The sequence below is a fragment of the Alloalcanivorax sp. C16-1 genome (assembly GCF_046507805.1).
Classification (GTDB): domain Bacteria; phylum Pseudomonadota; class Gammaproteobacteria; order Pseudomonadales; family Alcanivoracaceae; genus Alloalcanivorax.
This window is the reverse complement of record NZ_JBKFTK010000003.1, coordinates 522,483-577,871: the sequence shown is the minus strand read 5'-3', so window position 1 is coordinate 577,871 and position 55,389 is coordinate 522,483. Positions and strand designations below refer to the sequence as shown.

General features: G+C 66.2%; 53 protein-coding genes (1 of these 53 cut by a window edge). 28 read left to right on the top strand and 25 right to left on the bottom strand.

Translation table 11 applies throughout. From position 1 onward, the window contains the following. The 3 genes from ACLD0W_RS13425 to ACLD0W_RS13415 form a co-directional block, all read left to right on the top strand. Window positions 1–907, top strand: partial view of a flavin reductase family protein gene (locus ACLD0W_RS13425; RefSeq protein WP_410307988.1) — the 3' portion only. Its footprint begins 209 nt before the window's first position; 907 of the gene's 1,116 nt are visible here — the last part of the coding sequence; its start codon lies off the left edge, out of view; it ends in the stop codon at window positions 905–907. Window positions 908–934: 27 nt separating this feature from the next. Continuing rightward, a complete protein-coding gene (locus tag ACLD0W_RS13420; protein WP_410307987.1) occupies window positions 935–2,074 on the top strand; it encodes a fatty acid desaturase family protein in 1,140 nt (379 codons plus the stop codon). A gap of 73 nt (window positions 2,075–2,147) precedes the next feature. Further along, window positions 2,148–3,212, top strand: coding sequence for an AraC family transcriptional regulator (locus ACLD0W_RS13415; protein WP_410307986.1), 1,065 nt, complete (start codon window positions 2,148–2,150; stop codon window positions 3,210–3,212). On the opposite strand, the gene ACLD0W_RS13410 is transcribed toward ACLD0W_RS13415, so the two are convergent. Then, window positions 3,175–3,720, bottom strand: coding sequence for an FxsA family protein (locus ACLD0W_RS13410; RefSeq protein WP_410307985.1), 546 nt, complete (start codon window positions 3,718–3,720; stop codon window positions 3,175–3,177). The genes ACLD0W_RS13415 and ACLD0W_RS13410 overlap by 38 nt on opposite strands. A gap of 99 nt (window positions 3,721–3,819) precedes the next feature. Beyond that, window positions 3,820–5,238 carry a 3-oxoacyl-ACP reductase gene (locus tag ACLD0W_RS13405; protein ID WP_410307984.1) on the bottom strand — a complete coding sequence of 473 codons (1,419 nt, stop codon included), beginning with the start codon at window positions 5,236–5,238 and terminating at the stop codon, window positions 3,820–3,822. Window positions 5,239–5,455: 217 nt separating this feature from the next. Here ACLD0W_RS13405 and ACLD0W_RS13400 point away from each other — a divergent pair, with 217 nt between their 5' ends. After that, a complete protein-coding gene (locus ACLD0W_RS13400; RefSeq protein ID WP_410307983.1) occupies window positions 5,456–6,742 on the top strand; it encodes an acetyl-CoA C-acetyltransferase in 1,287 nt (428 codons plus the stop codon). 94 nt (window positions 6,743–6,836) lie between these two features. Here ACLD0W_RS13400 and ACLD0W_RS13395 read toward each other — a convergent pair whose 3' ends face one another. Further along, complete coding sequence (locus ACLD0W_RS13395; protein ID WP_410307982.1) at window positions 6,837–7,700, bottom strand: acyl-CoA thioesterase; 864 nt, start codon at window positions 7,698–7,700, stop codon at window positions 6,837–6,839. 290 nt (window positions 7,701–7,990) lie between these two features. Between ACLD0W_RS13395 and ACLD0W_RS13390 the strand changes: the two genes are divergently transcribed. From ACLD0W_RS13390 to ACLD0W_RS13375, 4 genes are all read left to right on the top strand, one after another. Then, entirely contained in the window at window positions 7,991–8,305 is a 315-nt protein-coding gene (locus ACLD0W_RS13390; protein ID WP_410307981.1) for a PepSY domain-containing protein, read from the top strand. Between the two features lie 65 nt (window positions 8,306–8,370). Next, the gene (locus ACLD0W_RS13385) at window positions 8,371–8,631 is read left to right on the top strand and encodes a PepSY domain-containing protein (RefSeq protein WP_410307980.1); all 261 of its coding nucleotides are present in this window, start codon (window positions 8,371–8,373) and stop codon (window positions 8,629–8,631) included. Next, the gene (locus tag ACLD0W_RS13380; RefSeq protein ID WP_410307979.1) at window positions 8,631–9,302 is read left to right on the top strand and encodes a response regulator transcription factor; all 672 of its coding nucleotides are present in this window, start codon (window positions 8,631–8,633) and stop codon (window positions 9,300–9,302) included. The genes ACLD0W_RS13385 and ACLD0W_RS13380 overlap by 1 nt, the downstream gene beginning before the upstream one ends. Before the next feature lies 1 nt (window position 9,303). Beyond that, entirely contained in the window at window positions 9,304–10,620 is a 1,317-nt protein-coding gene (locus ACLD0W_RS13375; protein WP_410307978.1) for a sensor histidine kinase, read from the top strand. Here ACLD0W_RS13375 and ACLD0W_RS13370 read toward each other — a convergent pair whose 3' ends face one another. After that, window positions 10,621–11,223, bottom strand: coding sequence for a TetR/AcrR family transcriptional regulator (locus tag ACLD0W_RS13370; RefSeq protein WP_410307977.1), 603 nt, complete (start codon window positions 11,221–11,223; stop codon window positions 10,621–10,623). A gap of 145 nt (window positions 11,224–11,368) precedes the next feature. On the opposite strand from ACLD0W_RS13370, the gene ACLD0W_RS13365 reads away from it, so the two are divergent. Beyond that, window positions 11,369–13,387: an FAD-dependent oxidoreductase gene (locus ACLD0W_RS13365; protein WP_410307976.1), complete on the top strand. Its 2,019-nt coding sequence runs from the start codon at window positions 11,369–11,371 to the stop codon at window positions 13,385–13,387. Window positions 13,388–13,398: 11 nt separating this feature from the next. On the opposite strand, the gene ACLD0W_RS13360 is transcribed toward ACLD0W_RS13365, so the two are convergent. From ACLD0W_RS13360 to ACLD0W_RS13335, 6 genes are all read right to left on the bottom strand, one after another. Further along, complete coding sequence (locus tag ACLD0W_RS13360) at window positions 13,399–14,601, bottom strand: acyl-CoA dehydrogenase family protein (protein ID WP_410307975.1); 1,203 nt, start codon at window positions 14,599–14,601, stop codon at window positions 13,399–13,401. An 11-nt stretch (window positions 14,602–14,612) separates the two neighbouring features. Continuing rightward, complete coding sequence (locus ACLD0W_RS13355; RefSeq protein WP_410307974.1) at window positions 14,613–15,920, bottom strand: acyl-CoA dehydrogenase family protein; 1,308 nt, start codon at window positions 15,918–15,920, stop codon at window positions 14,613–14,615. A 161-nt stretch (window positions 15,921–16,081) separates the two neighbouring features. Further along, window positions 16,082–17,257, bottom strand: a complete 1,176-nt coding sequence (locus tag ACLD0W_RS13350; RefSeq protein ID WP_410307973.1) for an OmpA family protein — start codon at window positions 17,255–17,257, stop codon at window positions 16,082–16,084. A gap of 194 nt (window positions 17,258–17,451) precedes the next feature. After that, window positions 17,452–18,216 carry a GGDEF domain-containing protein gene (locus ACLD0W_RS13345; RefSeq protein ID WP_410307972.1) on the bottom strand — a complete coding sequence of 255 codons (765 nt, stop codon included), beginning with the start codon at window positions 18,214–18,216 and terminating at the stop codon, window positions 17,452–17,454. Window positions 18,217–18,312: 96 nt separating this feature from the next. Then, complete coding sequence (locus ACLD0W_RS13340; protein WP_410307971.1) at window positions 18,313–18,825, bottom strand: chalcone isomerase family protein; 513 nt, start codon at window positions 18,823–18,825, stop codon at window positions 18,313–18,315. After that, window positions 18,804–19,385: a nuclear transport factor 2 family protein gene (locus tag ACLD0W_RS13335; protein WP_410307970.1), complete on the bottom strand. Its 582-nt coding sequence runs from the start codon at window positions 19,383–19,385 to the stop codon at window positions 18,804–18,806. The genes ACLD0W_RS13340 and ACLD0W_RS13335 overlap by 22 nt, the downstream gene beginning before the upstream one ends. 105 nt (window positions 19,386–19,490) lie before the next feature. Here ACLD0W_RS13335 and ACLD0W_RS13330 point away from each other — a divergent pair, with 105 nt between their 5' ends. From ACLD0W_RS13330 to ACLD0W_RS13315, 4 genes are read left to right on the top strand one after another with little or no spacing between them, the layout of a single operon-like run. Continuing rightward, window positions 19,491–20,042 (top strand): DUF2878 domain-containing protein, encoded by a 552-nt coding sequence (locus tag ACLD0W_RS13330; protein WP_410307969.1) that lies wholly within the window; start codon window positions 19,491–19,493, stop codon window positions 20,040–20,042. Then, on the top strand, window positions 20,035–20,811 hold the full coding sequence (locus ACLD0W_RS13325; RefSeq protein WP_410307968.1) for a DUF1295 domain-containing protein: 777 nt from the start codon (window positions 20,035–20,037) through the stop codon (window positions 20,809–20,811). Before ACLD0W_RS13330 ends, ACLD0W_RS13325 begins: the two co-directional genes overlap by 8 nt. Further along, complete coding sequence (locus tag ACLD0W_RS13320; protein WP_410307967.1) at window positions 20,808–21,821, top strand: SAM-dependent methyltransferase; 1,014 nt, start codon at window positions 20,808–20,810, stop codon at window positions 21,819–21,821. The genes ACLD0W_RS13325 and ACLD0W_RS13320 overlap by 4 nt, the downstream gene beginning before the upstream one ends. 35 nt (window positions 21,822–21,856) lie before the next feature. Continuing rightward, complete coding sequence (locus ACLD0W_RS13315) at window positions 21,857–23,122, top strand: sensor histidine kinase (RefSeq protein ID WP_410307966.1); 1,266 nt, start codon at window positions 21,857–21,859, stop codon at window positions 23,120–23,122. Window positions 23,123–23,132: 10 nt separating this feature from the next. Here the strand turns inward: ACLD0W_RS13315 and ACLD0W_RS13310 are convergent, their stop codons facing one another. The 7 genes from ACLD0W_RS13310 to ACLD0W_RS13280 form a co-directional block, all read right to left on the bottom strand. Next, window positions 23,133–23,846, bottom strand: a complete 714-nt coding sequence (locus ACLD0W_RS13310) for a GAF domain-containing protein (RefSeq protein ID WP_410307965.1) — start codon at window positions 23,844–23,846, stop codon at window positions 23,133–23,135. A 239-nt stretch (window positions 23,847–24,085) separates the two neighbouring features. After that, the gene (locus tag ACLD0W_RS13305) at window positions 24,086–24,778 is read right to left on the bottom strand and encodes a response regulator transcription factor (RefSeq protein ID WP_410307964.1); all 693 of its coding nucleotides are present in this window, start codon (window positions 24,776–24,778) and stop codon (window positions 24,086–24,088) included. A gap of 56 nt (window positions 24,779–24,834) precedes the next feature. After that, window positions 24,835–26,217 (bottom strand): alanine/glycine:cation symporter family protein, encoded by a 1,383-nt coding sequence (locus tag ACLD0W_RS13300; protein ID WP_410307963.1) that lies wholly within the window; start codon window positions 26,215–26,217, stop codon window positions 24,835–24,837. Between the two features lie 55 nt (window positions 26,218–26,272). Beyond that, complete coding sequence (locus tag ACLD0W_RS13295) at window positions 26,273–27,265, bottom strand: GlxA family transcriptional regulator (RefSeq protein ID WP_410307962.1); 993 nt, start codon at window positions 27,263–27,265, stop codon at window positions 26,273–26,275. A 222-nt stretch (window positions 27,266–27,487) separates the two neighbouring features. After that, window positions 27,488–29,848 carry a fatty acid cis/trans isomerase gene (locus ACLD0W_RS13290; protein ID WP_410307961.1) on the bottom strand — a complete coding sequence of 787 codons (2,361 nt, stop codon included), beginning with the start codon at window positions 29,846–29,848 and terminating at the stop codon, window positions 27,488–27,490. 91 nt (window positions 29,849–29,939) lie between these two features. Beyond that, window positions 29,940–30,395 (bottom strand): DUF3429 domain-containing protein, encoded by a 456-nt coding sequence (locus ACLD0W_RS13285; RefSeq protein ID WP_410307960.1) that lies wholly within the window; start codon window positions 30,393–30,395, stop codon window positions 29,940–29,942. 92 nt (window positions 30,396–30,487) lie between these two features. Then, the gene (locus tag ACLD0W_RS13280; protein WP_410307959.1) at window positions 30,488–31,003 is read right to left on the bottom strand and encodes a DUF1643 domain-containing protein; all 516 of its coding nucleotides are present in this window, start codon (window positions 31,001–31,003) and stop codon (window positions 30,488–30,490) included. A gap of 63 nt (window positions 31,004–31,066) precedes the next feature. On the opposite strand from ACLD0W_RS13280, the gene ACLD0W_RS13275 reads away from it, so the two are divergent. Further along, window positions 31,067–31,789 carry a nitroreductase gene (locus ACLD0W_RS13275; protein ID WP_410307958.1) on the top strand — a complete coding sequence of 241 codons (723 nt, stop codon included), beginning with the start codon at window positions 31,067–31,069 and terminating at the stop codon, window positions 31,787–31,789. Between the two features lie 13 nt (window positions 31,790–31,802). On the opposite strand, the gene ACLD0W_RS13270 is transcribed toward ACLD0W_RS13275, so the two are convergent. Continuing rightward, window positions 31,803–32,321: an Hsp20/alpha crystallin family protein gene (locus ACLD0W_RS13270; protein ID WP_410307957.1), complete on the bottom strand. Its 519-nt coding sequence runs from the start codon at window positions 32,319–32,321 to the stop codon at window positions 31,803–31,805. A 198-nt stretch (window positions 32,322–32,519) separates the two neighbouring features. Here ACLD0W_RS13270 and ACLD0W_RS13265 point away from each other — a divergent pair, with 198 nt between their 5' ends. Next, window positions 32,520–32,726 (top strand): dodecin, encoded by a 207-nt coding sequence (locus ACLD0W_RS13265; RefSeq protein WP_410307956.1) that lies wholly within the window; start codon window positions 32,520–32,522, stop codon window positions 32,724–32,726. 53 nt (window positions 32,727–32,779) lie between these two features. Here the strand turns inward: ACLD0W_RS13265 and ACLD0W_RS13260 are convergent, their stop codons facing one another. The 5 genes from ACLD0W_RS13260 to ACLD0W_RS13240 form a co-directional block, all read right to left on the bottom strand. Beyond that, window positions 32,780–34,435, bottom strand: coding sequence for a DEAD/DEAH box helicase (locus tag ACLD0W_RS13260; protein ID WP_410307955.1), 1,656 nt, complete (start codon window positions 34,433–34,435; stop codon window positions 32,780–32,782). A gap of 190 nt (window positions 34,436–34,625) precedes the next feature. Beyond that, window positions 34,626–35,243 (bottom strand): YceI family protein, encoded by a 618-nt coding sequence (locus ACLD0W_RS13255; protein ID WP_410307954.1) that lies wholly within the window; start codon window positions 35,241–35,243, stop codon window positions 34,626–34,628. A gap of 116 nt (window positions 35,244–35,359) precedes the next feature. Further along, window positions 35,360–36,169 (bottom strand): DUF4198 domain-containing protein, encoded by an 810-nt coding sequence (locus tag ACLD0W_RS13250; protein ID WP_410307953.1) that lies wholly within the window; start codon window positions 36,167–36,169, stop codon window positions 35,360–35,362. 42 nt (window positions 36,170–36,211) lie between these two features. After that, entirely contained in the window at window positions 36,212–36,730 is a 519-nt protein-coding gene (locus ACLD0W_RS13245; RefSeq protein ID WP_410307952.1) for a DUF2271 domain-containing protein, read from the bottom strand. A gap of 24 nt (window positions 36,731–36,754) precedes the next feature. Then, entirely contained in the window at window positions 36,755–37,333 is a 579-nt protein-coding gene (locus ACLD0W_RS13240; RefSeq protein WP_410307951.1) for a PepSY-associated TM helix domain-containing protein, read from the bottom strand. Between the two features lie 175 nt (window positions 37,334–37,508). On the opposite strand from ACLD0W_RS13240, the gene ACLD0W_RS13235 reads away from it, so the two are divergent. From ACLD0W_RS13235 to ACLD0W_RS13225, 3 genes are all read left to right on the top strand, one after another. Further along, window positions 37,509–38,222, top strand: a complete 714-nt coding sequence (locus tag ACLD0W_RS13235; protein WP_410307950.1) for a response regulator transcription factor — start codon at window positions 37,509–37,511, stop codon at window positions 38,220–38,222. Next, complete coding sequence (locus ACLD0W_RS13230; RefSeq protein WP_410307949.1) at window positions 38,222–39,583, top strand: histidine kinase sensor domain-containing protein; 1,362 nt, start codon at window positions 38,222–38,224, stop codon at window positions 39,581–39,583. The genes ACLD0W_RS13235 and ACLD0W_RS13230 overlap by 1 nt, the downstream gene beginning before the upstream one ends. Before the next feature lie 93 nt (window positions 39,584–39,676). Continuing rightward, the gene (locus ACLD0W_RS13225) at window positions 39,677–41,650 is read left to right on the top strand and encodes a ligand-gated channel protein (RefSeq protein WP_410307948.1); all 1,974 of its coding nucleotides are present in this window, start codon (window positions 39,677–39,679) and stop codon (window positions 41,648–41,650) included. 110 nt (window positions 41,651–41,760) lie between these two features. Here ACLD0W_RS13225 and ACLD0W_RS13220 read toward each other — a convergent pair whose 3' ends face one another. After that, window positions 41,761–42,183 carry a DUF4168 domain-containing protein gene (locus ACLD0W_RS13220; RefSeq protein WP_410307947.1) on the bottom strand — a complete coding sequence of 141 codons (423 nt, stop codon included), beginning with the start codon at window positions 42,181–42,183 and terminating at the stop codon, window positions 41,761–41,763. A 233-nt stretch (window positions 42,184–42,416) separates the two neighbouring features. On the opposite strand from ACLD0W_RS13220, the gene ACLD0W_RS13215 reads away from it, so the two are divergent. From ACLD0W_RS13215 to ACLD0W_RS13175, 9 genes are all read left to right on the top strand, one after another. Further along, window positions 42,417–43,130 (top strand): phosphoadenylyl-sulfate reductase, encoded by a 714-nt coding sequence (locus ACLD0W_RS13215; RefSeq protein ID WP_410307946.1) that lies wholly within the window; start codon window positions 42,417–42,419, stop codon window positions 43,128–43,130. 107 nt (window positions 43,131–43,237) lie between these two features. Next, window positions 43,238–43,663, top strand: coding sequence for a hypothetical protein (locus ACLD0W_RS13210; RefSeq protein WP_410307945.1), 426 nt, complete (start codon window positions 43,238–43,240; stop codon window positions 43,661–43,663). 79 nt (window positions 43,664–43,742) lie between these two features. Then, on the top strand, window positions 43,743–45,899 hold the full coding sequence (locus ACLD0W_RS13205; protein ID WP_410307944.1) for a TonB-dependent receptor: 2,157 nt from the start codon (window positions 43,743–43,745) through the stop codon (window positions 45,897–45,899). Next, window positions 45,899–47,245, top strand: a complete 1,347-nt coding sequence (locus ACLD0W_RS13200) for a PepSY-associated TM helix domain-containing protein (RefSeq protein ID WP_410307943.1) — start codon at window positions 45,899–45,901, stop codon at window positions 47,243–47,245. The genes ACLD0W_RS13205 and ACLD0W_RS13200 overlap by 1 nt, the downstream gene beginning before the upstream one ends. A gap of 175 nt (window positions 47,246–47,420) precedes the next feature. Then, window positions 47,421–49,010, top strand: a complete 1,590-nt coding sequence (locus tag ACLD0W_RS13195; protein WP_410307942.1) for an ABC-F family ATPase — start codon at window positions 47,421–47,423, stop codon at window positions 49,008–49,010. Window positions 49,011–49,102: 92 nt separating this feature from the next. After that, the gene (locus ACLD0W_RS13190) at window positions 49,103–49,951 is read left to right on the top strand and encodes a MurR/RpiR family transcriptional regulator (RefSeq protein WP_410307941.1); all 849 of its coding nucleotides are present in this window, start codon (window positions 49,103–49,105) and stop codon (window positions 49,949–49,951) included. Between the two features lie 135 nt (window positions 49,952–50,086). Continuing rightward, window positions 50,087–51,337, top strand: a complete 1,251-nt coding sequence (locus ACLD0W_RS13185) for a pyridoxal-phosphate-dependent aminotransferase family protein (protein ID WP_410307940.1) — start codon at window positions 50,087–50,089, stop codon at window positions 51,335–51,337. Beyond that, complete coding sequence (gene hpxK / locus ACLD0W_RS13180; protein ID WP_410307939.1) at window positions 51,334–52,599, top strand: allantoate amidohydrolase; 1,266 nt, start codon at window positions 51,334–51,336, stop codon at window positions 52,597–52,599. The genes ACLD0W_RS13185 and hpxK overlap by 4 nt, the downstream gene beginning before the upstream one ends. A 118-nt stretch (window positions 52,600–52,717) precedes the next feature. Then, window positions 52,718–54,007 (top strand): hypothetical protein, encoded by a 1,290-nt coding sequence (locus ACLD0W_RS13175; protein WP_410307938.1) that lies wholly within the window; start codon window positions 52,718–52,720, stop codon window positions 54,005–54,007. An 88-nt stretch (window positions 54,008–54,095) separates the two neighbouring features. Here ACLD0W_RS13175 and ACLD0W_RS13170 read toward each other — a convergent pair whose 3' ends face one another. Continuing rightward, complete coding sequence (locus ACLD0W_RS13170; RefSeq protein WP_410307937.1) at window positions 54,096–54,791, bottom strand: pirin family protein; 696 nt, start codon at window positions 54,789–54,791, stop codon at window positions 54,096–54,098. Between the two features lie 182 nt (window positions 54,792–54,973). On the opposite strand from ACLD0W_RS13170, the gene ACLD0W_RS13165 reads away from it, so the two are divergent. Beyond that, window positions 54,974–55,389 (top strand): DUF2796 domain-containing protein (locus tag ACLD0W_RS13165; protein ID WP_410307936.1); only part of this gene is annotated, 416 nt, incomplete at its 3' end.

The window sequence follows — 55,389 nt, the reverse complement described above, 5'->3', positions numbered from 1 at the left end:
CCGCGCCGGGCAATACGTGATGCTCGGCGTGGACATCGACGGGGTGCGCCGGCAGCGTTGTTTCTCGCTGTCCTCGGCGCCCCACGACCCGGTGCTGACCGTGACGGTGAAGGCCAACGGCAGCGGCGGCGTCAGCGACCATCTGGTGCATCGCTGCCGGGCCGGCGATCTGCTCACCCTGTCACCGGCGGTGGGTGACTTCGTGCTGCCGGATCCGGCGCCAGAGCGCATTCTGCTCCTTTCCGCCGGTTCAGGAGTAACACCTGTTCACAGCATTGTGAAGTCCTGGCTGTCGTCCGGCCAGACGGGACGGCTGGTATGGCGGCACTTCGAACGGAATTATTCCAGCCTGCTGCTGGGTGAGAGCCTGCGTGAGCTGGCGTTGGACGATCGTCTCGATTTCCGTCTCGTGCTCAGCGCCGAGACGCCCCGGGCCGGCGATCTGGCCGGCCGTCTGGATGAACACTGGCTCACAAAGAACGGGCTCACAAAGAACGGGCTCGCGGAACCGTCGAACGGTGACCCGGCCGGGGCGGTGTTCGCCTGCGGCCCCCAGGGCTTTCTCGACACGGTGATTGATTGGCACCAGCGGCACGGCAGCGGCCCGCTGTTCCATGAGCGGTTCCAGACCACCCCCGCCGGCGGTGGCGAGGGCGGCCGGATGCGTTTCGCGCGCAGCGGGGGCGAGGCGCCCGCCGACGCCGGCCAATCGCTGCTGGAGGCCGCCGAGGCCGCCGGCCTGAGCCCCCGCCACGGCTGCCGCATGGGCATCTGTCACACCTGCAAATGCCGGGTGGCCCGTGGCCGGGTGCGCGATCTGCAAAACGGCGAAAGCCGGGAAGTGGTGGATCAGGAAATCCGACTCTGTGTCCACGGCGCCGACGGCGACGTGGAACTGGACCTGTAACGAACGGATTGTGTAAGGAGGTTCGCGATGAACGCCAAGGTACAGGATCTCGATCCGGTGATTTTTGAACGCCAGGGTGTGCGGCTGACCCGCTCCCAGGTGGAGGCTTTCGGTCGTGAGATCGAGGCCCTGCGCGACGAGGTGATGAACGATCTCGGTGAGCGCGATGCACGTTACATTCGCCGCCTGGTGAAAACCCAGAAGAGCCTGGAGCTGTCCGGCCGCGGCCTGCTGTTCCTGGGCGTGCTGCCGCCGGCCTGGCTGGCCGGCACCGCGCTGCTGTCGGTGTCCAAGATTCTCGAGAACATGGAGATCGGCCACAACGTGATGCACGGCCAGTGGGACTGGCTCAACGACCCGGCGCTGGATTCCTCCACCTACGACTGGGACAACACCTGCCCGGCGGAGCAGTGGAAACACTCGCACAACTACATGCACCACACCTTCACCAATGTGGTGGGCAAGGACCGGGACGTGGGCTATGGCATCCTGCGGCTGTCCGAGGACCAGCGCTGGAACCCTCTGTACCTGGCCCAGCCCGCCTACAACTGGGTGCTGGCGGCGCTGTTCCAGTGGGGCGTGGCGTTCCACGACCTGGAGTACGAGAAGCTGCTCAAGGGCGAGAAGAGCTGGGCGGAATACCGGGTGCAGCGGCGCAAGATCATGAAGAAGGTGCGCCAGCAGGTGCTGAAGGACTACCTGCTGTTTCCGGCCCTGGCCGGCCCGTTCTTCCCGCTGGTGTTCGCCGGCAATCTGAGCGCCAATCTGACCCGTAACCTGTGGTCCTATCTGATCATCTTCTGCGGTCACTTCACCGAGCACGCGGAGATGTTCAGCGAACAGGAGATCGAGAACGAAAGCCGGGGGCAGTGGTACCTGCGCCAGCTGCTGGGTTCCTCGAACCTCGAGGGCGGGCCGTTGTTCCACATCATGAGCGGCAACCTGAGTCATCAGATCGAGCATCATCTGTTCCCGGACATGCCGTCCAACCGCTATCGGGAGGTGGCGCCGCGGGTCCGTGAAATCGCCGCCCGCTACGGGCTGCACTACAACACCGGCCGGCTGGGCCGGCAGTTCGGCACGGTCCTTAAACGCATCAATCGGATGGCGCTGCCGGATCGGTTGGGCCGCCGTCTCGGCCGGCGTGCGAATTCCGCACCAGTGTGATGCGGTTCCGGGGCCCGTAACGGTATGCTAGTCTCCGGATTTGGTGTTTACCGTTTGGGGAAGTTGCAGAAGGATGGCAGAACTGACCGATTCCGGCGTGCTCCTGCGCATGGCGTACCGCGCCATGCAGAATGCGGGTATCGACGCCGACGCGGTGCTGGCCGAGCTGGGCCTGGACGCCTCGATACTGGACGTGCCCGATCTGCGCACGCCCCACGATGGCCAGGAGTGGTTCTGGCAGGCGCTGGAGAAAGTCTCCGACGACCCGCATGTGGGCCTGCATCTTGGCAAGCACATGCCGGTGTACAAGGGGCAGGTGCTGGAGTACCTGTTCCTGTCCAGCCCTAACTTCGGTGAGGGCCTGGACCGGGCGCTGAGCTACCAGCGCCTGCTCTCGGACGCGGCCCGTGCCGAGCTGTTCGACGAGGGCGACCGGGTGTTCCTGCGCCAGCCGTTCTGGGGGCGCCGCCTGGCCCATCTCAACGAATGCGTGATGATGGGGCTGATCAAATTCTTCCGCTTCGTCACCGACGACGCCTTCGAACCGCTGGAGATTCATTTCGGCCACGCCAATCAGGGTGAGCTGGAGGAATACCAGCGCGCCTTCGGTTGCCCGGTGAAGTTCGATATGCCGTCGGTGGGGGTGTATTTCGACGCCGAGCTGCTGACCCTGCCGTCCGCGCATCACGAGCCCGAATTACTGCGCCTGCACGAACAGCTGGCCAGTGAACAGGTGGCCCGGCTGGAGAAACAGGATCTGGTGGCCCAGGTGAACCGGCTGATCGCCGAGTTGCTGGAATCCGGCCACGCCAATCTGGAAGAGGTGGCCGAGCGGCTGGGCATCAAGGCCCGGCAACTGCGCACCCGGCTGGCGGACGCCGGCACCAACTTCAACCAATTGGTAGCGGACTACCGCTGCAAGCTGGCCAAACGGCTGCTGGCGGGCACCGACGAATCCATCGACGAGATCGTCTACCTTACCGGGTTCTCGGAGCCGTCCACGTTCTATCGGGCCTTCAAGCGCTGGGTGGGCATGACGCCCATTGAGTACCGCCGCATGAAGGCGGAGGAAGACGCCGCCGAAGCCCGCCGTCTGGCGGCTAACTCCGGTCGCGCGGGGGCTCCTGATCCAGGGTAAGCGGTCGCTCCGCGGCCTGGTCCCCGGCATCCTCTGCCCGGGCATCCCCTTCATACACATTGCCACCGGCACCCGGCCCACCCGGGCGGAAGCCTCCGCCCGGACCGCTGGTATAGAAGAAGGCGCCGCCGCCACGGCTGGCGAAGGCCTGCACCGTGCCGCGCTTTATCAGACGGTCCGCCAGGGCACGCCGGCTTTGCGGCAGTAGCAGCGCGAAGCCCACCGCGTCGCTGATGAACCCGGGAGTGATCAGGAAAGCGCCGCCGAGCAGCAGCATCATTCCCTCCACCAGCTCCCGGGCCGGCATTTCGCCCTGGTTCACACGCTGATTAAGACGGGTCCAGGTATCCAGCCCCTGGCGGCGGAACAGGGCACTGCCAAGCAGCGCCGTGGCCACCACCGCGATGATGGTCACCGGCCAGCCGATCAGATCGGCCACGGCGGCAAGCACCATTACCTCGATCAGCGCGAATACCAGAAGGGTCAGAAAAACACGGCCGAAGCCCATGGGCACCTCGAAAACGTTCGATATTGGTTCAGAGGTGGCGGCGGGGAAGGGGGGATTCAAGGGGGCGCGGGCGGAATGCCCGCGCCGTCCTGGCCGGGATCAGGCGCCCAGCATCATCTGCCCGCAGACGCGGACCACGTTGCCGGTCAGGCCCTGGGCGGCGGGGCTGGCGAAGAAGGCGATGGTTTCCGCCACATCCACCGGCTGGCCGCCCTGGTTCATGGCGTTCATGCGGCGGCCCGCTTCCCGGATGGTGAAGGGAATGGCGGCGGTCATCTGGGTTTCGATAAAGCCCGGCGCCACCGCGTTCACGGTGATGCCCTTGTCGGCGTATTCCCCGGAGTAGGTGTCGATCATGCCGATCACCGCCGCCTTGGAAGTGCCGTAGTTGGTCTGGCCCAGGTTGCCGGCGATGCCGGCGATGGAGCTGATCGAGATGATACGGCCGCCTTCGCCCAGGCCGTCCTCGGCCACCAGTTGCTCATTGATGCGCAGCTGGCTGGCGATGTTGATGTTCATCACCATGTCCCAGAAGTTCTCCGGCATGTTGCCCAGCATCTTGTCGCGGGTCACGCCGGCGTTGTGCACCAGGATATCCAGGCCACCCATCTTGCGGGCGGCGTCGGCGATCATCCGGGGTGCTTCGTCGCTGGTGATGTCCAGCTCCAGGGTCTGACCCTGGATTTCCTCCGCCACCTTGTTCAGGTCCTCGGCCATGGGCGGGATGTCCAGCACCGTGACCTGGGCGCCGTCCCGGGCCAGCACCCGGGCGATGGAGGCGCCGATGCCCCGCGAACCGCCGGTGACCAGCGCTTTCTTGCCGGCCAGCGGCTTGTCCCAGTCAAAGTTCTGGGCGTCGAAGCCGGCGGCGCCCACGCGCACCACCTGGGCGGACACATAGGCGGATTTCGGCGACAGGAAGAAATGCAGCGGCGCGGCCAGCTGGCTCTCGGCGCCGGCTTCGCAATACACCAGCTGCACGGTGGCGCCCCGTTTGATCTCCTTGCCCACCGACCGGGTAAAGCCTTCCAGGCCGCGCTGGGCGACCCGGGCGGCGCCGCCCAGGGTTTCCGGGGTGCGCCCGATCACGATCACCCGCGCGCACTTGTCCAGCTTCTTGATCACCGGGTGGAAGAACTCCCACAGCGCCTTGAGCTGGTCCGGGTTCTCGATGCCGGTGGCGTCGAACACCAGGGCCTTGAAGCGGGTTTCGTCTTCCTTGGTGGCGGTGTAGTTGTCGGCGCTGACGCCGGCGGCCGCCGCCTGCTTCTGCAGATCGCTGGCGTTACCGGTGTTGGCGAGCACCGCCGGGCGCGCTTCCGGCGCGCCCTGAAGGCTGGCGAAAACGGTGTCCACGGCGCTGGATCCGGGCGCGGCGCCGACCAGCACCCGACCGCTGATAAAGGAGTTCTGGCCGGGCTGCCAGCGTTCGAGTATCACCGGAATGGGCAGATTGATGGCGCTGAAAAGGGCCTTGCCCATGGGGGAATTGGCAATCGCCTGGTAGGTATCGCTCATGATCCTGTCCTTTGCCGTGCAATGTACAGTGCGAGAAAGGCACTATACGAAGAATGAGGCCGCGTATTGAAGCACCAGCCTGTAAAAGGTGTATTGACCGGTCGGAAAAGCCGGTAGGCGCCGAAGCCAATGAGGCCGGCGGGTGGGGAGATAGACTGCGCTCATCTGTTAACCTGGGCGAACCGATCCGGAAACGCCCCTGTGGAGGAATTCAACTATGCTGGCAGGCGACAACGCACGCAAGGTGGCCATCGTCGGTGGCAACCGCATTCCCTTTGCCCGCTCCAACACCGCCTACTTCGAGGTGGGCAACCAGGAAATGCTCACCGCCGCCCTGAACGGCCTGGTGGATCGTTTCAAACTCCACGGCGAACGGATGGGTGAAGTGGCCGCCGGCGCGGTGATGAAACACGCCAAGGACTTCAACCTGGTGCGCGAATGCGTGCTGGGCTCCAAACTGGCCCCGGAAACCCCGGCCTATGACCTCCAGCAGGCCTGCGGCACCGGCCTGGAAGCGGCCATCCTGGTGGCGAACAAAATCGCCCTCGGCCAGATCGACTGCGCCGTGGCCGGCGGCGTGGACACCACCTCCGACGCGCCCCTGGGCGTCAACGAGCAGGCCCGCAAGATCTTCATGGAGATCAACCGCGCCAAGACCACCGGCGACAAGCTCAAGCAGGCGATCAAGCTGATCAATCCCAAGCTGATGATCCCGGATATTCCCAAGAACGGTGAACCGCGCACCGGCCTGTCCATGGGCGAGCACCAGGCGATCACCGCCGCCGAGTGGGGCATCAGCCGTGAAGCCCAGGACGAACTGGCCTGGCGTTCTCACCAGAACCTGGCCAAATCCTACGAGGAAGGCTGGCAGCAGGACCTGATGACGCCGTTCCACGGTCTGGAGCGCGACAACAATATGCGCGGTGATTCCACCATCGAGAAACTGAGCACCCTGAAGCCGGTGTTCGGCGGCGCCGACGGCACCATGACCGCCGCCAACTCCACGCCGCTCACCGATGGCGCCTCCGCGGTGCTGCTGGCCAGCGAGGAATGGGCCGAGCAGCGCGGTCTGCCGGTGCAGGCCTACATGACCCATTGCGAAGTGGCGGCGGTGGACTTCGTCGGCAAGAAGGAAGGGCTGCTGATGGCGCCGGCCTACGCCGTGCCGCGCATGCTGGACCGCGCCGGTCTGACCCTGCAGGACTTCGACTTCTACGAGATCCATGAGGCGTTCGCCTCCCAGGTGCTGAGCACCCTGAAGGCCTGGACCGACGACACCTTCTGCAAGGAGCGTCTGGGCCGCGACCGGCCGCTGGGTGAAATCGACACCAGCAAGCTCAACGTCAAGGGCTCGTCCCTGGCCGCCGGCCACCCGTTCGCCGCCACCGGCGGCCGGATCCTGGCCAACGCCGCCAAGCTGCTCAACCAGAAAGGCTCCGGCCGCTGCCTGATCTCCATCTGCGCCGCCGGCGGCCAGGGCGTGGTCGCCATCCTGGAAAAATAAGTTGAAAGTGAAAAGTTAAAAGGAGAAAGCGCGGGCATGGCCTGGCTGAAAAGGCGAGGCCTTGCGCCGCGTTTCAACTTGTAACTTTCAACTTTTAACTTTGCCGTCTGATCAAGCCTTCCTGCGCCACCGACGCCACCAGCTCGCCGGCGCGATTGAAAATCCTTCCCCGGGTAAAGCCCCGCCCGCCCTGGGCGATGGGGCTTTCCATGTCGTAGAACAGCCAGTCGTCGAAGCGCACCGGCCGGTGGAACCAGAGGGTATGGTCCAGGCTGGCGACCTGCATGTCGCGGCTCAGGAAGGTGACGCCGTGGGGCAGCAGGGCGGCGCCCATCAGGCTGTGGTCAGATACATAGGCCAGCAGTGCCTGATGCAGCAGCGGGTCGTCGCTGTCCAGGCCGCTGGCGCGGATCCAGGTCTGGCGGACCGGCGCGGTTTTTTCCGGGCGCAGCGGGTGGCGCTGGGTGACCGGGCGGATTTCGATGGGTTTGCGGCGCAGCAGGGCGGCGCGGAAGTTGTCGGAGATCTCCTCGCCTTCCAGGAAGCGGGCGTTCATATCGTGCTCGGTGAGCAGCCCGTCCGGATCCGGCGCCTCGAAGGTGGCGGTCTGGTGGGCCGGACCGTCCTCGGCATTGTGGAACGACAGGGCCATGTCGAAGATCGGCCGGCCCCGTTGCTCCGCCACCACCCGGCGGGTGGAGAAGGTGCCGCCGTCGCGCACCCGCTCGACCCGGTATTGAATCGGTTCGCGCACATCGCCGGGGCGCAGGAAGTACGCCTGCAGGGAGTGGGCGGGGCGGCCTTCCACGGTGCGGGAGGCGGCCACCAGGGCCTGGCTGATGACCTGCCCGCCGAAGATGCGCGGCCCGACGATATTGCGGCTTTCGCCCTGAAAGAGGTCCTCGTCCAGAGGGGTGAGGTCGAGCAGGGCGAGCAGGTCGGGCAGATCGGTGTGCATGGCTTGTCCTTGTTATGGCTCGGGGTGAAACGAGCTCGTGGAGAAATGGAAATGCGTTCCAAAAACGTAACTTCACCCAGACGCGGTTGCTTTGCAAGGGTCGATACCGACACCGGACGTGCGGGGCGCGCCGTGGGGGGCGGGGGGCGAGGGCCGGCGGGTTAAGGTTGCGTTCAGGGTGGCTTCAGCCACAATTAAGCGGGCCGTCGTATTGTGAGAACCGTACCCAGACGGGACACATGACCAACGGCGCGCCCCCGGCGTTGCCCGATGAGCAAAGGAGACGACTCATGAACGCCACCAAAACCACGCTGCTTGCTGCTTTGATCACTTTCACCGGCGCCACCACCGTGGCCCACGCCGACGACGTGCGCCCCGATGAAGTGGTGAAGCTGGTCAACGACGGCACCATCCAGTCCTTCGATAAACTGAATCAGGCGGCCCTGGCCAACCATCCGGAGGCCAAGATCGAGGACACCGAACTGGAAGACGAATACGGCCGCTACATCTATCAGGTGGAACTGCGCGATGCCCAGGGTCAGCAGTGGGACGTCGAGCTGGACGCCACCAACGGTGAAATCCTGCGCGAGGAACGCGACGACTGATGCACCCGCACCCTTTATGCAACCCTCTCGGGAAGGCGGCTCTGGCCGCCTTTCTGGCGTGTCTGATGGCGCCGGCCACGGCCCTGGACGTAAGTCACGACGAAGCGCTGCGCTTGCGCCAGAGCGGTGACATACAGCCGTTCGAGAAGATTCTGGCGGTGGCCATGGAGCGCCACCCGGGCGCCAGTCTGCTGGAAGCGGAACTGGAGCGCGACGACGGCGCGCTGATCTATGAGCTGGAAGTGCTCACCGAGGACGGCGTGGTCCGGGAACTGGAAATCGACGCCCGCACCGGCCGCGTGCTCGAAGACGAAGTGGACGACTGATGCGCCTGCTGCTGGTGGAAGACAGCGTGGATCTGGCCGATCAGCTGATGCCCATGCTGCGTGACAACGGTTACGCGGTGGACTGGCTGGCGGACGGCCGCGACGCGGCGGTGCGCGCCCACGACGAGCCCTTCGATCTGGCCATTCTCGACCTGGGCCTGCCCGGCCTGGATGGCCTGCAGGTCCTGAAACGCTGGCGCGACGAGGGGCTCACGCTGCCGGTGCTGATCCTCACCGCCCGGGACAGCTGGGCGGAGCGCGTCGACGGCCTGCGCGCCGGCGCCGACGATTACCTGACCAAGCCGTTCCACCCGGAGGAATTGTTGCTGCGCATCCAGGCGGTGTTGCGCCGCAGCCACGGCGGCACCAACCAGAGCCGGCTGGCGGTCGGTGGCCTGGAACTGGAAGAGGAACGGCAGACCGTGTGGCTGGACGACCGGGAGGTGGAGCTGACCGGCGCCGAGTTCCGCATGTTGCGCTATTTCATGCTCAACCCGCGCCGGCTGCTGTCCAAGGCCGCCCTCAACGAACACCTCTACGATGGCGAGAGTGAGCGCGACTCCAACGTGGTGGAAGTGCACATCAACCGTCTGCGCCGCAAGCTCGGCAGCGGCGTGATCCAGACCCGGCGCGGCCAGGGTTACCTGTTCATCGGCAGCGACGGGGACTGACATGGGCTCCATCGGTCGCCGCCTGGGCGTCAGCCTGTTCGTCAGTCTGTTGTTGGCCGGGCTGCTGGCCGGCCAGGCGGCGCTGTGGTGGCTGGACCGGGAACAGCGCCTGCTCAGCGGACGCCAGCTGCGTGACGAGACCAGCAGCGTGTTGGCCGCCATCGTGCGCGGTCGCGACGGTTTGATACTGGACGAGGACCGGCTCGACCCGGCCTATCGTAAACCTTTGTCCGGGCGCTATTTCGTGGTGCTGATCGGCGATCAGCGCTGGCGCTCGCGGTCGCTGTGGGACGCGCGGCTGCCGCTGCCGGCGCGCACCGGCATGGACACCGACCTGCGGCCCGGTCCCGGCGGGCAGAGCCTGCTGCGCTATCGGGCGGAGTTTCGCCGCGACGGCCAGGCGTTGACCGTGGTGGTGGCGCAGAACTACGCGCCGCAACTGGCCAAATTTCAGGAACTGAAAACCGCGGCCCTGATCGCCTGGGTGCTGCTGCTGGCGGTGCTCGCTCTGGTACAGCAATATCTGGTCCGGCGCGGCCTGCGGCCACTGCAAAAGGTGAGGCGTCAGATCGGCCAGCTGCGTGGCGGTGAACGGGCCGAACTGGACCGGAACGTGGTCGCCGAACTGCGCCCGCTGGTGGAGGAAATCAACCGCCTGCAGCACCACACCGAACAGCAGCTGTCCCGCTCCCGCCATGCCCTGGGCGATCTGGGCCACGCTCTCAAAACCCCCCTGTCGGTGCTGCGCAACCGCTGCAACGAGGATCTCCGGCGCCAGTCCCCGGAGCTGTATCGGCTGCTCGCCGATCAGCTCGATCAGATCGAGAACACCGTGGGCCGCGCCCTGGGGCGGGCGAGGGTGGCCGCCGGTGCCACCGCCGCCACCCGCTTCGAGCCGGCCCGGGACGTGCCGGTGCTGCTCGACACCCTGCGCCGCGCCCATGACCGGCCGCTCAAGCTCACCGCCCAGGGTTACCGGTTACCGGCCCTGCCCCTGGAGCGGGACGACATGCTGGAGCTGCTCGGCAACCTGATGGACAACGGCTGCAAGTGGGCCGCCGGCCGGGTGGAGCTGCGCCTTCATCGGGAGGCCGACCGGCTGCGGGTGACGGTGGACGATGATGGCCCCGGCATCGAGCCGGAGCGCCACGAAGAGGTACTGCAGCGCGGCGGTCGCCTGGACCAGCGGGTGCCCGGCCACGGCCTGGGTCTGGCCATCGTCAACGACACCGTGGAGGCCTACGGCGGCACCCTGACCCTGGACCGGTCGCCGCTGGGCGGCCTGCGGGTCAGCGTGGGCCTGCCGTTCCCCGGTTGATCAGCGTCGCGCCGGCCGCAGGGCGGCCAGCATCAGGTTCACGGCCTGATCGCTGACCGCCTCCATGTCCTCGCGGCGCAGGTAGATGCCGTCCAGCAGCAGCCGGCACAGACCGTGCAGGGTGGCCCAGCTGGCCTGGGCCAGGCGCAGGGGCTCGGTACCTTCGTTCCCGCTCACCAGGGGCCGCAGCCTTACCAGATAATGCCGGAAGCACCCGTAGGCCACGCCCTTGAGGTCGGCGCCGGGGCGACCGCCCTTCCATAGGGTGCGGCCGAACATCAGCTCGTACTGTTCCGGGTCGTCGCTGGCGAAGCGCAGGTAGGCGCGCACGAAACGGCGCAGGCCCGGTTCCGGGTCCGCCGGGTCCAGGGCCACTGCGGCCATCATCGCATCCAGACGTCGGAAGCCCTGCTCCGCCAGGGCGCAGAGCAGGGCGTTCTTGTCCGCGAAATGGTGATAGGGGGCGGTGCGCGACACCCCGGCCCGCTCCGCCAGCCGACGCAGGGACAGGCCCTCCACGCCCTGTTCGCGGAGCAGGATGCCGGCCTCGCGCAGCAGGGTGTCGTGGAGGTCACCGTGGTGATAGCGGGCGGGACGGGGCATGGGGTTCCTTGGTCGATGGAGCGCGGCCGGAGCCGTGATTGGTGAATCTTGACGCCGTCAAAATAGCACCGTATCTTGACGGCGTCCAGATTAGCCAGGCCGGCCCGCCGGCCCAGCCAAACCCGTATTCGGGAAGGAGAACGACATGGTGGTCAACGCCTATCCGCATCTGCTGTCGCCGCTGGATCTCGGCCACACGCAGCTGAAAAACCGGGTGATCATGGGGTCCATGCACACCGGCCTGGAAGACCGCTTCTGGCACTACCCGAAGATGGCCGCCTACTTCGCCGAGCGCGCCCGCGGTGGCGTGGCGCTGTCGGTCACCGGCGGCATCAACCCCAACCGGCACGGCTGGTTCTATCCCCTGGCGGGCACCTTCAACCGCAGGCTGGACATCCGCAACCACCGCAAGATCACCGACGCGGTGCACAAGGAAGGCGGCAAGATCGCCCTGCAGATTCTGCATGCCGGCCGCTACAGCTATCACCCCTTCTCCCGGTCGGCCTCGGCGATCAAGAGCCCGATCAACCCGTTCAAGCCCAAGGCCATGAGCACCCGCGAGGTGAAGAAGACGGTGCGCGATTTCGCGCACACCGCCGAATTGGCCAAACAGGCCGGCTACGACGGCGTCGAGATCATGGGGTCCGAAGGCTACCTGATTAACCAGTTCACCGCGCCGCGCACCAACCGGCGCACCGACGTCTACGGCGGCAGCGCCGAGAACCGGCGTCGCTTCCCGGTGGAAATCGTGGAAGAAACCCGGCGCCGCTGCGGCCCGGATTTCATCATCATGTACCGTCTGTCGGTGATTGATCTGGTGCCGGACGGCTGCACCCGCGAGGAGGTGCTGGACCTGGCCCGCGCCGTGGAAGCCGCCGGCGCCAGCCTGATCAACAGCGGCATTGGCTGGCACGAGGCGCGCATTCCCACCATCGTCACCTCGGTGCCGAGGGCGGCGTTCGTGGAAGCCACCCGGCAGGTGCGCGAGGTGGTGTCGATTCCGGTGGTGGCCTCCAATCGCATTAACGATCCCCAGGTGGCCGAGGACATCCTGGCCGGCGATCTGGCCGACGCCGTGTCCATGGCGCGGCCGCTGCTGGCGGACCCGGAGTTCGTCAACAAGGCCGCCGAAGGCCGGGCGGACGAGATCAATACCTGCATCGCCTGTAACCAGGCCTGCCTGGACCACACCTTCGAACTGAAGCGTGCCTCCTGCCTGGTCAACCCGCGCGCCTGCCACGAAACCGAACTGGTCTATCTGCGCACCGCCCACCCGAAGAAGGTGGCGGTGGTGGGCGCCGGTCCGGCCGGGCTGGCCTGTGCCACGGTGGCCGCCGAGCGTGGCCACGATGTGACCCTGTTCGACCAGGCGGATCGCATCGGTGGCCAGTTCAACCTGGCCAAGGTGATCCCCGGCAAGGAAGAGTTCCACGAAACCCTGCGCTACTTCAGCAAACGCATCGAACGTACCGGGGTGAAGCTGGCCCTGGGCCGGCGCGTGGCGGTGGGCGAACTGGAAGCGGAAGGCTTTGACGAGATCGTGGTGGCCACCGGGGTCAGCCCCCGGCGCCCCGGGATTCCCGGCATCGACCACGCCAAGGTGGTGTCCTACGTGGACGTGCTCACCGGTAAGGTCACGGTGGGCGAAAAAGTGGCGATCATCGGCGCCGGCGGCATCGGCTTCGATGTGGCCGAGTTCCTCGCCGAAGCGCCCCGGGACGGGGCCCAGCCGTTACCGGAATGGCTGCGCGAATGGGGCGTGGACTTCCAGGCGGAAACCCGTGGCGGTCTGGTGGAGGGCCACCCGGAGGCACCGGCGCGCACGATTTACCTGCTGCAGCGCAAGACCAGCGCGCTGGGCAAGGGCCTGGGCAAAACCAGCGGCTGGGTGCACCGCGCCACCCTCAAGCATCGCAACGTGGAAATGCTGCCGGGCTGCCAGTACGACCGCATCGACGACCACGGTCTGCACATCACCCAGGATGAGAAGCAGGGCCTGCTGGAAGTGGACCACGTGGTGATCTGCGCGGGCCAGGACCCGCTGCGCGAGCTGCACCGCGACGACGACGCCCGCTACCACCTGATCGGCGGCGCCGACGTGGCCGCGGAGCTGGACGCCAAGCGGGCCATCAAGCAGGGCTCGGAACTTGCCGCGCGGCTGTAGCCGCGCGGTCTTTATTTCAGTTCTTTCGAGCTCAGCCCCAGCACCCGGCGGGCGATGATCAGCTGTTGGATCTGCTGGGTGCCCTCGAAGATGTCCAGAATCTTCGAATCCCGCGCCCACTTCTCCAGCAGTTCGTCCTCGGTGTAGCCCACCGAACCGGCCAGTTCCACGCAGCGCAGGGTAATCTGGTTGCCCACGCGGCCGGCCTTGGCCTTGGAGATCGAGGCTTCCAGGGAGTTGGATTTCTTGTTGTCCGCCATCCAGGCCGCCTTCATGGCCAGCCAGTAGGCCGCTTCCCAGTCCGCTTCCATGCGGTAGAGCTCCGCTTCCGCGGCGCTGACCGTGTCCACCGGCTTGCCGTAGTCGTAGTCGATGGCGTCGGCCAGCAGTTCCCGGGTGCGTTCCAGGGAGGCCTTGGCCACGCCCAGGGCGAAGCAGGCCACCAGCGGCCGGGTGTTGTCGAAGGTCTCCATGACGCCGCCAAAGCCCTTGGTGTCCACCTCCGGATTGCCGAGCAGGTTTTCCTTCGGCACCCGGCAGTCGTTGAAACTGATGGCGGCGGTGTCCGAGGCGCGGATGCCCAGTTTTTTCTCCAGGCGCGCCAGTTCCATGCCCGGCGTGCCCCACTCGACCACGAAGGACTTGATCGCCGCGCGGCCCAGCTTCGGGTCCAGGCTGGCCCAGACCACCACGCAGTCGGCGCGCTCACCGGAGGTCACGTAGATCTTCTCGCCGTTGAGCACGTAATGGTCGCCGTCCTGCTTGGCGGTGGAGCGGATCGCCGCCGAGTCGGAGCCGGCGCCGGGCTCGGTGATCGCCATGGCCGCCCATTTGCCGTTGAAGCGTTCCAGCTGCTCATCGGTGGCCACCGCGGCGATGGCCGCGTTGCCCAGCCCCTGGCGCGGCATGCCGAGCAGAAAGCCGGTGTCGCCGTAGCAGAATTCCAGCGCGCCCAGACAGGTCATCATATTGGCGCCGTTTTTCACGGAACCGTCGTCCTTCACCTTGCCCTTGCCGGTCTGGCTGGCGCCGGCGGAATTGGCCGGGTCGCCTTCATTGAAGCCGTCCAGCACCGACGCCACCATGTCCAGCTCCTTGGGGCGGGCGTGTTCGGCGCGGTCGTACTTGCGTGAAATCGGCCGGAAACTGTTCAACGCCACCTGGCGGGCGTTGTGGATCACCGGTTTGAATTTCTTCGGAATCTCGATGTTCATGTGCCGTCCCCTTACAGATGCAGTCCGCCGAAGGCCACGCCGATGGCGCGCAGATCCCGGTACCAGCGCTCCACCGGGTATTCATGAGTGAAGCCGTGACCGCCGAGCAGCTGCACGCCGTCGGTGCCGATCTTCATGGCTTTGTCCTTGACCAGGGTGCGCGCCAGATAGGCTTCCCGCTGGAATGTTTTGCCCTGTTCCGCGCGGCAGGCGGCGCGGTAGGTGAGCATGCGCATGGCGTCCAGCTCGATGGCGATGTCGGCGACCATGAAGGCCACCGCCTGGCGATGACTGATCGGCTCACCGAATGCCTGGCGCTCGTTGCAGTAGGGCACCACATAGTCGAGCACCGCCTGACCGGTGCCGATGGCCAGCGCGCACCAGGCCAGGGTGCCCAGATCCACGAAGGCGCGGTAGTCGAAGTCCTCGTTGCCCAGGCGCTGATCGGCGGGTACCCGCACGTTGTCCAGCAGCAGGGGCCGCTGGCCGCTGGCGCGGATGCCCATGGCCGGGTCCTCGCCGGCGCTCAGGCCTTCGGTGCCGCCCTCGACGATAAACACGGCGGGGCCGTCGTCGGTGTCGGCGGCGACCAGAAACAGCTCCGCTTCGGCGGCCAGCGGCACCAGGGATTTCTCGCCGTTGAGCACCCAGTGATCGCCGTCACGGGTGGCGGTGGTGCGCAGTGCGCAGGGGTCGAACAGCGGGCGCGGCTCGCACACCGCGATGGTGGCCAGCGGCGCGTCTTCGCCGGCGAACGGCGTCAGGTACTTGTCCTGCTGCAGGGCGGTGCCCCACTGGGTGAGCGCGTTGGCCACGCCCATGGGCGCCAGAATCGCCACCGCCTGGCCCATATCGCCGCGGCCCAGTTCCTCGGCCACCAGCAGGCTGGTGACGGTGGAACGCTCGGCGGCGGCGCCGCCCAGGCTTTCCGGCACCGCGAAGAAGTTCAGCCCCAGCTCGCGGGCCTGCTCCTGCACCGACGGGGCGGTGCGTTGCGCCGCGTCCGCCTCCTCGGCGCCCGGTCGCAGCACGTCATCGGCGAAGCCGCGCACGCTGTCGCGGATCATCTGCTGCTCTTCGGTGATGCCCAGGTCGAACAGATCCGTGGTCTGGCCGGGGGCGTGCAGGCGCGCGGGCCGGTCGGGCTTGCCGCTGGCCTTGAACGCGCGGGCGCTGGTGGTGATCACCTGAAAGCCGCTCTTGGTGAGACGGTAGGCCAGCCGCTCCGCGCCATGGCGCAGGCCGAGGCGGTCCAGCAATTTCGAGCCGGCAAGCCGGTTGAGGGTGCTCAGGGCGAAGCCGATCGCGTCTTTCGCCATGGTCGGGTCCTTTGTCGATTCAACGTTGGCCCGATTATGGGTGAGGGGAGGGAGGGGCCGTTTGGCTGCCTTGCCTGAAGGGCCTGTCGGCAGAGTCAGCCGCACAGAAAAAGGGGCCGGCGAATGCCGGCCCCTTCTTCGATCAGCTTCAGTACGCGAACTTAGTTCTTGTACTGGGCTTCTTCGGTTTTCGCCTTCATGATCGCTTCCACGCGACGGTTCTGAGCGCGGCCGTCACGGGTGCTGTTATCAGCGATCGGACGTTCCTCACCGTAACCTTCGGTGGTGATGCGGTTGCCGTCGATGCCGAACTCGCTGACAAGAACCCGCTTAACGGCGTCGGCGCGCTCGTTGGACAGCTTCTTGTTGTAAGCGGCGGAACCGGTGCTGTCGGTGTGACCTTCAAGCACCAGGTTGGCGGACGGATACTCGTACATGCGGTTGGACAGGTTCTCCAGTTCCGGGTAGGAGGTCTTGCGAACCTCGGACTTGTCCAGGCCGAACTGAACGTACAGGGTTTCCTTAACGTCCTTGGTCAGGTACTCCTGACAGCCTTTTTCGTCCACCTTGGCGCGAGCCGGGGTATCCGGGCACTGGTCCTTGCTGTTGACCACGCCATCGCCATCGTCGTCCAGCTCACAACCCTGGGCGTCCACCTGGGCGCCGGCCGGGGTGCCGGGGCAACGGTCACGGCTGTCCGGTACACCATCACCATCGGAATCGGTGGCGGTCTCGGTCACCGGTTCCTCTTTCTTGTCGTGGTGGGTGCCCACCAGCAGGTTCAGGCCGGCGTAGACTTCACCGTCCCAGCGCTCGCTGCGGAAGCTGTAGGTCGGGCGCACGCCCACGTCGAGCAGCAGGTTGTTGGCCAGACCCGCTTGCATGCCGGCTTCCAGACCACCGATGCCTTCCTTGAAGTCATCGCCGCTGTCGCTGGTGAACTCGGTGCGGGTTTCACCACCACCGATACCCAGGTAGGTCTCGAACGCGGAATCCTGGTCGCCGAAGTGGCGGCGCAGGCTGGCGAAGTTGTTGCGCAGGTAAACCTGGCCGTCGCTGGTCGCCATGTTGTTGCGCTCGTAGGAGGCTTGCACGGACCAGTCGTGGTTGAACCGGTAACCGATCTGGCCGCCCGGCAGGGTCACGGTGTCCTGTTGATAGAAATCGTCGCTGATGTAGCCATCACCTTCGTAGTGATCACCGATATCCAGCCACTGCTGGCTGATGTGACCACCCAGATAGAAATAGCGATCGGGGATGTCAGCGGCGTTGGCAGCGCAGGCCATTCCCAGTGAGGCGCATGCGATGCTGGATGCGAGAAAACGTTTGGCGTCCATAACTCCTTCCTTGTTTTCTTGGTAGGCAGAAAAAACAGCTTCTGCAGTTTTGCCTTAAGGGACAGAACTGTAAATGGCTGGTGGTGGGGTTAATAAGAAAATTTACAAAGAGATGTCGCCAAAAACAATAAAAGGATTTTTTTGTAAAAAAATAATTTATTTTTATGAGAAGAAAGACTGACCCGGGGCGAAGGTCAGGCGGTTTCCTGAGCCCGGTGGTCGTTGCGGTTCTGGTAGAGCGCGTAATCGGCCTCGTTAAGCAGCGCGTTCAGTTGGCGGCCGCTGTTTTCGGTGCAGGCGGCGCCGATGCGGATACTGAAATCGACGGACTGATCGTTCTGGCGGAGCTCGATGGTGGCACTCAGGGCGCGCAGCCCTTCGGCCATGTGCTGGGCATCCTGATAGTCGGTGTGCGGCAACACCAGCAGGAACTGGGCGCCATCGATGCGGCCGAACAGGTCACTTTCCCTAATCTTGTCGCGAATGCGCTCGGAAAACAGCCGCAAGAGCTGATCGGAGAGACGCCGGCCGTGGCGGTCGAGCAGGTCGGTGAAGTCCACGATCTCCACCAGCAGGATGGACACCGCGTAATCGTGGCGCTGGCTGAGCGACAGTTCGCGTTCCAGCATGCTGAACAAATGGGGGCGGTTGAACAGGCCGGTCAGGTGGTCTTCCCGGGCCTGCTGACGGAGCTGCCGGTTTTCCCGCGCCAGGGCCGTCAGCCGGTTGAATACCGGGTAGCAGAACGCCGGCGCCAGCAACAGGGGAATCAGCAGGGCCAGGGTGATGGCCGCCAGCCAGTCGCGCTGGCCGGTGAGCAGCACGCCCACGGTGGTCAGCAGCAGCGACGCCACCATGGCGATCAGGGTACACAGGGTGGTCAGTCGCAACGCATGGAACCGGTCCCGGTTCAGTACCGGCTTGGTCTGGCTGAGGTGCCCTTGCGGTGCACTGGCCATGGTGAACCCCCACACTTCCTGCTTATTCGGCTTTTTGTCCGCGTCAATGGACGTTTTGCGGGAAGTATCCGGCGTCGCCGCCGTGGGTGCAAGGGCTCAGCGGCCGGTATTCAGCAACGCTTCCTTGAGATCGTCGGAATAGGGTCGGTCGCCGAACCAGATGGTGAAGTACGCCTGGGCAAAATCGCGGCCCTTCTCCCGGGCCAGGGGTTCGCCGTTAAGGCGCAGCACCAGCGAGCCATCGGTGTCGTAATCCAGGGTGTAACGGTCGCCGTCGCGGGTGGTGCGGTAATGCTGGTTGAACGCTTCCAGGCGTGGCAGCAGCGCCTGGAAGCGGGCCTCGTCCAGGTTGCGTTCGATCATTTTACGAGCGGCCTTGGCGAAGGCGTCGCCGGGCACCTCCCGGTTATAACCGAACTCAAGGCGCAGGGGCGGCGCCAGCGGGTCGGCGGTGCCGCAGTCCTGCCGGTACAGCGAGGCCTGGCCCACGTCGAAGAATTTCAGCGCCTTGACGTCGCCGGTGGAGCAGCGGGCCATGGCCTCGAAATCGGCGGCGCCGGCCTGGGCGGCCCAGGCCAGGAGCGCGATCAGGGATGCTCTCTTAACCATCGTGTCACCGTACCGAGAATCGGCAAATGCTGGTCCAGGCCCTGGCTGCTGTCCCAGAAGTCCTGGTGGAAAATGACCCGGCCCTGGTCATCGAAGCGCAGCTGCGAGATGCCGATGGTGCGCGCCTCGCGCTCGCTGCCCATGATCGAAAAATGGGTCTCCATGATCCAGCGCAGGAACACATCCTGGCCGTCCCGCCAGGTTTGCTGCACATCCAGGTTCATGTAATCGAGTCGCTCGGCGGTCTTCAGCATGTGCGCCTTGAGCGTATCGCGGTCGTAGATGGTGGCCAGGGTGTCGTTGAAATAAAGCTCCGGCGCGTACACTTCGTCCAGATGGGCCTCGATGTAGTCCACGTCGATGGGCGAATACAGATCGATGAACCGCTGCAGGGCCTGGTCGGAGACCTGGCTGACGCCTTGCTGCGAGCGCAGACCCTGCTCGTAGAGGTGCGAATAGCCTTGCTGCTGGTCGGCGGCGCGACTCGCGCAGCCGGTCAGCAGCAATGTCAGCGCCACCGGGACGAGCAGCGCGCGGATCGGGAATGAAAGGTGGGCCATGACGAAGCTTCCTGTAACGTGGCCGCTACTGTGGCCGCGTACCGGTGAACCGGCTGTGAAGCCGGTTCACAGGCTTTTGACGGTGGCGGGCCCAAGCTCCGTCGCATGAATCGATCATTCGCCGCGCTGGCGGTCAACTTCGTGGGTTTCCAACTGCTCTGGTTCGTCGCCGTTTACGGTGGCGCCCGGGGTTGGGGTGGCTGGGCGCTGATGGTATTGGTGGTGATGCAGGCGCTGGTGTGGGCCCTCAATCGGGGCTGGCGCCGGGATCTGCCGCTGCTGGCCGTCGGCGCGCTGGCCTGTGTGCTGTGCGAGCCGGCCTGGCTGGCGCCCGGGCTGATCCGTTATCAGGATTGGTCCATGAGCTGGCTGGCGCCGGCCTGGATCTGGGCGCTGTGGCTGGGCTTCGCGGTGAGCTTCAACTACAGCCTGGCCTGGTTGCGACCAAGGCTGGCGCTGGCGGCGGTGTTCGGCGGCGTGGGCGGGGTGTTCTCGGTGAGCGTCGGCATTCATTTGGGCGCGGCCACCACGCCCCACGGCTGGTGGCCGCTGGCGATGACCTATTGCGTGGTCTGGGCCCTGGTGGTGCCCGCTTTGGCGTTCTGGGCCCGCCGACTGGCCCGTGGTTCGGACAAGGAGGTACACGACTATGCCTGAGATACTCTGGTTCAGCCTGGCACTGCTGCTGATGGCGTTCAGCCTGGCCTGGGCGGTGCAGTGGCTCAACGGCAACGCCGGTTACGTGGACGTGGCCTGGAGTTTCGGCACCGGCATCACCGGGCTGGCGTACCTGCTGGTGGGCGAGGGCGAAAGCGTGCCGAGGCTGATCGCCGGCGTGCTGCTGCTGGCCTGGTCGCTGCGCCTGGGCAGCCATATTCTCAAGCGCGTGGTGGGCGAAGGCAGCGAGGATGGACGCTACGCGGCCATGCGCGAACGCCTGGGCGGCGCCGCTCAGCCGGTGTTCCTGCTGGTGTTCTGGCTGCAGGCCGGTCTCGCCTGGCTGTTCTCCTTGCCGTTGTGGGCGATCAGCCGGCAACCGGATTTCATTCCGTTGTTCGTGAATCTGGGCCTGGTGGTGGGGGTGGTGGCCATCGTCGGTGAAGCCCTGGCGGACCGGCAGCTGGCGCGCTTCAAGGCGCGCCCGGACAGCAAGGGTAAGACTTGCCGGGAAGGGCTGTGGCGCTATTCCCGCCATCCCAACTATTTCTTCGAGTGGCTGCACTGGTTCAGCTATCCGCTGATCGCCGCCGCCACCGCGCCGCACTGGCCCTGGCTGTGGCTGCTGCCGGTGGCCATGTTCCTGTTTTTGTGGTTCGTCACCGGCATCCCCTACACCGAGAAGCAGGCGCTCAAATCCCGTGGTGACGATTACCGCGAGTACCAACGGACCACCAGCCCCTTTATTCCCTGGAGACCGCGTCAATGATCATTCGCATGGCGGAGTCCGGCCTGCTGCCGGACCGGCTGATTCGCGCCGGCATTCATCGTTTGCTGCGCAAACGCCTGCACCAGGAAGAGCGGCGCGGGGATCAGCAGCCCCGGCTGCTGGAAGAACTGTCCCGGGGGCCCATCGCGGTGGCCCAGGACGAGGCCAACGAACAGCACTATGAGGTGGATTCCCGCTTCTACGAAAAGGTATTGGGCCCCCATCTGAAATATTCCAGCGGCTACTGGGACAGCCCGTCGTCGACCCTGGCGCAGGCGGAAAAGTCGATGCTGGCGCTGACCTGCGAACGGGCCGGCCTGGACGACGGCCAGGACATTCTTGAACTGGGGTGCGGCTGGGGCTCCCTGTCCCTGTGGATGGCCGAGCACTATCCGGACAGCCGCATCACCTCAATCAGCAATTCCGCGACCCAGCGCGCCTGGATCACCGCCCGCGCCGCCCGCCTGGGACTGACCAACCTGCGCGTGCTGACCGCCGACGTGGCGCAATTTCAGCCGGGCCAGTGTTTCGACCGGGTGGTGTCCGTGGAGATGTTCGAGCACATGCGCAACCACAGCGAGTTGATGCGCCGCGTGCACGACTGGCTGAACCCCGGTGGCAAGCTGTTCGTGCACATCTTCTGCCACCGCTCGCTCACCTATCTGTTCGAGACCGAAGGCGCCAGCAACTGGATGGGGCGCTACTTCTTCACCGGCGGCGTGATGCCCGCCTACGACTGGCTGCCGCGTTGCGCCGGCGAACTGGTGGAAGAGCAGCGCTGGGCGGTCAACGGCCGCCACTACGGGCGCACCCTGGAGGCCTGGCTGGACAACGCCGATCAGCGCCGGGACGAACTGGTGGCGCTGCTCGACGAAGGCTATGGCGAGGGCGAAGGGGCGCTGTGGTTGCAGCGCTGGCGCATGTTTTTCATGGCCTGCGCCGAGCTGTTCAATTATGGTGACGGCGAGGAATGGTTCGTGGGGCACTACCTGTTTCGCCGCGATCCGTGAAGCGGCCGGCGGGCAGTGGGGATACCGGGAAGGACATGGCAAGAAAAGGCGTTCAGCACCGTCTGACCAGGGTTTTCCTGATCCAGATTCTGTTTATCAGCATGGCCACGGTGTTCGGGGTCTGGGCCACCGCCCAGATCATCGAGCAGGTGCTGGTCAAGGAAGCGCTGATCAAGGAGGCGGAGCATTACTGGAGCCTGCACGACCGCGATGACGACTTCCCGCGTCCCAACACCCGCCATCTGCTGGGCCTGCTGGAAGACGACGACACCCGGGACCCGGTGCCGCCGGTGCTGGCCGACCTGCCGGACGGTTACCAGCGGGTTCATCTCGACGGCGAAAACCCCATCGTCTATATCGAACACCACGGTGACGCCCGCCTTTATCTGATTTTCGACGAGCAGCGGGTGTCGGTGCTGGCGTTCCTGTTCGGCATCCTGCCGCTCACCGCCGTGCTGCTGGTGATTTATCTCACGTCGTTCCTGGGCTGGCGCAAATCCCGCGCGCTGGTGTCGCCGCTGGTCAAGCTCTCGGAAATCCTTCGCCATACCGATGCGGACGATCCCACCCAGGCCCGTCCGGACCTGGAGGCGGTGGAGGCGGAGCCCGGCAGCGAGGCCGCGGTGCTGCTGGCCGCGCTGGACGCCTACGCCGATCGGCTGCTGCGTTTCGTGGAGCGGGAGCGGCAGTTCACCCGCGACGCCAGCCATGAACTGCGCACGCCGCTGGCGGTGTTCCGCGCCAACCTGGAACTGCTGGCCCGGCAGGTCGGTGACCGGCCCATTATCGGTCGCATGAGCGATACCGTGGACGATATGGAATCGTTGGTGGAAACCCTGCTGTTGCTGGCGCGCACCGAACAGCAGCCGGTGCAGGAAGAGGATCTGGTGGTCAACGACGTGGCGGTGAACCTGCTGGACCGTTTGCAGCCGCTGGCGGAGCGCAAGCAGATCCGCCTGCAGGTGCGCCAGACCGCGCTGCTGACCCTGCGTGCCTCGGAGACCGTGCTCAATATCGTGCTCACCAACCTGGTGCGCAACGCCATCAATTACAGCGGGTCCGGGCAGGTCACCATCGTCGTCGCCGACAACGCCATCCACGTGGAAGATACCGGTGCCGGCATGGACGCCCAGGAACTGGCCCGTTTTCTCAAGCCGTTCGAGCGCGGCACCAGCAGCGAAGGCGGGCACGGGCTGGGTCTGGCCATCGTGCAGCGCCTGTGTGAGCGCTTCCAGTGGTCACTGGATGTGGCCAGCCAGCCGGGCAAGGGGACCGAGGTGCGGGTTCGCTTCGGCGATTGACGCCGGGGGGTCAGTGCATGGCGCCTTCTAACAGCACCTGGGGTTGCATCAGGCCGCGCATCAGGGACAGGGACTCCGCGTCGCAACGCATCAGTACGCCTTTGGCGTTGAGCGCGTCCAGCAGGCGCTGGCGCACCTCTTCGGCGTAAGCCAGATTGCTTTCGGTGAGCAGCACCGCGAACTGATCGTGGCCCAGATAGGCGGCCATGTCCTGGTGACGGATCAGGGCGGCGATGGAATCCGCCACCATCTGGCGCTGCTCGGCGCACAGCATGGCGCCGTGCAGGCGCAGCACCACCCCTTCCAGGCCGTAATCCTCACAGCGCCGGCGCTCCTGGTCGAGAATGCGGCCCCAGCCGATGCGATCAAGCAGATCGGTGTCCGGGTCACGGCTTTCTTCCTCCAGAAACTCGGCGATGCGGCGCTGGTCCAGGCCGGCCAGATTCCAGATCAGGGCGGTTTCCAGCAGGTGGCACTGGCGGCGCAGCGCCTCGCGGATATCGCTCTGGTCGAGCAGCGGCTGGGGCGCGGGGTCCATGGCGCACAGCGTGCCGAACAGGCGATCGTTCTGGTCGCGCAGCGGCAGGCCGATGTAAGCACGGATCGAAAGCCGACGGGTGATGGGCGCATCGTTATAAAGCGGCTCATCCTCCACGTCGGGACAGATCAGCGGGCCCTGTTCGCTGACCCGGCGATGACAAATGCTGTCACGCCAGCGCAGCATATCGCCGCGTCCCAGGTCATATCCCTGGCCACAAGCGTTTAAAAGCAGCCATTCCTCACCGCGTTGTCTCGTCAGAAACCACATCGCCATACCGAACCGGGATTGCAGGTCCAGTAATTGGATGTCGACGAATTCCGAGAATGAGTGGCTTTTCCCCCAATTCATATTCGTTATCGTGTTTAGTCGGTGAATGAGGGCATCATTCTGTGCCCGTGAACGCCACACCGCAAGTGGCCCACTCAGTCTTCCCGTGGCGGCCGGATGCTGAAACCGACGCCGGGCTGCGTTTCCAATAACGCATTTTCAAATGGCTTGTCGACGGCTTTTCTCAAGTTATACAAGTGACTACGCAGTGCGTCGGAGTCCGGCACCAGGTCACCCCACAGTTCATGCTCGAGTTGCTCACGGCTGACTACCTTCGGCGATTCGCGCATCAAAATTCGTAAAATACGAAACGCGGTGGGCGAAAGCTTCAATAATTGGCCGGCGCGACGCACTTCCTGACGGGCGGGATCCAGTTCCAGATCGGCCACCGTGAGCAGATTGGCGGCCACTTCGCGGCGTTCCCGACGCACCAGAGCGCGCACCCGTGCCACCAGCTCCGGCAGGGCGAAGGGTTTGACGATGTAATCGTCGCCGCCGCGGGCGAACCCTTCCAGCTTGTCGTCGAGCTGATCTCGGGCGGTCATGAAGATCACCGGCATGTCCTTGGCCATTTCCTTACGCAGGGCCTGGCAAAAGGTATAGCCGTCCTCGCCGGGCAGCATGACGTCGAGAATCAGGATGTCATAATGATGTTCCTGGACCAGCGATCGGGCCAGCATGGTGTCGCTGGCGTAGTCCACCATGGCGCCTTCCTGTTCCAGGAATTCCACCACGGTCTGGGCCAGCTGACGATGGTCTTCCACCAGCAACACGGACAGATTCTGCACGGTACCCTCTCCTTTAATTCACATTTTATTATTGGGCGCGGCGCGTCAAGGTGCTGTCAATTCCCCTCACGTGGCCGTTGCTGGAAATAGGTTCTCGCCGCCTGGTTGACCCGGGGCGCCAGCCGCAACGCGGCCAGCATGGTGGGCAGCGCCATCAGCGCGTACATGCTGTCCAGCACCTTGATCACCAGATCCAGGGAGGCCACCGAGCCGATCACCACCAGGCACAGATAGAACCAGACATAGTGATGCTGGTGGCGGGCGCCGATCAGAAAGCCCAGGCATTTGGCGCCGTAATACCAGAAAGTGACCACCGTGCTCAGGCTCAACACGCCCACCAGCACCGCCACCAGGATCCCACTGTGATCGACGAACAGGGCCTCGAAGGCCGCCAGGGTCAGGCTGACCCCATTGTCGTCGCCGCTTTCCCAGACGCCGCTGATCAGGATCACCAGCGCGGTGCAGGTACAGACGATCAGGGTATCGATGATCGGGCCGAGCATGGCCACCAGGCCCTCGCGCACCGGTTCGCCGGTGCGCGCGGCGCCGTGCGCCATGGCTTCGGTGCCGATGCCGGCCTCATTGGAGAAGGCGGCGCGCCGGATGCCGGTGATGATCACCGCGCCGAGCACGCCGCCGGCGGCGGCCTCGCCGGTGAAGGCGTCACGCACGATCAGCATCAGCGCCGGGCCGACCTGGTCCGCGTGGCTGAACAGGGTCACGGCGGTGAGCAGCAGATAACCGACGATCATCGCCGGCACCAGCACGCCGGTAACCTTGCCGATGCGCGGCAGCTTGCCCGCCACCACCACCAGCACCAGCGCCGCCAGGATCAGGCCGAACAGCAGATCGAAGCCGAAATGGGCGTCGCCGGCGGTCCAGCCGGCGGGAATGGCGATGGCCACCCGCACCACCTCGGTGAGCTGGTTGATCTGGAAGATCGGCATGGTGCCGAGCAGCCCGGCCAGGGCAAAGAAATAGGCCAGTGGACGCCAGCGCGGCCCCAGGGCCTCGCGGATGATGTACATGGGCCCGCCCTGCAGGGTGCCTTCGCTGTCGCGGCCGCGGTACATCACCGCCAGGGTACAGGTGTAGAACTTGGTGGCGATGCCGACCAGGGCACTCACCCACATCCAGAAGATGGCGCCGGGGCCGCCCACCGAGATCGCCACCGCCACGCCGGCCACGTTGCCCATGCCCAGGGTGCCGGACAGGGCGGTGCTGAGCGCCTGGAAATGGGAAAGGGTGCCCTCGTCGTCCCGGTCCGGGCCGCTGAACAGCAGCCGCACGCCGTCGGGCAGATGACGATAGGGCAGCAACCGGGAATAGAGCAGAAAAAACAGACCGCCGCCCACCAGCAGCGTGACCAGCGGGGGCCCCCACAGAAACCCCACCACCGCCCCCAGGGCGTTATCGAGCCGTTCGTAAAAGTCGTTCATGGCGACGTACGGTAGCAGGGTCGCCGGGGCCCGTCACCGCGCCGCGCCGCCGGGCTCAGTCGCGCAGCGCGCCGACCCGGGCGAAACGCTGCCGGTAATGACTGGGGGACAGACCGGTGTGGCGCTTGAACAGCCGGGAAAAGCTGCTCACGTCCTGATAGCCCACCTGTTCGGCCAGATGGCTCAGATTGGTGGCGCCCCGTTCCAGCATCTTGCGCGCCGCCTCGATGCGTACCCGCTGCAGATATTGCAGCGGCGGCTCGCCCAGGGCGTTGGTGAAGCGCCGCTGCAACTGCCGGGGGCTCAGATGTACCCGTTCGGCCAGGTCCGCCAGGGTGGTGCCCTCGGCGAAATGTTCGTGCAGCCAGGCCTGCACCTGTTGCACCTGTTCGTCCCGGTGGTAGGTCTTGGCGGGCAGGCCGGCGTACACGCTTTGCGGGTCGTTGCGCACGTCGATGACGAACGCCTTGGCCAACTCCCGGGCCAGATCGGCGCCGCAATAACGCTCCACCAGCAGGATCGTCAGATCCCGCCAGGCGGTGCCGCCGCCGGCGCAGAAAATATTGCCGTCGCGGGTGATCAGCTCGCGCTCGTCCAGGTTCACCTGCGGATAGCGTTCCCGGAACAGACGGCTGTAGCCCCAGTGGGTGGTGGCGCGGCGACCGTCCAGCAGGCCCGCTTCGGCGAGCAGGAAGGCGCCGGTGCAGTTGCTGGCCAGGTCGGCGCCGCCGGCGTGGAGAAAGCGCAGCCATTCCAGGCTTTCCTGTTCCTGGTGCAGCACCTGCGTGATCTCATTGCCGATGGTCGGCACGATCACCAGATCGCACTGGTCCACCCGTTCCAGGGCATTGTCCACGGCGATGCGCATGCCGGCGGTGCAGCGCACCGGCTGGCCGCCCCGGGACACCACCTGCACCTTGAACTGGCGGTTGAGCGGCTGGCCGTGGATGCGGTTCCAGGTCACGCCGGTCAGGTTGAGCAAATCCATGACCCCGGTGAGGGCCGAGGCGAATACGCCGTCGTAGGCAAGTACACTGACTTGATACATATCGTCCTCGTTTCCGGGGCCAGGGCGGGGTTTGTCGCGAATGACCATGAATTAGTCACGGGCGACAATACCAGTCCGGGGCGCTGGCTGCCATCCTATCGGCCACACTGGAACGCATGAGAGAAATATCGTCATCAGGCTCGGGAGCCTGCTCCGGCAGGCATGCTATGACGGTAGTGTTTAAGCCCCGCTTCTTAGCGGGGCTTTTTTTTGGTTCATCGCTTAGAAATTGCCGTAGCGGTTGAGGTCGAGGATGCCGGCCTGGATCGGTTCGTGTTGCTCCATGTAGCGCAGCGGCGCCTGCACCCGTTGCCAGAAATCGGTTTCGGTGCGGCGCAGGCCGAAGCGTTCCACCAGGGCGGTGAAGTCGGCCTCGTCGCGCGCCGCTTCCATGGCGCCGGCGAAGGCGGGCAGGTCCGCGGCGGCCACCTGGAACATGAAGTTGGGGTAGCTGAGCAGCACGCCCGGGTAGATCGTCAGGGTGTCCTTTTCCGGTTGGTAGCGCAGCGACTCGCCGAACAGGAAGGCCACGTTGGAATGGGCCCGGTTGCGCAGCAGCGAGTAAACGGTGCTGTCCCGGTCGCCGTCCACCAGCAGCAGGCTGGCCTCGGGCATCCAGTTGATCACCGGCAGATCGGCGGCCGGCCGCGAGGCCAGCGGCGCCAGGGCGGTTTCCACCTGGCGCTCCAGGGCGCTGGCCGTTTCCCGTACGCACTCGTCGTCGCCGCAGCGGTTGATCGGGTCCGGGCGGGCATTGATGGCCGCGAACCGCGACAGCAGGCCGGCGTTGAACTCGGCCATGGGCGTGGCGCTGTGGTAGTCGATGGCGGTGGGTGTTTCACCGTCCGCGTCGGCGTAACTGATCAGCAGTTTCAACTTGCCGGTTTTCTGATACCAGTCGTCGAGGAGGCCCTTGCGGGCCGCCGCCGGCAGGAAACGCAGGGTGTTCTGTTCGGCGCCGTTGCGGATCAGGTCGAAGTAGAGCCGCGTCTGCGCCTGATGGGACACCGAGCCGAACACGTCGAAGTTGACCACCAGGTTGTAATAGGAACGCTCGAACAGGGGATAGTCCATCACCCAGGTGGTCAGCGGGTAATCGCCGATCAGCCCCTGCCGCACCGAGGAATTGTCGTGGTGCCGGAAGATGGTCAGCAGCGCATTGCTGTTATCGCCGTCGCCGTTCCAGATGCTGTCCCAGTCCGGCCCGGAGGGCGCGGACCGGGCATAGGCGTCGTGGCGTTGGCGCAGGTAGTCGTTGCGCCGCTTGCTGTAGCGAATCCATTCCGGGCCCAGGTCGAGCAGCGTGCCTTCCTGGCCGGGCAGGCCGAGCAGGGGCGAGGTGCTGGCGCGGTAGTCCGCGTCGGTGATGTAAAGGTCGTGGTCCGGGTCCTGGAACACCGCCCAGAAGCGATCGCGGATCACGTCGGTGGCGATCTGGCCACGGCACACCGGGCCGCGGATAAAGGTGCGCACGAAGTACTCGGCGTCGTCCAGCATCAGCTGGTAGCGGGCGCGGGCGGGCAGGGCGGCGAAGGTGGTGAACGGGTTGGCGCGCTCGTCCTCGCCATAGCCGGGCAGCTTGCTCACCGTCCAGGGCTCGGCGAAGAACAATGTCTCCATGCGCTGCCGCTTGGCGTCGCTGAGCGCGTAGGTGATATGGGTCTTGTGCACGATGGTGCCCTTCACCGGCCGCAGCCGGTACCAGAACTCGCCGCCGGGCGGGTCGTTGGGGCGTGACGTGGCCACCGGCACCAGCGCCTTGCCCGGCGCCGTTCGGGAGCGCTCCAGGGTGAAGAAATGGTCCGGCCGGCGGCCGCTGCCGTCGTCGAAATACAGATGCGCCAGGAACAGGTGCTCGAACACCCAGCGGGCCACCAGCTGTTGGCGCTTGCCGTCCCGGTTAAGCCAGCTTTCCCAGGCGCGGATCTGACGCTGCTCGTCCGCGGACAGCTGTACTTCGTCGCTGCCCGGCGGCGCGCCGGCGGCCAGCCAGGCGCGGAGGGTGGCGAACTCCTGGTCGGTGAGCGCCGGCGTGCCCAGCGGCATGCCGCCCAGCGGGTGTGCCTCGGCGTACTCGTCCATGCGCTCCGGCGTGGGGCACTGGTTTTCCCGCTTCAAACCCAGCTGGATGTCATCCGGCAGCGGCTCGCCGGGGGTGAACTCATGGGCGCGGCCCAGTTCCAGCATGCGATACAGCAGGGACGCCTCCAGCCCCTCGGTGCTGTCGATCACCGAGAAAAACCCTCGTTCCCGCCAATCGGCGGTGGTGGTGGCGTCGATGAACAGGCGGGAGGGGTCCGCGGCCTTGGTGCGCTGTTTGTAGACCGGTTCGGTGGAGGCGCCACGGTCCAGCCCGGCGGCGGTTTCCAGCTTCAGCTGGCAGGGCGCGTCGTAGCAGCCGTGGCAGGCGATGCATTTGGTTTCCAGGATCGGGCGCACGTCGTTCTGGAAGGTCACCGGCGAGGCGGGCGGCGGCGGCGCGGCCTTGGCGGTATCATCGCAGCCGCCCAGCAGCGGCAGGCACAGCGCGAACAGCGCCAGTGATCGGACCCCGATCAGGGGCAAACGGCGAACGGCGGCCATGGATCCCTCCAGTACAATTGCGTGGATTCTAGCGGAGCGCCGCCGCGGGGAAAATGACAGGTTTCAGAGCCCGGGTTTCAGAACTCCGCTGTCAGAACATAGGCATCATCGCCGCCGCCCAGGCGATCATCAGCGCCAGCACCGAGGCGCCGGTGAGCAGATGCCGCAGGTGGCGGTACCAGGGCGGAAGAACGTCGAAGAACATCATCTGTTCGGTGCCCCACACGAACACCAGCCCGGCGATCAGCATCGGCAGGGAAAATTCCACCGGCAGCAGCAGCGCCACCCAGCCGAGCAGCGCCGGCACCACGCCGAACACCAGGGTGCCGATGTGGTTGCGGCTGTCCAGCCGCGCCAGCGCCCGCCCCCAGTGCACCGCGCCGAGAAACGACAGGATCACGGCGGCGTAGCTGACCACCGCGGTCAGCGCGCCGATCCGCAGGCCGTCGTGCCAGGCCAGCAGGGCAAAGGTATAGAACGGAATCAGGCCGGCGACCCCCATCACCCGCGCGGCCAGGATATTGCGTGTCTGGAATCGGTCGGTCACCGGTTCACTCCCTGGTACACAGTCCTGGTAACAGGCGGAGGATTGTCGCCAAGGGAGCGTGAAGGCGATGCAAAGAATGGCGTGCTGACGCCTCAGCGCGGCGGCATCGGGAACGGCGTCAGGGTTTTCGGCAGATAGAGCGGATGGGCGGGCTCGCCGGAGCCGTTCAGGCGCAGGCAATGCAGGTCCCCCAGGGAGCGTCGCACGCGCGCGGCCCGGTCGCCATGGGTGCCATGGTTGCCCCAGCCCGCCACCACCAGCGCGGCGTCGCCGGCCAGGCGCCGCAGCCACCAGTCGTTGCGCGGGCCCACCGGGTCGTCGGCGGCGAACAGGTCGCGGGGGTAGGTGGCCCGGAACGCGAACAGATTGGCCACGCACAGGCCGGAATAGCCCCAGTCCCGGGCGAAGCCGATGCAGCGACGAATGGTGGGGTCGTCCTGGCGATGGTCGGCGGTGGACGGGTTCAGGCCCACCAGCAGCACATAATCCTCGCCGTCGCCCCAGCGGCGCCACAGGGCATAGCGGTAGCGGCGGCAACGGGAGAAATTGGCGCCGCGCTGCAGCGTCGGGGTGATCGAAACGGAGGGGGTGGCGTCGCATCGGGTCATGGCGGGCCAGTGTACGGATTTGCCAGAATGCCGCCAGTCTCACTGACGGAAACGGGAACCTTCATGGAATTTATCGACGCCCTGAACGGGCGCCACAGCGTGCGAGCCTTCAGCCAACGGCCGGTGCCCGAGCCGGTGCTGGAGCGTTTGCTGGCGCGGGCGGCGACCGCGCCGAGCTGGTCGAATACCCAGCCCTATCAGATCGCCGTGGCCACCGGTCCGGTGCTGGAAACGCTGCGTGATGACCTGAGCCGCCGCTTTGAACGGCTGGCCCCGCTGCAGCGGGCGCCGGCCTGGAAAAAGGCCCTGGCGGCCCTGCGCCGGGATTCGGGTCTGCCGGACGGGGATTTCCGGCCGGTGCAGCGCTACCCGGATGACCTCCAGCCCCGGCGCGTGGCCACCGGGCGCGGCCTGTATCGGTTACTGGGCATCGGGCGGGAGGATCACCGGGCCCGACACCGGCAAATGGCCGCCAACTTCCGCTTTTTCGACGCGCCAGCGGCGCTTTTCCTGTTCGTTCATCGGGGGCTGGGTGTCTACAGCGTGCTGGACGCGGGCCTCTTTCTGCAGACGCTGATGCTGGCCGCCGTGGACGAGGGGCTGGGCAGCTGTGCCCAGGGTGCCCTGGGCCTGTGGCGCTCGCCCCTGGAGCGCCACTTCGAGATCCCCGCTCACTATCAACTGCTGTGCGGCCTGTCGCTGGGCTACCCGGACCCGGACGCGCCGGTCAACCGGTTCCACCCGGACAAGCTGCCGGCGGAAGCGCTGACGCTGGCCCGGCGCTGACGGCCCGGCCGGCTCAGCGGATGTCGATGCTGCGGGTGCTGCGCGGATGGTTTTCGTGGCGCGGCACGTCCAGGGTCAGCAGCCCGTTGTCGAAGGCGGCGCTGAGGGCGTCGCCGTCGGCGTCGGCGGGCAGCGTGAGCAACCGCTGGAAGCGGCCGAAGCGTCGCTCGCTGTAGTGATAGCCGTCCTCGTCGTTGAGACGGGTTTCTTCCTTGCGGCCGCTGATCACCAGGGCGTCCCCGTCCAGCTCCACGGACAGATCGTCGCGACCGAGGCCGGGCACCTCCACGGTGATCACATACCGGTCCGGTTTCTCCACGATGTCGATACTCGGGCGGAACGGCGCCGACGGCTCGGCGTGGGGCGCCGGGGTGGTCCAGGCCATATCGCCGAGCATCTGCTCGAACCAGTTGTCGAATTCCCGATCCCAGCGCAGCAGCGGATGGGACGGGCGCCGCTGGGGCAGCGGCCGGTCGCGGCTGGTTTCCTTGCTCAGCCAGTTCCAGGGATGCAGTTTGCCTTGGGTGCTCATGGTGCAACTCCTTCTGACAGCCTTTCCCTTTTCAGAGTAAGGCCCGCCGCCGGCGATTCAAGCCCCACCGGGCACCGTCTCTTGACTGGCGTCAGGGTCGCGTGATTTGCGAAATAACCGTAAAACCCGCGCCGGCGCTCTTGAAAGCAAGGCGCCTGGCAATCAAACCTGGAGGGACAGTCACGAAAGGAGGCAAACATGAGCGAGCACGTTTACAAGAAACTGGAGCTGGTCGGTTCATCCAAGGACAGCATCCAGGATGCGGTGCGCAACGCCGTCGCGGCGGCCGGCAAAACCGTGGATAACGTGGAATGGTTCGAGGTCAAGGAGACCCGCGGGCACGTGGAAAACGGCCAGGTCGCTCACTTCCAGGTGGTCGTGAACGTCGGCTTCCGGGTGGACTGAATCTTTGAGCTGATTGAAAAGGGGCAGCGGCGGGCGCCGCCGCCCCGGACGGCTTACACCACTTCCAGTTCCAGCATTTTCTGACACACCCGGGCGGTGCGCAGCTGATGCAGCTGCTTGGCGCTCAGCGCCTCCGGCAGCTGCACCGTGCTGTGGTCCTGATGAATCTTGATCGCCCCGATCTGCGCACTGCTCAACCCTGCCTCATTGGCAATCGCCCCGACCAGATTTCCGGGTCTGACCCCGTGGGTCTCGCCCACTGCGACGCGGTAGATCTTCATCGGGCCCGCCGGGCGGGCCGCCTTGCCGGCTTTACGCTCGCGTTTGCCGGCCGGCTTGCGGTCGCCGTGCTTGGCGCGCGGCTCGCGGACTTCGCGCATTTCCCGGGGGGCACGGACGGGCACGGCCTTCAGGAACAGGGGTTCCTTCTCGAACATCAGGGTGGCCAGGGCCACCGCCAGATCTTCCGCTGGCAGTTCCAGCTCCTGGGACAGTTCCGCCAGAAACGCCCGGTTAGCGTCCGTTTCGGCGTGCTTTAAAGCGCCGCTAAGGCGATCCCGGAAGGCGTCCCGGCGGCGCTGGTTCAGGTCGTCCACCGACGGCAGGTCCATCATCGTCAGTCGCTGGCCGGTGGTGCGCTCGATACCGCGCAGCAGGCCCTGCTCGCGGCGTGCCACGAACAGGATCGCCTCGCCGTCACGGCCGGCACGGCCGGTGCGGCCGATGCGGTGCACATAGGCTTCCGGATCGGTGGGCATGTCGTAGTTGAACACGTGGGTGATACGCGGCACGTCCAGGCCCCGGGCCACCACGTCGGTGGCCACCAGCAGGTCGATGCGGTGCTCGCGCAGGCGCGCCACGGTGGTTTCGCGCTGCGCCTGGGGCATGTCGCCGTTGAGCGCTTCCACCCGGAAACCACGGCCCTGCAGTTGCTCGGCCAGGTTGATGGTGGCCTGCTTGGTGCGCGCGAACACGATCACGCCGTCGTGGCGCTCGGCTTCCAGAATCCGGCACAGGGCATCCAGCTTGTTGATGCCGGCCACCGGCCAGTAGCGCTGGCGGATGTGTTCGCCGGTGCTGGCGCCGCCGCCATCGATGCGAATCCATTCCGGGGTTTTCAGATGCTGATCGGCGATGGTCTTGATCGCCGGCGGCATGGTGGCGGAGAACAGCGCCAGCTGACAGGCGGCGGGGGTGCGTTCCAGCACCCATCGCACGTCGTCGATAAAGCCCATGCGCAGCATTTCATCCGCTTCGTCCAGCACCAGGGCGCGCAGCTGGTCCAGGCGCAGGCTGCCCCGCTCCATATGGTCCATGACCCGGCCGGGGGTGCCGACGATCACCTGGGAGCCGCTTTTCAGGGCGCGCAGCTGATCCCGGTAACCACCGCCGCCGTAAATCGGCGTCACGGTGATGCCGGGCATGCCGTAGGCAAAGGTTTCCAGAGCTTCCGCGACCTGCAGAGCCAGTTCACGGGTGGGAGCGAGCACCAGCATTTGTGGTGCTTTCAGTGCCGGATCAAGACGGGCCAGCAGGGGCAGGCCGAAGGCAGCGGTTTTGCCGGTGCCGGTTTGCGCCTGACCCAGCAGGTCGCGGCCTTCCAGCAGGGCGGGAATACTGCGTTCTTGAATCGGAGACGGAGTTTCAAAGCCAAGACGGGCGATTGCGCCGAGCAAAGACTCGGGCAGGCCCAGGGTATCGAACGACATGCACAGACCTTTCGGTGGACGGGCGCTAGGCCGGGCTTGTCGATCAGTGCGGTGCCGGCGTGGCCCTGAAATGAAGGGAGGCGGACTATACCGAACGTGCGGCACAAATGCACGTTATTTCGGGGGTGGGTTTGGGGGGAATCGCGACTGGGCGGCATTCCGCTTCAGTCGCGATGGGGTGGACGGTGTCTTACCCTTCCTGCTTCTTGGCGAAAGCGTCCGCTTCCACCGCTTCCACGGTGATGCGCACATCCAGCTCGTCGCTGACCGCCGGCACATAGGCGTCCATGCCGAAGTCGGAGCGCTTCAGGGTGGTGGTGGCGTTGAAGCCGGCCGCCGGCGCGCCGTCGTACATGGGGTGCTCGCCCACTTTATTGACGGTGGTGTCCAGCACCACTTCTTTGGTGATGCCGTTGACGGTCAGGTCGCCCACCAGCTCGAAGGATTGTTTATCCTTGGCCACGTTGCGCACGCCGGTGCTCTTGAAGGTGATGGTGGGGTGCTCCTTGGCCTTGAAGAACTCCGGCTTATTGAGCAGATGCTCGTTGAGCACCGGCACGTGGGTGTCGATGCTGTCCACCTGGATGGTCACGTTCACGCGGGCGTCGGTGGGGTTGTCCGGGTCGGCGGTGACGGTGCCACTGATGTCGTTGAAGTTGGCCTCTGGCACGGAAAAACCGAAGTGGTTCCAGGAGAAACGGACCTGGGTGTGGCCCGGATCCAGGGTGTATTCGGTGGGCGCGGCCAGTGCCGGGGCGGCGGTGGCGAGCAGGGCGGCGGCAAACAGGCCGGCGAGGGCGGATCGCATAACGTCTCCTTACGAAAGCCGTTGGAATGAGACTGCAAGCCTAGCCGGTGGACGGGGGCGGGAGCCACCGCCTCACCGGCACGGTTTGTTCGGATTTTTCGATGGGACTGCTTCCGCTACAGCGGCAGCACCTCGAACGTGCCCATGTACTGCAGCCGGCGGCCGTTGGCCTGGGGGTGGTCGGCCCGGTCATCGCCGTGGCTGGCTTCCAGGTAATAGCGGCCCGGGCCCGGCCATTCCAGAGAGACCTCGCCCTGGTCGTTGCTGGTCACGGTCCAGGCGTCCTGACTGTCCCGGTAGCGGGTGCCGGCGGGCATCACTTCCACCTCCAGGCCGGGCACCGGCTGGCCGTCCACCAGGAAGCGAAAGCGCGCGGTTTCACCGGCGTACAGGTCGTTGGGGTGGGTCACCGGGGCCAGCTCCAGACCCTTGCCGGTGGGCGCCAGGCCCTCGGTGGTGGGCGCACCCACGGTGGCGAAGGTTTCCAGGTGGCTGATCACCTCGGAAATGCGCACCTCGCCGGCGCCTTCCGGGATCGCCTTGAGCAGTGCCTCCGGCGAGTCGCCGCGCTGATGGTGCCGCTCGCCGTCCTGTTCATAGAGCGCCACGTACAGGGGGCGGAACAGGCTGATCCGGTAGCTGCCCTGCTGGCTCAGATGCACATCGAACACGCTGCGGCGATGGCCTTCCAGGCGGTTGTCGATCTCGCCGTCCTTGCCGTCCGGGCCGGTCACCCGCACGCCGCCCAGGGGAAAGGCCTTGTCGACAAAGAAAATGTCGTTGGAGGCGCTGGTGTCCAGGGTGATCCACTGGGTGTCGGAGACCACCGTGTGGCTGGGCAGCAGCCAGCGTTTATGGGCCTGGGCGGCGGGGCTCAGCAGCATCAGCGCGGACAGGGCGGCGCCGGCGAGGGGCAGCAGTTTCATGTCGTTCTCCTTGAAGACGGTGGTTGTTCGGGGGCGGCGCGATCAGGGCGCCAGATACAGTTCCACGGCACCCAGTTCCTGTTCGCCGTCGGCGCGCACCGTGGTAGTGTCGGTGACGGGCCAGTGGAACGGCAGCCGCACCACCTCGCGGCCGCCCACTTCGCGGGCCGCCTCCACCACCAGTTCGTAATCGCCCTTGGGCAGGTCGGCCAGGGCCGGCAGTTCGGAAAAGTCCACCGTGTGGGTGCCCGGTCGGCGGGTAGCGCCGGTCAGGCCGTCGTAGGGCGTGCTCTGGCCACGGCCGGTACGGCGCCACCACAGCCGCAGATCCTTGAGCCATTTTTCCTGGTCGTCGTACCACAGCCCCAGCGGCGTCACCGCGCCGGAATCCGCCTGGCGCACCCAGAACGCCACATAGGGAGCGTGGTACTCGGCCACCTGCAGGCGCGGCACCTGCAATTCCACCTTGAACCCGGCGCCCCAGGCACCGGCGGTGAGGGCGCACAGGGCGGCGGCGATACCGAAACGCGTAATGGCGAAACGCATAATCCCGAAACGCATGGGTGCTCCTTGCAACAGCGATGTTCAGTGAACGAAAAAGGCGATCAGCAGCCAGGGCAGGATCAGCCCCAGCGCGGTCACCGGCCAGGTGGCCGGGCGCCGTTTGGCGTGCAGCGCCATCAGCACCAGGCCGGTGGCGGCGAACACCAGGGTGGCGACCGCGAAAATATCGATGAACCAGCGCCACACCACGCCGGCATGACGGCCCTTGTGCAGGTCATTGAACAGGGCCACCCAGCCCCGGTCGGTGTCCTCGGCCAGCACCGTGCCGTCGGCCCGGTCGATGGCCAGCCAGGCATCGCCGCCGGGGCGGGGCAGGGCCAGATAGACCTCCGCGTCGGACCATTCCGCGGCACGCTGGTCCACCGCCAGCCCGCTCTCCTGCTTCAGCCAGGCACGCAGCGGCGCCGGCAGTGGCCCGCTTTCGCGGTTCTCCAGCCCGGCCAGCAGGGCCGGTGGCAGGTTCAGCTCAATGTCCCTGACCTTGGGCGTGGCGCCGATGGCGTCGGCGTGATTCAGGGTGATGCCGGTAACGCTGAACAGCACCATGCTGACCAGGCAAACCGCCGAACTGATCCAGTGCCACTGATGAAACCGCTTCAACCAGCGAGCCTTCGCTTTCTTATCCAAAACGCCCTTGATCCACCGGCAGCAGCCCCGAAACCTGGGCATGATAATAAGAATCGTTCCCGGATAACAATATTCCGACTTGTCCGTGGATGTAAGGAATGTAAGAGCCGGTCTAGTGCGCCGTGATGATAATGCCTATTATTCGCGAATGAACGCTCAGACCTTTGGCTGTCCGGCCCGGCTGCTGGTGATCGAAGACGATCCCGTGCTGTCGGCGGACCTGCTCGCCTATTTTCGCCAGCGCCGCCATCAGGTGGCGCTGCACCGGGACGGTGCCGCCGGCCTGGCCGCCGCCCGCGCCGAGCGTTTTGATCTGGTGATGCTGGACATTCTGCTGCCCGGTCTGAACGGCCTGGAGGTGCTGGCGGAACTGCGCCGCGACAATCCGGTGCCGGTGATTCTGCTGTCCGCCCTCGGCGATGAGCAGGACCGCATCACCGGGCTGGTGCGTGGCGCCGACGATTACCTGCCGAAGCCGTTCAGCATGGCGGAACTGGCGGTGCGCGTGGACGCGGTGCTGCGCCGGGTCGCCCTGGAGCGTCGCGCGCCGCCGGGTGACCAGCGCGCCGGCGGGCTGACTCTGGACAGCGCCGGCCAGCGCGCCTTCTATCACGGCACGCCGCTGGCGCTCACCACCAGTGAATTCCGGCTACTGCAGCTGTTATTGGAGCAGCCGGACCAGGTGCTCAGCAAAGCATTCCTTTATCAAAGCGTGCTGCACCGTGGCTATGGCCGCCATGATCGCAGCCTGGATCTGCACGTCAGCCATCTGCGCCGTAAGTTGCGCGACGCTGGCCTCCCCGGCCAGCCCCTGCGCACGGTGTGGGGCCAGGGCTACACCTTCCTCACCGAGGCGCTGTGATGCCCGGCCGCCGTTCGGTGTTCTGGAAGCTGGCGCTGTTGCTGAGTTTGAGCGCGGTGCTCACCGTGGCGCTGAGCTGGACCCTGACCCGGGAGGTGGCGGACCGGGTGGTGCTGTTGGGAGATGAAGCCAAGACCGTGCTGCGTGGCTATGCGGGTGAGGCCTACCAGGCCTGGCGGCGCGACGGCGAGGCCGGAGTAGCCCGCTGGTTGGATACCCTGAGCACCCGCGAGCCCGGCGACGTCATGGTGGTGGACGGGGCGGATGCGTCCCTGAGTGGCCGTCCGCTTACCGAGGCGCAGCGGGCGGGGCTGCGTTTTCAACGTCGGTTGGATTGGCGCATGAGTTTCCGCATGACCGCCATGCCTTACATCGGCGTACCGTTCCCTCAGGCTCCGGAGGCCGGCGGCCTGGTGATGCAGCTGCCGCCCCGCTATATGCCCGGCGCTCGCTGGCCGCTTTGGAAAGCCTTGCTACTCGGCGTAATGCCGGCGCTGATCGCGCTGCTCGCCGGCGGGTTGCTGTACTGGCGCATGATGGTGCCGCTGCGCCAATTGCAGGGGCGGGTGCGGGCGTTCCAGGACGACCCGGCGGCGCGGGTGGATGTGGATCTGGCCAGGCGCGGCGACGAATTCGGCGAACTGGGCCGCCGCTTCAATCAGATGGCCGAGCGGGTTGCCGGGGTACTGGAGACCCAGCGCCGCTTGCTCAACGACCTGTCTCACGAACTGCGCACGCCGCTCAGTCGCCTGGTCGTGGCTCTGGAAAGCGACCTGAGCGAGGCCGATCTGCGTCGGCGGGTGGCCCGGGAGGTCCACGCCATGCGCACCCTGGTGGGCGATACCCTGGCCCTGGGCTGGCACGACACCGAGCAGCGCACCACCGCCACCGAGCCGCTGGCGCCGGCGGCGGTGTGGGAGCTGGTGGCGGAGAACGCCGCCTTCGAAAGCGGCTGGCCGGCGGAGCGGTTTCCCTGCCGGGTGCCCGTCGAGGCCCGCCTGCGCGGCAACCTCAATGACCTGGCCCAGGCGCTGGAAAATCTGGTGCGCAACGCGGTGCGCTATTCGCCCGTCGGCGGCCGGGTGGCGCTGGAGGGCCGGCTGGAAGGGGATCACTGGCACCTGTGGGTGGCCGACCAGGGCCCCGGGGTGCCGGAGGACCGGCTGGAAGCTATTTTCGATCCTTTCGTGCGGCTCGACGGCGCGCGCCCGGCGGACGGCGGTTTCGGTCTGGGGCTGAGCATCGCCCGCCGGGCGGTGGCCCGCCAGGGCGGCACGCTGTGGGCGGAAAACGGCCACCCGGGGCTGCGGGTGCACCTGCGGTTGCCGGCGGAACAGCCGCTGCCGGAGGCGGTTGTATAGAATGTAAATCCTCTTTATTTGCAAATAGTAATGAATATCATTCGTGATCTTTTCGAGGCTTACGTCTGATCGCGAATAAAGAGGAGTACTGGGATGGGAAGCATCTGGCGGGTCGCTCTGACCCGGGTTGGCGCGTTCGCTCTGGTGGTGGCCGCGGGGCCGGCCCTGGCCGACGACGGCGGTAACGATCATCAACTGGGGGCGGTGACGGTGACCGCCTCCGGCCACGCGCAGCAGCTCGAGGACGCGCCGGCGTCGATCAGCGTGATCAGCCGTGAGCAGCTGGAGCAGCGTTATTACCAGGACGCCACCGACGCCCTGCGCGACATCCCCGGGGTCACCATCACCGGCGGCGGCGCCGGCGACAACGGCACCGACATCGTGATGCGCGGCATGCCGTCTTCCTACACCCTGATTCTGGTGGACGGGCGCCCGATCTCCACCCGCGAGACCCGCCCCAACGGCAGCGCCGGCTTCGAGCAGGACTGGCTGCCGCCGTTGCAGGCCATCGAGCGCATCGAGGTGGTGCGCGGCCCCATGTCCACACTCTACGGCTCCGACGCCATCGGTGGCGTGATCAACGTGATTACCCGCAAGGTGGCCGATGAGTGGGGCGGCGGTATCCAGTTGGATACCATTTTTCAGGATCACCCCCGTTCCGGCGACATTCAGAAAGGCAACTTCAACGTCAGCGGCCCGCTGGTGGAAGACCGCCTGGGCCTGCAGCTCTACGGCAGCGCCTACAATCGCGAAGAAGACCGTTTCGTGGACGGCTACGAAGAGAAGAAGCTGAATAGCCTGGCCGCACGCCTGTCGTTCACGCCCACTGATAACCAGGACTGGACCCTGGAGGCGCGCCGCATCGACCAGCGCCGTCGCTCCCTGATCGGCTACAGCGCCCCCGCCGAAGGCTGCCGGGGCGGCTGCACCGATTCCGATAACGAATTCAGCAATGAAATCCTCTCCTTGAGCCATGTGGGCCGCTGGAACTTCGGCACCACCGATACCTATATCCAGCGCGAGGACGCGGAGAACGAAACCCGCGAGATGACCATCATCAACACCACCGCCAAGAGCAGCCTGATGCTGCCTCTGGGTAACCACCTGCTGACCCTGGGCGGGCAGTTTGAAAAAGAGGAACTGTCGGACCGCACCTCCAACCAGATCTCCGATCTGACCGAGGTGGACGCGTCCAAATGGGCGGCCTTCGTGGAGGACGAGTGGATGCTGCCGGGTAACGTCAGCCTCACCGGCGGCCTGCGCCTGGACGACGACGAGAACTACGGCAGCCACGTAAGCCCGCGCCTCTACGCGGTGTGGGGCTTCGCCCCGCGCTGGACTCTCAAGGGCGGCGTGTCCACCGGCTTCCGTTCGCCGGCCCTGCGCGAGATCACCCCGGGCTGGGGCCAGGTGAGCCGGGGCGGCAACATCTACGGTAACCCGGACCTGGAACCGGAGACCTCGGTGAACAAGGAAATCGGCCTGTATTTCAACGCCGGCCGGCCGCTGCAGGCCAGCGTCACCGTGTTCCATAACGATTTCGAGGACAAGATCACCCGCATCGCCTGCCCGATCACCGTATGTACCGACGGCGAGAACCAGTTCGGCTCGGACCCCACCTACCGGGTCAACGTGGACGAGGCCATGACCCGCGGCGTGGAAGCGGCCCTGTCCACCAACATCGCCCGGGTGCTGGACGTGACGCTGAGCTACAGCTACACGGACTCCGAACAGAAATCCGGGGAATACAAAGGCGAGCCGCTCAACCAGATTCCCAAGCACCTGGCCAGCCTGCAGATGGACTGGCGCGCCACCGACACCCTGTCACCCTGGCTGACGGTGCGTTACCGGGGCGAGGAGAGCCAGCCGATCACCGGGCCGTCCAGCAGCAGCATCGTGGCGCCGTCCAACACCCTGGTGGACGCGGGCCTGGCGTTCCGGCTCAACCCCACCACCACCCTGAACACCGGCGTGTACAACCTGGCGGACAAGGAGATCTTTCAGGATGAATACGGCTACGTGGAAGACGGCCGCCGTTATTGGCTGGGCATGAAAGTCACATTCTGATCGTTAGAAGGGCGAGGGAAACGGGGAGGGGCGACCCCGCCGCCGATGGGCCGGTGGCGGGGCTGGACGCCAAGGAGTGCCCCTCCCCATCCCTCATTGAAAACCCGGGACTAGCGCTGTTTCTCGATGCGCTCGCGCAGATCCGCATCGTACTGGGCCAACTGGGCGATCTGATTGTACTTGCGCACCTCCAGGCCGGAATCCTTCACCGCCTGGACCATCTTCCGCTGCGCCTCGCGCTGCACCTCCATGGCCTGCTGGGGCTGCTCGGTGTTTTCCTGCACCTTGACCCGGTAGGCGCCCTTGATCTCCTCCACCCGCTGCTGGGCGTCGGCGAAGCGCGCCACCTCGTCGTCGGAAATGTCCGAGGACTCGCCCAGGGCCGGCTGCGCCGGGCGCGGCGTCTCGGCGGCGGGAGCCTGGCCGGGGGCGCCGGTCGGTCGACTCTGTTCATGCTGGCTCTGGGCCAGGGCCGTGCCGCTCAGACCAAGGGCGAGGAAAAGGGCGGACAAGGAAAGAATGGGTTTCTTCATGGTCGTTAAACTCCTTCTCGGTGGTGAGCCGGGCGCGTCTCCCGCGCCCACCAGTTAAGACCGGCCCGGGGCCGGGAGTTTCACGCCGGAAGCGTCAAATGGTGTAAAGCGGCATATTCCTTTTGTGCATAAAAATAGCACCATATATTTCTTTTAAATGATCCGGTGCTCCGTATCATGGCCGCTCATACGCTATTCGCATCATTCGCATCGCGATAAGGACAGGCAACGTCATGGGTAACGCAGCAGAGTTGATCACACGCGTGGGCGACAACAGCGCCGGCCTCTCCCGGGACGCCATCGACGCCCTCAACCAGGCCTACCGCCCGCTGGACTTCGAGGCGCGCATTCGCCGGGTGTATCAGGACTTTGCTCCGGACAAGGTAATGGTGACGTCGTCCTTCGCCGCCACCTCGGCCTATTTTCTGCACATCATCTCCAGCATCCGGCCCGAGCAGAAGATCCACTTCATCGACACCGGCTACCACTTCGAGCAGACCCTGGACTACAAGGACTACCTGATCGAACGGTTCAAGCTGGATGTGATCGACCTGCGCGCCGACCCGCGCCAGCATCAGATCACCCAGGATGAGCAGATGTGGCGCACCGACCCGGACCTGTGCTGCCAGGTCAACAAGGTGCAGCCCCTGGAAGACGCCAAGGAACACTACGACCTGTGGATCTCCAGCCTGATGGGCTGGCAGACCGAGCACCGCGCCGGCCTGGAAATCTTCGAGGAGCGTCGCGGCATGATCAAATTCAACCCGATGATCGACGTTACTCGGGAGCAGCGCGACGCCTACATCGCCGACCACGACCTGCCGTTCCACCCGCTGGTCCAGGAAGGCTACCACTCCATCGGCTGCAGCCACTGCACCTGGAAGGGCGAAGGCCGCGAAGGCCGCTGGCAGGGTTCCAGCAAGACCGAGTGCGGTATTCACCTTTAAGCGTGCGACGCACCTCCTGAAAAACGGGCTTCGGCCCGTTTTTTTTATGGCCCCCGGCCTGGCGCCGGGGGTTCCTTTTTTTTCCGGCTTCAGGGAAGCTTGCCGGCATGAAACGACCTTTCCGATTTCTGGCCATTGTCGGCCTGTTGATTCTTTCCCTGGTCGCCGCCTGGCGCGGCGGCCTGCTGCCCGGCGTGCCGGCCCCCTGGCACGACGACCTGCGTATCCTGCACGAAGAGCGGGACGGCACCCGGGTGATGGTGATCGAGCTGCGCAACACCGCCACCCGCACCCGCTGGCACAGCGAGGGCGAGGATCATCGCATCGACATTCGCCGCCGGGGCCCCACCCAGTACGATCTGGACATCGCCCAGTTGGATGATCGGGTGGAGCCGCCCCTGCAGCGGCGCATGCAAACCAAACTGCAACTGGAGCCGGGGCGGACCACCGTGGGCGGCTTCCGCTTCTCGGAACCGGGCAATCCGGTGCAGCGGCAGCTGGTGGAAATCGTGCTCCCCGACCCCGCCTCCTAGCGGCTGCGACAAAACGCCGCATTCCCTTTCCCGGCCGGGTCGCTAGGCTGGCGCGCGATCCTTCCGTCCGGAGTACACCGTGTTGCGCCTGCCTGTCCGCGCCGATCGAGTCGGCCCGCTGTTTGTCCTGTCCCTGTTGATGCCCGCCGCCTGGGCGCAGACCCCGGAACACCGCCTGGAGGCGGTGGAGGTGGCCGACCCGGTCGATGCACCCGCGTCGCCCACCACCACCGATGGACGCCTGGGTCTGAGTGAGCGGGAGACGCCGGCCACGGTGAGCACCGTGGACCGCCAGGACATCGAGCAGCTGGGCCTGCGCAATCTGATCGAGCTGTACCGCAGCGCCCCCGGCGTGGCCGCCGGCAACATTCCCGGCTCGCCGGCGTCGGTGTCCATGCGCGGCCTCACCGACGTGGGCTATCTGTTCGACGGGGTGCGCGTGGCGGACCCGTCCCTGGTGTCGCGCAACCTGGACACGTGGAACCTGGAGAAGGTGGAGATTCTCAAGGGGCCGGCGTCGGTGCTGCACGGCAGCGGCGCCCTGGGCGGCACCCTTAATCTGGTGACCCGTAAGCCCGACCTGAGTGGCGACCGCAACGACGGCCTGATCGAGTACGGCAGCCACGACAGCCTGCGTCTGGGCCTCGGCGCCAACCGGGTGGTCAATCCGAACCTGGCGGTGCGCGCCGACCTGAGCCACGGGAGGAGCAGCGGTTACGTGGACGACACCGACAGCGAGACCACGGCGCTGACCACCGGCATCCTGGTCCAGGCCAGTGACCGGCTGACCCTGAGCGCCGCCCTGGACCTGTACACCGACCGTTATGCCACCCCCTATCAGGGCACGCCGCTGGTACCGGCCGGCGTGGCGCGGGACCCCAGCGATGTGGTGTCCGGCGGTGGCCTGGTGCTGGATGAGTCGATGCGTGACAACAACTACAACGTACGCGACGGCAAGATGACCGCCGACAGCCAGTGGTTGCGCACCAAGGCGGATTACCAGCTCAGCGGCCAGTGGCGGCTGGTCAACGAACTGAGCCTCTACAACGCCAACCGGGACTGGGCCAACTCCGAGGACTTCACCTACAACGACGTCACCGGCGAACTGGATCGCGGCACCACCCGCATCAATCACCATCACCGGTTCGCCACCGACCGCTTTTACGGCGTTTACGACGGCCGGCTCGGCGAGCGCCGCCACCGACTGGCGGTGGGCGCCGAATATCAATACACCGACTTCGACAGCCGCCGCCGCTTCGGCACCACCACCTCGGTGGACCCGTTCGATCCGGATCGTGGCTACCTGCCGCCCAACAGTCCGGCCAACTATGGCTCCCGGGCGGATTACGACAGCCAGGTTTCCGGCGGCGCCCTGTTCGTGGAGGACGCCCTGAATCTGACCCCCAACTGGGTGGTGGTCAGCGGCCTGCGCTACGAATACCTGGATCTGGATCGCGGCATCGACGACCTGGCCGCCGGCACCCGGGAGACCTTCGGGCAGACCTACGAGGATCTGTCCTGGCGGCTGGGCACGGTCTACGACCTGAGCAACCGGGTGCAGGTGTTCGCCCAGTACAATCGGGCGGCGTCGCCGGTAAGCGGCCTGCTGCTGAGCCGGGCCAGCAACGCGGCGTTTGATCTGAGCAAGGGGCGGGCCATGGAATTCGGCAGCCGCGCCGCCTTGCTGGATGACCGCACCACCCTGACGGTCTCCCTGTATCGCCTGGATCAGGACGACATTCTCACCCGCGACCCGGGCAACCCGTCCCTGTCGGTGCAGGGCGGCAGCCTGCACGCCGAGGGCGTGGAAGTGGATCTGACCCTGCGGCCCCACGAGCGCTGGTGGGTGAACCTCAACGGCGCGTACAACGACGCGGAGTACGACGAGCTGCTGGGCGCCGGCGGCGTGGACCTGTCCGGTAACCGCCTCACCAATGTGCCGGAGAAAACCGCCAATCTGAGCAGCGCCTACACCCTGGCGGCCCTGCCGCTGACCCTGGGCGGCGCGGTGCGTTACACCGGCGACTTCTTTACCAGCACCGCCAATGAATACCGCATCGACGAACGCACCCTGGTGGACGCCTGGATCAGTTACCCGGTGGCCAAAGGCACCCTGACCCTGCGCGGGCGCAATCTCACCGACGAGTTCTACGCCGACTGGTCCGGCTACAGCGCCACCCAGGTCTACATCGGCGAGCCGCGCACCGTGGAGATCGGCTGGACCGGGCGCTTCTGATGGCCGCCAGCGGCTACGCCACGGCTTGGCGTTGGCATTTCTATGCGGGGCTGTTCACCGCCCCGTTCTTGCTGATCCTGTCGATCACCGGCGCCCTCTATCTGTTCAATGACGAGTTGAACGACTGGATTTATCCGCAGCTGCGTTTTGCCCCCAGCGGCGACACCATCCGGCCCGCCGGTGACCTGGTGGCCTCGGTGCGCGCCCGTTATCCCGACACCACCGTGACCCGCATTGATATGCCGGTGGAGCCGGGGCGCAGCGCCGAGGTGTTCGTCACGCCGGAACAGGGCGAGCCGTTCCGCGTGTTCGTCGACCCGGGCAATGGGGCGGTGCTCGGCGACTTCATCTATGCGCGCACCCTGGTGGGGTTCGCCGACCGCATGCACGGTTCCCTGCTGCTGGGGGAAGGCGGTGACGCGGTGGTGGAACTGGCGGCCAGTTGGGCGTTGGTTCTGATCGCCACCGGCCTGTACCTGTGGTGGCCCCGGGGCCGGGGCGGCGGCTTCCGGTTCAACCGTCAGCGGCGGGGTCGTGCCCGCTGGCGGGAGCTGCATCGGTTGACCGGCGTCTACGCCGCCGTGCTGATCGTGTTTCTGATCATCACCGGCCTGCCCTGGGCCAGCTTCTGGGGCGACCGGGTGCTGACGCCGGTCAGCAACGCCCTCGGGCTGGGCTATCCGCCGGCGTTGCGGCACCACGGCGGCGGCAGCGGCAAGACGCTGCTGGATACCCTGGGTGAGGCGCCCTGGGCCCTGCAGCAGGCGCCGCTGCCCACGGTGCCGGCGGCCCATGATCACCACCACCATCATGGCCCGGCCGTGGCGCTGGACACCTCCCCGGCGGCCATCAACCGGGTGCATGCGGCCCTGGCCGCGGCGGGTCTGCCGCTGGCCTACCGACTGTCCATCCCCACCGAGGCCGGTGACCCCTACAGCGCCTACACCTACCCGGCCCGCCCGCAAGGGCAGCGCACCCTGCATTTTGACAGCGACGGCCAGGTGCTGGTGGATACCGGCTTCGACGACTACGGCGCCATCGCCAAGGCGGTGGAATACGGCGTCGCCCTGCACATGGGCAATTACTTCGGCCGCGCCAACCAACTGGTCATGCTGCTCGCCTGCCTCGCCATCATCGCCCTGGTGATCACCGGGCTGACGATGTGGTGGCGCCGCCGCCCGGCCGGCGGCTTCGGCGCCCCCGTCGGCCCACCGGTACGCCCGCGTACGCTGATGACCGGAGCGGCCGTGCTGCTCCTGGTACTCCCCCTGGCCGGCATCAGCCTGCTCCTGGTGCTCACCGCCGAAACACTACGGCGCCGCCTCGCCGGGGTCAGACCCCGGTAAGGGGTTGATTTGAAAGGGGGCAGGGGGGAATTGGGGTGGGTTTTTGGGGCTTAGCGGGGATTTTGGTGGGGTGGAAAGGGGGGTTAAGGCGAGGCGGTGTGACCGTGGGGGCGGGTGTGTGCGATAATCCGCCGCCTTTCGCCCCACCACTTCCCCTCTAGCCGGTAGAACAACTTTGCTGACCACCGCCAATATCACCATGCAGTTCGGCGCCAAGCCGCTGTTCGAGAACGTGTCCGTGAAATTCGGGGACGGCAACCGCTACGGCCTGATCGGCGCCAATGGCTGCGGTAAATCCACCTTCATGAAGATCCTCGGCCGTGACCTGGAGCCTTCCGCGGGCAATGTGTCCAAGGAAGCCAACGAGCGCATCGGCAAGCTGCGCCAGGACCAGTTCGCCTACGAGCAGTATTCGGTGGTGGACACCGTGATCATGGGCCATGAAGAACTGTGGACGGTGAAGGAAGAGCGTGACGCCATCTACGCCAAGGCGGAGATGACCGAGGAAGACGGCATTCGTGCCGGCGAGCTGGAAGCGGAGTTCGCCGAGCTGGACGGCTACACCGCCGAGTCCCGCGCCGGCGATCTGCTGCTCGGCGTGGGCATCCCCGTGGAGCAGCACTTCGGCCCGATGAGCGAAGTCGCCCCGGGCTGGAAGCTGCGCGTGCTGCTGGCCCAGGTGCTGTTCTCGGACCCGGACATCATGTTGCTGGACGAACCGACCAACAACCTGGACATCAACACCATCCGCTGGCTGGAAGACGTGCTCAACCAGCGCCAGTGCACCATGATCATCATTTCCCACGACCGCCACTTCCTGAACAGTGTGTGCACGCACATGGCGGATCTGGACTACGGCGAGCTGCGCGTCTATCCGGGCAACTACGACGAGTACATGACCGCCGCCACCCAGGCGCTGGAACGCAAGCGCGCCGACAACGCCAAGAAGAAGGCGCAGATCGCCGACCTGCAGCAGTTCGTTAGCCGCTTCTCCGCCAACGCCTCCAAATCCAAGCAGGCCACGTCCCGGGCCAAGCAGATCGACAAGATCAAGCTGGAAGAGATCAAGCCCTCCAGCCGCCAGAACCCGTACATCGTGTTCGAGCAGGACAAGAAGCTGTTCCGGAATGCGCTGGAAGTGAAGGGCCTGGCGAAAACCTTCGATGAAGAACTGTTCTCCGGCCTGGACCTGCGCGTGGAAGTGGGCGAGCGCATCGCCATCATCGGCCCCAACGGCGTCGGCAAATCCACCTTGCTGCGCTGTCTGGTGGGCGATCTGGAACCCACCGCCGGCCAGGTGAAGTGGTCCGAAAACGCCACCCTGGGCTACTACGCCCAGGACCACGCCGCCGACTTTGAGCAGAAGCTGAACCTGTTCGACTGGATGAGCCAGTGGGGCAAGCCCAGCGACGACGAGCAGGTGATTCGCGGCACTCTGGGCCGGCTGCTGTTCTCCTCCACGGAGATCAACAAAACCGTCAACGTGATCTCCGGCGGCGAGCAGGGCCGCATGCTGTTCGGCAAGATCATGCTGCAGCGGCCCAACATCCTGCTGCTCGACGAACCCACCAACCACCTGGACATGGAGTCCATCGAGTCGCTCAACCTGGCCCTGGAAAACTACCCCGGCACGCTGCTGTTCGTCAGCCACGACCGGGAGTTCGTGTCGTCCCTGGCCACCCGCATCATCGAGCTGACGCCCACCGGCATCGTCGATTTCCACGGCAGCTACGAGGACTACCTGAAAAGCCAGGGCGTGGCCTGACGGCGGCACCGGGCGGACGCCTGTGGTAGGGTGCCTGAAACAAAGGTTTCAGGGCCCCGCCATGTTTGCTCCCACCGTTTCGAGACCGTGCCATGCCGTCCCCGCTGGATGAACGCCTGCGCGCCCGCCATGCGGAGCTTTCTCCCCAGGAACGGCGGGTGGCGGACTTTATCCTCGACCATTACGACGACCTGATTAGCTACAACAGCGCCGAGCTGGCGCGGCTGAGCGGGGCGTCCAAGCCCACCGTCAGCCGCCTGTTCAAGCGGCTCGGCTACAGCGGCTACAAGGCCCTGCGCGACGAGCTGCGTGCCCTGCGGCAAAGCGGTGTGCCCCTGGTGGACGCCCGCAATCTGGCGGACGGTGACACCCTGCCGGCCCGCCACTACCAGCAGGAGCTGGCCAACCTGAATCGCTGCCTGGCCGGATTGGACGCCCGCCGGCTGGGCGAGGCGGCGGCGGCCCTGGCCGGTGCCGGCCAGGTGCTGATCGTCGGCCAGCGCAACGCCTATCCGGTGGCTCTGCATCTGCGCCAGCAGCTCGTCCAGGCTCGTGAACGGGTGCGCCTGGCGCCGCAGCCGGGGCAGACCCTGGCCGAGGAACTGGTGGACCTGACCCCGGACGATGTGGTGGTGGTGGTGGCGTTCCGCCGCCGCCCCCGGCTGATCGAGCCCCTGCTGAAAAGCCTCCAACAACGCCGGGTGCCGGTGCTGCTGCTGTGCGAGCCGGAGGCCCGCACGCTGCCGGAGCTGGCCCGCTGGCCCTTCCCGGTGCCGCTGGACAGCCTGTCCGCTTTCGACAGTTACGCCGCCGCCATGAGCCTGGCCAGCCTGCTGGCCAACGCGGTGCTGCATGAGGCGCTGGCCGCCGGACGCCGCCGCATCCACGACATCACCGACCTCTACGACGATCTGGACGAACTGGAAAAACCCTCCCGCTAGCGGTTCACGGGCCGGGCATGGCCGGCTTGACGGCGTTACTGACACCAATATTGGAACAATCGTTTCTTGTGTGTATTATTGAAACTATTGTTTCTTTGGCGGTTTCTTCAGGGACCGGCCGTAACGAGGACGCCCATGCTGGACATCAGCCAGTTCGACCAGATCAATCCCCCCGCCCGGTTATTGATGGGCCCTGGCCCGATCAACGCGGACCCCCGTGTGCTCCGGGCCATGGCCGCCCAGCTGGTGGGCCAGTACGACCCCTCCATGACCGGCTACATGAATGAGGTGATGGCGCTCTATCGGGCCCTGTTCCGCACCGGAAACCGTTGGACGATGCTGGTGGACGGCACCTCCCGGGCCGGCATCGAGGCGATTCTGGTGTCGGCCATCCGCCCCGGCGATCGGGTGCTGGTGCCGGTGTTCGGCCGCTTCGGCCATCTGCTCTGCGAGATCGCCCGCCGCTGCCGGGCGGAGGTGCACAGCATCGAGGTGCCCTGGGGGCAGGTGTTCGAACCCCAGGCCATCGAGGACGCCATCCGGCGCGTCAAACCCCGGCTGCTGCTCACCGTGCAGGGCGACACCTCCACCGGCCAGCTGCAACCCCTGGCGGAACTGGGCGACATCTGTCGCCGCCACGGCGTGTTGTTCTACACCGACGCCACCGCCTCCTTCGGCGGCAATCCTCTGGAAACCGACGCCTGGGGCCTGGACGCGGTGTCCGCCGGCCTGCAGAAATGCCTGGGCGGCCCCTCCGGCAGCGCCCCGGTGACCCTGGGCCCGAACCTGGAAGACGTGATTCGCCGCCGCAAGCATGTGGAGCAAGGCATCCGCACCGAGGCCCACCAGGACGGCGAGGACGAGAGGATCGCCTCCAACTATTTCGACCTGGGCATGGTGATGGACTACTGGGGCCCGGAGCGCCTCAACCACCATACCGAGGCCACCAGCATGCTGTTCGCCGCCCGCGAGTGCGCCCGGTTGATCCTCCAGGAAGGGCTGGATAACACCATCGCCCGCCACGCCCTGCACGGCACCGCCTTGCTCCATGGCGTCCGGGGCATGGGCCTGGACACCTTCGGCGACCTCAACCACAAAATGAACAACGTGCTGTGCGTGCGCATTCCCGACGGCATCCCCGGCGAGCAGGTGCGCGGCCTGCTGCTCAACGATTTCGGCATCGAGATCGGCACCTCCTTCGGCCCCCTGCAGGGCAAGATCTGGCGCATCGGCACCATGGGCTACAACGCCCGCAAGGACTGCGTGCTGCAAACCCTCACCGCCCTGGAAGCGGTGCTGCGGCGGCTCGGCTTCCGCGCGCCGGACGGCGGCGGCGCCCAGGCGGCCTGGGACTACTACGACCAACACGCGGCGGGCGCCTCATGACCGCGGCCGCCATGACCCCGGACCAGGCCCTGGCCGCCGCCGAGCGGGTGATGGCCCGCTGCGACCAGCTGGCCGCCATCAGCGAAACCCCGGACGCGCTCACCCGCGTCTATCTGTCGCCGCAGCATAAGCGCGCCAACGCCCTCACCGGCGACTGGATGCGCGAGGCGGGCATGACCGTCCACCAGGACAGCGTCGGCAATATCCGCGGCCGCTACGAAGGCGCCGCCCCTGAGGCGCCGGCGCTGCTGCTCGGCTCGCACCTGGACACGGTGCGCGATGCCGGCCGCTACGACGGCATGCTCGGCGTGCTCACCGCCATCGAAACCGTGCGCCATCTGCACCGGCAAAACGTCCGCCTGCCCCTGGCCGTTGAAGTGGTGGGCTTTGCCGACGAGGAGGGCACCCGCTTCGGCATCACGCTGCTGGGCAGCCGGGCGATTGCCGGCACCTGGCCGGAAGGCTGGCTGGACCAGGAGGACGGCCAGGGCATCCGCCTCGCCGACGCCCTGCGCGAGTTCGGCCTGGACCCGCAGCGGGTGGCCGACGCCGCCCGTCCGGTGGGCGATATCGCCGCCTACCTGGAACTGCACATCGAACAGGGCCCCTGCCTGGAACAGGCCGACCGGGCCCTGGGCGTGGTCACCGCCATCAACGGCGCGCGCCGGCTGAACTGCACCTTCACCGGCCAGGCCGGCCACGCCGGCACCGTGCCCATGACCCAGCGCCGCGACGCCCTGGCCGGCGCCGCCGAATGGATGACCGAAATCGAAAGGACCACCCGCGAAGCCGGTCCGGACCTGGTGGCCACGGTGGGCGCGTTGCAGTGCAAGCCCGGGGCGGTGAATGTGATCCCCGGGCAAGCACGCCTGACCCTGGATATTCGCGGCCCGCAAGAACAACCGTTGGAAGCCCTGCTCGACGACCTGCTGGCCCGCGCCCACGCCATCGCCGAACGCCGCGGCCTGACCTTCGAGGCCGATGAGTTCTACCGCATCGCCGCCACCGCCTGCGACGCCGGCCTGCAACACCACCTGGCCGAGGCCGTCTCGGCGGTGCAGGGCGACGCCCCGCACCTGCCCAGCGGCGCCGGCCACGACGCCATCGCCCTGGCCGACCACTGGCCGGTGGCCATGCTGTTCGTGCGCTGCAAGGGCGGCATCAGCCACCACCCCGCCGAATCCATCACCCCCGACGACGTGGCTCTGGCGATCCAGGCCCATGCCCGGGCGGTGGCCGGCCTGGCAACAACTCACGGGTAGCCGAATGGAATGTGTTGTGCGTCACGGTATTCCCGAAGCGCGTGCCTAGAATCTTTCGGCAACGCGTCCGGGGATCCATAACAGCAAGGGCGCACTACATAATATTTTGGGGGATAAAATGGATAAACGCGTTTTCGCCGGGGCGGCCGTGGCCGCGATCCTGGCTATCAGCGGTTGTGGCGGCTCCAGCGGTTCCAGCGGGTCCGGTAGCGGCGGGGAGGCGGCCACGCGCAGCGCCCACTTCGTGGACAACGCGGTCACCGGTCTGCACTACACCTGCGATGATTCAAGCACCAAGACCACCGGCGAGCAGGGCGTGCTGCGTTGTCCGGACGGCAGCACGGCACGCTTTCTGGTTGGCGATATTGAACTGGGCGAGGCCGTGGTGGACGGCAACACCGTTTTCATCACCCCGGCGGACCTGGCCGGCGAGGGCGCCGACGAAACCGACTTCACGGTGATCAACATCAGCCGCTTCCTGATCAGCCTGGACGCCGACCAGGACCTGGAGAACGGCATCCAGATCGATCCCGCCTCGCACCAGAATCTGGGCCTGGCCATCGACTTCAGTCTGGACCCGGCGGCGTTCGAGACCGCGATTGCCTCGGCCCTGGAAATGCTCACCACCGACCTGCCCGGCGGGCCCCGCGCCCTGGTGGACGCCGGCGACGCCGAGGACCACGTTACCCTGGCATTGCATCTCACCAATGCCGGCCTGTACCGCGGCACCGTGCACCACACCGCCAATACGAGTAACGGCATGACCTTCCTGGTCACCCGGGAAGGCGCCGTTTACGGCAGCAACCAATCCGCCGAGGGCCTCTACACCGCCACCGGTTTCGATGAAGGCTCGGACTGGCTGAACACCCTGGGCAGCGGCGACGATTTCAAGATCGACGGCACCAGTGGCGCCACGACCTTTATCGACGCCACCTTCAACAAGGGGCGGGCGACCGGCCAGCCGACGGGCAGCGACTACCCGCGTTTCGAAGCCACCCGCCGCCTGACCTTTGACCCGCTCTACGACCAGGACCTGGCCGATGACTTCGCGGACTTGCTGCCGCTGGCCATTGGCATCGGTGAGAACAGCGATGCGCCGTTCGTGATCGCCGACTCAAGCATGGGCGTGCGCGGCTCGCCGTTCGGTTTCTTTGAAGGCGGCCCGCCCTCCCAGCAGATCGAGAACGACGTGGAGTACGGGAGCATCGTGGTGGCCGAAGTGGTCGGCACGAAAGGCCGGACCCTGCGCCTGCTGGGCATGTCCATGGCCGGCTACCTGGTCGATGCCACCGTCGACCTGAGCGGCGCCGAACCCAAGGTGAACGCCACCTGGGAACACGTCCACGAAGGCCGCAGCGGCACCACCCAAACGTTCGTGCCCGCCCCCGACCTGGACCCGGAGCCCTAGCCGGATAGCCGGGCCCGCCACCCCGATGGCGTGCCCATGAAAAAGCCCCCGCGGTGTTCCGCGGGGGCTCGGCTTTTCGAGGGCCGGTTCAGGCCACGTCCACCAGCACCACTTCGCTGTCCGCCTCGGCGCTGACCACCAGCGTGGTCTCGTCCTCGATGGCCAGCCCATCACCGGCTTCGGCCAGCACACCGTTCACCCGCACGCGCCCCTTGGCCGGCACCAGATAGGCCTTGCGGCCCGCCGCCAGCGTATAGGTGGCCTCCTGCCCGGCGCTGAGCGCCGCCGCCGCTACCCGACCGTCCGCCTGGATCGGCAGGGCGTCGCCGTCGTCGTAGCCGCTGGCCAGCACCTTGAAACCACCGTCCCGGCCCGCCTTCGGAAACGGCCGGCTGCCCCAGGTCGGCGGCAACCCGCTGGCGTTGGGGATAATCCAGATCTGGAAAATCCGCGTCGGCGTGGCCTCCCGGTTGTACTCGCTGTGCGTGATCCCGGTGCCCGCGGACATCACCTGCACATCGCCGGCCTCGGTGCGGCCCTGATTACCCAGGTTGTCCTGGTGAGTGATCGCTCCCTCGCGCACATAGGTGATGATCTCCATATCCCGGTGCGAATGCGGCGCGAACCCGGTGTGCGGCGCGATGGTGTCGTCGTTCCAGACTCGCAGGTCGCCCCAATGCATTCGTTTCGCATCGTGGTACCCGGCGAAGGAGAAATGGTGTTTGGCGTTCAGCCAGCCGTGGTCGGCCCCGCCCAGATGTTGAAATGTCCGCCGCTCGATCATGGTGACCTCCTCGGTGCCGGCGGAATGCCGGCCTCAATGACGTCACTGTAGGATTGAAGCAGCTGATGGAAAAGCGACTATTTTGCCGCGATGTCATCAGTTTTTTTGATTTTAAATGCTGGCTTGTGCGGTCATGTGGAGATGTTATCTTATAACATCGTTTTCGCTGCTCGGGATTCATCATGTTTCGATGGATAACGCGGACCACGCTGGCCGCGGGCACGACGCTGCCACTGCTCGGATTACTGACCGCCGCCCAGGCCGCCCCGGTGCATCAGCACGGCCGCGCGGAGGCGGCGCTGGTGGTGGAAGGGGACACCCTGACCCTGTCGTTCCGGGCGCCGCTGATGGACATCGTCGGCGCCGAGCGGCCGCCGGCGGACGCCGACGAGCGGGCCCGGTACCAGGAACAAATGGACAAGGTCACGGCACCGCGACCGTCGCCGGCGGCGGGCTGCGAATTGCGGGAGGAAGCGGTCACGACAGTGGCGGAGCTGTTCCCGGAAGGTCAGGCTGACCACGACCACGACCACGACCACGACCACGACCACGACCACGACCACGACCACGACCACGACCACGACCACGACCACGACCA

What these genes read in the sequence shown, in the direction of transcription:
- ACLD0W_RS13385 (WP_410307980.1), top strand. Translation starts at nt 8,371, where the DNA reads ATGGCGCCGGCCACGGCCCTGGACGTAAGTCACGACGAAGCGCTGCGC.
- ACLD0W_RS13250 (WP_410307953.1), bottom strand. Translation starts at nt 36,169, where the DNA reads ATGAAACTGCTGCCCCTCGCCGGCGCCGCCCTGTCCGCGCTGATGCTG.
- ACLD0W_RS13350 (WP_410307973.1), bottom strand. Translation starts at nt 17,257, where the DNA reads ATGGACGCCAAACGTTTTCTCGCATCCAGCATCGCATGCGCCTCACTG.
- ACLD0W_RS13200 (WP_410307943.1), top strand. Translation starts at nt 45,899, where the DNA reads ATGGCCGCCAGCGGCTACGCCACGGCTTGGCGTTGGCATTTCTATGCG.
- ACLD0W_RS13320 (WP_410307967.1), top strand. Translation starts at nt 20,808, where the DNA reads ATGATCATTCGCATGGCGGAGTCCGGCCTGCTGCCGGACCGGCTGATT.
- ACLD0W_RS13400 (WP_410307983.1), top strand. Translation starts at nt 5,456, where the DNA reads ATGCTGGCAGGCGACAACGCACGCAAGGTGGCCATCGTCGGTGGCAAC.
- ACLD0W_RS13290 (WP_410307961.1), bottom strand. Translation starts at nt 29,848, where the DNA reads ATGGCCGCCGTTCGCCGTTTGCCCCTGATCGGGGTCCGATCACTGGCG.
- ACLD0W_RS13185 (WP_410307940.1), top strand. Translation starts at nt 50,087, where the DNA reads ATGCTGGACATCAGCCAGTTCGACCAGATCAATCCCCCCGCCCGGTTA.
- ACLD0W_RS13225 (WP_410307948.1), top strand. Translation starts at nt 39,677, where the DNA reads ATGGGAAGCATCTGGCGGGTCGCTCTGACCCGGGTTGGCGCGTTCGCT.
- ACLD0W_RS13310 (WP_410307965.1), bottom strand. Translation starts at nt 23,846, where the DNA reads ATGCTGCGCTGGCGTGACAGCATTTGTCATCGCCGGGTCAGCGAACAG.
- ACLD0W_RS13260 (WP_410307955.1), bottom strand. Translation starts at nt 34,435, where the DNA reads ATGTCGTTCGATACCCTGGGCCTGCCCGAGTCTTTGCTCGGCGCAATC.
- ACLD0W_RS13210 (WP_410307945.1), top strand. Translation starts at nt 43,238, where the DNA reads ATGAAACGACCTTTCCGATTTCTGGCCATTGTCGGCCTGTTGATTCTT.
- ACLD0W_RS13270 (WP_410307957.1), bottom strand. Translation starts at nt 32,321, where the DNA reads ATGAGCACCCAAGGCAAACTGCATCCCTGGAACTGGCTGAGCAAGGAA.
- ACLD0W_RS13410 (WP_410307985.1), bottom strand. Translation starts at nt 3,720, where the DNA reads ATGGGCTTCGGCCGTGTTTTTCTGACCCTTCTGGTATTCGCGCTGATC.
- ACLD0W_RS13415 (WP_410307986.1), top strand. Translation starts at nt 2,148, where the DNA reads ATGGCAGAACTGACCGATTCCGGCGTGCTCCTGCGCATGGCGTACCGC.
- ACLD0W_RS13335 (WP_410307970.1), bottom strand. Translation starts at nt 19,385, where the DNA reads ATGGCCCACCTTTCATTCCCGATCCGCGCGCTGCTCGTCCCGGTGGCG.
- ACLD0W_RS13380 (WP_410307979.1), top strand. Translation starts at nt 8,631, where the DNA reads ATGCGCCTGCTGCTGGTGGAAGACAGCGTGGATCTGGCCGATCAGCTG.
- ACLD0W_RS13330 (WP_410307969.1), top strand. Translation starts at nt 19,491, where the DNA reads ATGAATCGATCATTCGCCGCGCTGGCGGTCAACTTCGTGGGTTTCCAA.
- hpxK (WP_410307939.1), top strand. Translation starts at nt 51,334, where the DNA reads ATGACCGCGGCCGCCATGACCCCGGACCAGGCCCTGGCCGCCGCCGAG.
- ACLD0W_RS13390 (WP_410307981.1), top strand. Translation starts at nt 7,991, where the DNA reads ATGAACGCCACCAAAACCACGCTGCTTGCTGCTTTGATCACTTTCACC.
- ACLD0W_RS13405 (WP_410307984.1), bottom strand. Translation starts at nt 5,238, where the DNA reads ATGAGCGATACCTACCAGGCGATTGCCAATTCCCCCATGGGCAAGGCC.
- ACLD0W_RS13395 (WP_410307982.1), bottom strand. Translation starts at nt 7,700, where the DNA reads ATGCACACCGATCTGCCCGACCTGCTCGCCCTGCTCGACCTCACCCCT.
- ACLD0W_RS13190 (WP_410307941.1), top strand. Translation starts at nt 49,103, where the DNA reads ATGCCGTCCCCGCTGGATGAACGCCTGCGCGCCCGCCATGCGGAGCTT.
- ACLD0W_RS13265 (WP_410307956.1), top strand. Translation starts at nt 32,520, where the DNA reads ATGAGCGAGCACGTTTACAAGAAACTGGAGCTGGTCGGTTCATCCAAG.
- ACLD0W_RS13375 (WP_410307978.1), top strand. Translation starts at nt 9,304, where the DNA reads ATGGGCTCCATCGGTCGCCGCCTGGGCGTCAGCCTGTTCGTCAGTCTG.
- ACLD0W_RS13295 (WP_410307962.1), bottom strand. Translation starts at nt 27,265, where the DNA reads ATGTATCAAGTCAGTGTACTTGCCTACGACGGCGTATTCGCCTCGGCC.
- ACLD0W_RS13340 (WP_410307971.1), bottom strand. Translation starts at nt 18,825, where the DNA reads ATGGTTAAGAGAGCATCCCTGATCGCGCTCCTGGCCTGGGCCGCCCAG.
- ACLD0W_RS13255 (WP_410307954.1), bottom strand. Translation starts at nt 35,243, where the DNA reads ATGCGATCCGCCCTCGCCGGCCTGTTTGCCGCCGCCCTGCTCGCCACC.
- ACLD0W_RS13275 (WP_410307958.1), top strand. Translation starts at nt 31,067, where the DNA reads ATGGAATTTATCGACGCCCTGAACGGGCGCCACAGCGTGCGAGCCTTC.
- ACLD0W_RS13170 (WP_410307937.1), bottom strand. Translation starts at nt 54,791, where the DNA reads ATGATCGAGCGGCGGACATTTCAACATCTGGGCGGGGCCGACCACGGC.
- ACLD0W_RS13355 (WP_410307974.1), bottom strand. Translation starts at nt 15,920, where the DNA reads ATGGCGAAAGACGCGATCGGCTTCGCCCTGAGCACCCTCAACCGGCTT.
- ACLD0W_RS13230 (WP_410307949.1), top strand. Translation starts at nt 38,222, where the DNA reads ATGCCCGGCCGCCGTTCGGTGTTCTGGAAGCTGGCGCTGTTGCTGAGT.
- ACLD0W_RS13420 (WP_410307987.1), top strand. Translation starts at nt 935, where the DNA reads ATGAACGCCAAGGTACAGGATCTCGATCCGGTGATTTTTGAACGCCAG.
- ACLD0W_RS13215 (WP_410307946.1), top strand. Translation starts at nt 42,417, where the DNA reads ATGGGTAACGCAGCAGAGTTGATCACACGCGTGGGCGACAACAGCGCC.
- ACLD0W_RS13175 (WP_410307938.1), top strand. Translation starts at nt 52,718, where the DNA reads ATGGATAAACGCGTTTTCGCCGGGGCGGCCGTGGCCGCGATCCTGGCT.
- ACLD0W_RS13360 (WP_410307975.1), bottom strand. Translation starts at nt 14,601, where the DNA reads ATGAACATCGAGATTCCGAAGAAATTCAAACCGGTGATCCACAACGCC.
- ACLD0W_RS13345 (WP_410307972.1), bottom strand. Translation starts at nt 18,216, where the DNA reads ATGGCCAGTGCACCGCAAGGGCACCTCAGCCAGACCAAGCCGGTACTG.
- ACLD0W_RS13365 (WP_410307976.1), top strand. Translation starts at nt 11,369, where the DNA reads ATGGTGGTCAACGCCTATCCGCATCTGCTGTCGCCGCTGGATCTCGGC.
- ACLD0W_RS13245 (WP_410307952.1), bottom strand. Translation starts at nt 36,730, where the DNA reads ATGCGTTTCGGGATTATGCGTTTCGCCATTACGCGTTTCGGTATCGCC.
- ACLD0W_RS13315 (WP_410307966.1), top strand. Translation starts at nt 21,857, where the DNA reads ATGGCAAGAAAAGGCGTTCAGCACCGTCTGACCAGGGTTTTCCTGATC.
- ACLD0W_RS13300 (WP_410307963.1), bottom strand. Translation starts at nt 26,217, where the DNA reads ATGAACGACTTTTACGAACGGCTCGATAACGCCCTGGGGGCGGTGGTG.
- ACLD0W_RS13280 (WP_410307959.1), bottom strand. Translation starts at nt 31,003, where the DNA reads ATGACCCGATGCGACGCCACCCCCTCCGTTTCGATCACCCCGACGCTG.
- ACLD0W_RS13325 (WP_410307968.1), top strand. Translation starts at nt 20,035, where the DNA reads ATGCCTGAGATACTCTGGTTCAGCCTGGCACTGCTGCTGATGGCGTTC.
- ACLD0W_RS13220 (WP_410307947.1), bottom strand. Translation starts at nt 42,183, where the DNA reads ATGAAGAAACCCATTCTTTCCTTGTCCGCCCTTTTCCTCGCCCTTGGT.
- ACLD0W_RS13235 (WP_410307950.1), top strand. Translation starts at nt 37,509, where the DNA reads ATGAACGCTCAGACCTTTGGCTGTCCGGCCCGGCTGCTGGTGATCGAA.
- ACLD0W_RS13370 (WP_410307977.1), bottom strand. Translation starts at nt 11,223, where the DNA reads ATGCCCCGTCCCGCCCGCTATCACCACGGTGACCTCCACGACACCCTG.